This is a genomic window from Enterobacter sp. CFEC122 (assembly GCF_052983755.1).
On record NZ_JBRIQR010000007.1, the window covers coordinates 1 to 57,671 of the forward strand.

Here is a 57,671-nt window from a genome sequence, read left to right on the forward strand (position 1 = left end):
AAAGCAGGCTTTTTGCTTTTCTGGGTTGGGTTAAATTGTCGGGTGGCGGCGAAAATGTCCTCAATTGCCGAGCTTCACCGGCATCCCTGACCGCCGTTCCAGCTCAGCACCTGCACCCTCGTTGATCAACTCTGTCCGCAGCGCGGCCGATATCGGCAGCGGCACTTTCCGGGTCGATTCAAATTCCGCACGGTTACGCGATAACGGCTCGTGAACCTCCACCCAGCGGCTGCCGTCCGGTTCCGTGGTGACTTTAACGGGCCGATCGATAAGCTGTACGCGGGTGCCGACGGGAACATTATCGAAAAGGTATTTGATGTCGTTATTCCGCAGACGAATACAGCCCTGGCTCACCCGCAGCCCGATGCCGAAATTGGAGTTTGTGCCGTGTATGGCATACAGCCTGCCGATATAGATTGCATACAGCCCCATCGGGTTATCCGGCCCGGCGGGCACGAAGGCAGGCAGCGTTTTTCCCTCTGCCGCATAGGCACGGCGCGTATTGGGCGTCGGAGACCAGGTGGGTCCCACCTGCTTACGTTCAACCGCCGTTACCCAGTTACGCGGGGTTTCGCGCCCGGCCTGACCGATGCCGATGGGCAGCACTTCAACGGTATTGCTGCCCGGCGGGTAATAGTAGAGACGCATTTCCGCCACGTTAACGACAATCCCCTCGCGAACGGTGTCGGGCAAAATCAGCTGCTGGGGAATGACCAGCCGGGTGCCGGATTTGGGCAAAAAAGGATCCACGCCCGGGTTCGCTTCCAGCATATTGCTCAACCCCTGCCCGTACTGCGCGGCAAACGCCTCAAGCGGTAACGTATTATGATCCGGCACGGTAATGACCTGCGAGCTCCCCACCAGGCGACTGCCCGCCGGCGGTAAAGGATAGCTCACCGCCTGCACGCTCTGGCTGATAAGTAACGCAGCAAGACAGCCCAACGCCTTTTTACGACACATATTCCCTTCCTCAGTCGCTTCGCTCTTTAGTAAGCATAGCGTAGCCGTTTTGCATTACCCATCAGGAAATAAAATCAGTTTGCACAGACCCCCTGTCGCGGTAGTCTCATAGGTTCCGTTTATATGACGGCCGCTATGTGAGTGACCTTTTCTTATACCAATAATTAAAAATCAGTGCAGACAGGACAACTATGGACTCCACTCTCACCTCCACACATCCTAACGAGGAGACACCTTCGCTCAATCGTGCCCGCCGCGCCGCACTCGGCAGCTTCGCGGGTGCCGTCGTCGACTGGTATGATTTTCTGCTCTACGGCATTACCGCCGCGCTGGTGTTTAACCGCGAATTTTTTCCGCAGGTCAGCCCCGCGATGGGCACGCTCGCCGCGTTTGCCACCTTCGGCGTCGGTTTTCTGTTTCGCCCGCTGGGCGGGGTGATCTTCGGCCACTTTGGCGACCGCCTCGGCCGCAAGCGCATGCTGATGCTTACCGTCTGGATGATGGGGATCGCCACGGCGCTGATTGGCATTCTCCCGTCGTTTTCCGCGATTGGCTGGTGGGCACCGGCATTGCTGGTGACATTACGGGCGATTCAGGGCTTCGCCGTGGGCGGTGAATGGGGCGGCGCGGCGCTGCTATCCGTTGAGAGCGCGCCCAAAAATAAGAAAGCGTTTTACAGCAGCGGCGTGCAGGTCGGATACGGCGTGGGTCTGCTCCTTTCTACCGGGCTGGTCTCCTTGATCAGCCAGCTCACCACCGACGAGCAGTTCCTGAGCTGGGGCTGGCGCATTCCGTTCATCTTCAGCATCGTGCTGGTCATCGCCGCGCTGTGGATCCGTAACGGCATGGAGGAGTCGGCAGAGTTCGAAAAGCAGCAGGAAAAACCGGCCGTCAAAAAAAGGCTGCCGGTCATGGAGGCACTCGTCCGGCATCCTGGCGCTTTTCTGAAAATTATTGCCCTGCGCCTGTGTGAACTGCTGACGATGTATATCGTCACCGCGTTTGCCCTGAACTACTCGACGCAGAACCTCGGCCTGCCGCGTGAACTGTTCCTGAATATCGGTCTGGTGGTTGGCGGGATCAGCTGCCTGACCATCCCCTGCTTCGCCTGGCTGGCGGACCGCTTTGGCCGCCGTCGCGTCTATATCACCGGGGCGCTGGTGGGCACCCTCAGCGCCTGGCCATTCTTTATGGCGCTGGAGGCGCAGTCGATATTCTGGATTGTCTTCTTCGCCATCATGCTCGCCAACGTCGCTCACGACATGGTGGTCTGCGTCCAGCAGCCGATGTTTACCGAACTGTTCGGCGCCAGCTACCGCTACAGCGGCGCGGGCGTGGGCTACCAGGTCGCAAGCGTGGTCGGCGGCGGGTTTACGCCATTTATTGCCGCCGCGCTGGTGACCTTCTCCGGCGGGAACTGGCACAGCGTGGCGATTTATCTGCTGGCCGGTTGCCTGCTCTCTGCTGCGACGGCGCTGGTGATGAAAGAGCCCCGCCACACCTGATCGCCCTTTTGTTTCACAGGCGTGTGACATACTATCGGGTAGAGTCGCACACCTGTGGAACAAGGAGACAGAGATGAATAATAAGGGCTCCAGCCTGACCCCGGCTCAGGCGCTGGAAAAACTCGACGCGCTGTATGAACAGTCCGTCAATGCGCTGCGCAGCGCCATCAGCGAATATATCGAAACAGGGAAACTTCCCGACCAAAAGGCCAGAAACGAGGGCCTTTTTGTTTATCCATCGCTCTCTGTGACCTGGGACGGCAGCGCCAGCACGACGCCAAAAACCCGCGCCTACGCCCGTTTTACCCACTCCGGCTGCTACAGCACCACCGTCACCCGCCCGGCCCTGTTCCGCCCGTATCTTGAAGAACAACTTACGCTGTTGTACCAGGATTACGGCGCGCACATTGCCGTTGAGCCCTCGCAGCATGAGATCCCCTATCCGTACGTAATTGACGGTTCGGCGTTAACCCTTGACCGCTCCATGAGCGCGGGGCTGACCCGCCACTTCCCGACGACGGAACTGTCGCAGATTGGCGATGAGACCGCCGACGGGATTTATCACCCGGCAGAATTTTCTCCTCTGTCGCACTTTGACGCCCGCCGGGTCGATTTCTCCCTGGCGCGACTGCGCCACTACACCGGTACGCCCGCTGAACATTTTCAGCCGTTCGTGCTCTTTACCAACTACACCCGCTACGTCGACGAGTTTGTCCGCTGGGGCTGCAGCCAGATCCTCGACCCGGAAAGCCCGTATATTGCCCTCTCCTGCGCGGGCGGGATCTGGATCACCGCAGAGACCGAAGCCCCCGAGCAGGCCATCTCCGATCTGGCATGGAAAAAGCATCAGATGCCGGCCTGGCACCTGATCACCGCCGACGGTCAGGGGATCACCCTGATCAACATCGGCGTCGGCCCGTCGAACGCCAAAACCATCTGTGACCATCTTGCGGTGCTGCGCCCGGACGTGTGGCTGATGATTGGCCACTGCGGCGGCCTGCGTGAAAGCCAGCTGATTGGCGATTACGTGCTCGCCCACGCCTACCTGCGCGACGACCACGTGTTGGATGCGGTGCTGCCGCCGGATATCCCAATCCCGAGCATCGCCGAAGTACAGCGTGCGCTGTATGACGCCACCAAAGCGGTCAGCGGCATGCCGGGCGAAGAAGTTAAGCAGCGCCTGCGCACCGGTACGGTCGTCACGACGGATGACCGCAACTGGGAGCTGCGTTACTCCGCCTCCGCGCTGCGGTTCAACCTGAGCCGCGCGGTAGCCATTGATATGGAGAGCGCCACCATCGCCGCACAGGGCTATCGCTTCCGCGTCCCGTACGGCACGCTGCTGTGCGTCTCCGATAAGCCGCTGCACGGCGAAATTAAGCTGCCGGGCCAGGCCAACCGTTTCTATGAAGGGGCTATCTCAGAGCATCTGCAAATTGGCATTCGCGCCATCGACCTGCTTCGGGCGGAAGGTGACAGACTGCATTCCCGCAAGCTGCGCACCTTCAACGAGCCGCCGTTCCGCTAATAACGATAAGGAATAACCATGTCCAGCACATCTCCGCTCTCTGCCCTGCGCCACTGGCTTGAGGCCAGCCATCTCGACGGGATGATCGTCCCGCGTGCGGATGCGTGGCAGAGCGAATACTGCGCGCCCTGTGACGAAAAGCTGGCCTGGCTGACGGGCTTTGACGGTTCTGCCGGCGTCGCGCTGGTACTGAAGGATAAAGCGCTGCTGTTCGTCGACGGGCGCTATCAGGTGCAGGCCCGCGTTCAGGTGAATCTGGACGAGATTGAAATTCACCACCTGCACAACGAGCCGCTGGCTGAATGGCTGACAGAAAACGTGGAGGCAGGCACGCGCATCGGTTTTGACGCACTGCTGATGACCAATACGGAGTTTGAGCAACTGTCCGCCACGCCGTGCAAGCTGGTACCGCTGAAGGTTTCGCCGTTTGACGCCTTATGGACCGATCGCCCTGCCGCACCGGCGGGGCTTATTCGTGAAATGCCGGTTGAAGTAAGCGGTGAAAGCAGCCAGGACAAACGTCAGCGCGTCGCTGCCGTGCTGGCCGCGAACAATGCTGATTATCTGGCCGTTACGCTGCCGGATAACATTGCATGGCTGCTCAACGTAAGGGGCTCAGATATCCCAACCAGTCCGGTACCGCTCTCATTTGCCCTGCTGAGTCGTGACGGCCACGTTGAGTGGTTTGTAAACGACAACAAGCTCGGCGCCCTGCCTGAAGAGGTGCGCGATGCGTTTACCATTGCGCCGCAGGACGCCTTCATCGAACGCTGTCAGCAGATTGCTGCAGGCAAACGGGTGATGGTTGATGCAGATTCCGCTCCGGTCGCCCTGCGCTTTGCCATTGAACCACGGGGAGAGATTGTCTGGCGAACCGATCCCATCACCCTGATGAAGGCCACCAAAAACCCGATCGAGCTGGCTGGGTATCGCGCGTGCCATCACCAGGACGGTGCCGCCTGGGTCAACTTCCTGGCCTGGCTGAGCCGCGAAGTGCCGCTGCGCGAGGCGGCAGGAAATCCGCTCACCGAGCTGGAAGTGCAGGCGCAGCAGCTCGCGTTCCGTAAACAGCAGCCCGGGTTTATCGAGCAAAGCTTTGCGACCATCTCCGCCTCTTCGAGCAATGCGGCGATGTGCCACTATCATTCGAGCGAGGCCAGCAACAAGCCCATCGGCCATGATCATTTTTACCTGAACGATTCCGGCGGTCAGTACGTTAACGGCACCACCGACGCCACGCGCACGCTGGCATGGGGTAAGGTCGACCCGCAGCAGCGCCTGCACTACACCGCCGTGCTGAGAGGCTTTCTGTCGCTCATTACCCTGCAGTTCCCCTCTGGCACTCAGGGGCATCAGCTGGATGCCTTCGCGCGTCGTCCGCTGTGGGAGATGGGGCTGGATTACGATCACGGCACAGGGCATGGCGTGGGGCATCAGCTTCTGATCCATGAGAATCCGCATCGCATCGCCAAAAAGGTCAACCCGTGGCCGCTGGTGGCGGGCAATATCATGACGATTGAACCTGGCTACTATCTGGGCGATAGCCACGGGATTCGCATTGAAAACCAGGTGGAGATTGTGGAGAGCCGTCCGGGATTCTGTAAATTTGCCTCGCTGACGCTGATCCCGATTGATTTAAGCCAGGTCGAGCTGGATCTGTTGAGCGAACAGGAAAAAGCGTGGCTGGATGCGTATCACCAGCAGGTGCGTGAGGCGCTGTCACCACGGGTGAACAGCGATGCGCGTTCGTGGCTGGAAGAGGCGACGGCACCGGTTCGTGTGAACGGATAGTGCGGCTTTTGCCGGGTGGCGGCTTCGCCTTACCCGGCCTACGATTCGAGGTTTTTGTCGGTCGGGTAAGGCGAAGCCGCCACCCGACAATTCTACCCGACGCAGAAAAGCAAAAAGCCTGCTTTAAAAGCAGGCTTTTTAAATTTGGCTCCTCTGACTGGACTCGAACCAGTGACATACGGATTAACAGTCCGCCGTTCTACCGACTGAACTACAGAGGAATCGTGTGAACGGGGCGCATATTATCGATGCTCCCCCATGATGTCAAAGGCAGAATGCATATTTCCGATCGATTGCCGATTTATTCTCCACTTCGCGCAATTGTCAGGCATTTTTCCGCGGGTATTTCCACAGCCAGCGCCCGCTGACCATGCGCCAGTAGAACAGCGCGCCCCGTACGGCCCAGTCCAGGAACATACCCAGCCAGACGCCAACCACGCCCCATCCGAGCATCACCCCGAGCGTATACCCCGCCACAACGCGACATCCCCACATGCCGAGCATCGACACCCACATCGCAAAGCGGGCGTCACGCGCGCCCTTCAGCCCGGCTGGCAGTACCCATGAGGCCGCCCAGATGGGCATAAAGGCCGCATTGAGCCAGATGAGGATTTTAACGACCTCTTTAACGTCCTCTTCGTGGGTATAGAACGAGGCCATCAGCCCGGCAAACGGCGCCGTTCCCCAGGCAATCACGGTCAGTCCAATGGTCGACAGCCAGAAAACGTGGCGCAGCTGCCGCTCAGCCTGGCCGATCTGCCCTTTCCCGAGCCGTTTCCCGGTAATGATAGTCGAGGCCGAACCCAGCGCGTTACCCGGCAGGTTAATCAGCGAGGCGATAGAAAAGGCGATGAAGTTACCGGCGATAACGTCGGTGCCCATCCCGGCGACAAACATCTGCGTCAGCAGCTTCCCGCCGTTAAACAGCACCGACTCAATACTGGCGGGAATGCCGATCCCCATCACTTCCCAGATAATGGCGAAGTTAAAGGGGCGGAAATAGCTCTTCAGCGTGAGGCGCAGCGAGGGAGTAATCCCCGCCATCAGCACGCCGATAATCGCCGCCGCACCGATATAGCGTGAAATGGTTAGCCCCAGTCCGGCGCCGACGAACCCCAGCCCGTCCCACGAGAACACGCCGTAGATCAGCACGCTGCTGATGATGATATTCAGGATATTCATTCCGCCGTTGATCAGGAGCGGAATTTTGGTGTTACCTGCCCCGCGCAGCGCGCCGCTGCCAATCAGGGCGATAGCCGCCGCCGGATAGCTGATGACGGTCATCTCCAGATAGGTCAGCGCCAGGTCTTTAACCTCGTTCGTGGCTTCCCCGGCGACAAAATCGATAATCTCTTTACCGAAATAGTGAATCACCGCCGCCAGAACAATCGAAAAGACAGTCATGATCATCAGCGACTGGCGGGCTGCCTCGCGCGCACGTTTGGGATCGAGCTTGCCGAGGCTAAAAGCCACCACCACCGTCGTCCCGAGATCGATGGCAGCAAAAAATGACATCACCACCATGTTAAAGCTGTCCGCCAGCCCGACCCCCGCCATCGCCTCTTTCCCCAGCCAGCTCACCAGGAAGGTGCTCAGTACCCCCATCAGCAGAACGCAGGTATTTTCCAGGAAGATAGGCACAGCAAGAGGGGTGATTTCACGCCAGAACAGGACACGATAGCTTTTACGTTTTGCATACCATGGCGTGCGCGCGATCGCCTGGCGTAAGGAGGCAGTGACGTTCAAAATGGACCTTAGCGAGAAAAGTTGAAACTCCATTTCAAATGATGGGGGAGAAATGCTCATCCTGCAAAGTATTTTCCTGAAAAAAGATGTGTGGAATTACAACAAACTGACGACAGAATCAGCAATCAGTCGATTTTCCCTAAGATCAGGTTTGACAAAAGTTTTTTCGCCGCTAAGATAAGCCTCCACAACGATTCCTCTGTAGTTCAGTCGGTAGAACGGCGGACTGTTAATCCGTATGTCACTGGTTCGAGTCCAGTCAGAGGAGCCAAATTTAAAAAGCCTGCTTTTAAAGCAGGCTTTTTGCTTTGCGGATGAGGGAAAATGAACGCTCTGTTTGTCTACGGCACGCTGCGCCCGGGCCATTCTAATGCGCATATCCTTGAAAACATCGGCGGTGAATGGCTGGCCGGTTTCGTCTCCGGTACGTTCTACGAACGCGGCTGGGGTGCGGCGGCAGACTTTCCCGGGATTGTCCTCCACTCTGATGGACCGCGCGTCGAAGGCTATCTGTTTATCTCTGATAACCTTTCCGCACACTGGCAAATGCTGGATGAGTTTGAAGACGGCTATGACCGGGTTGAGGTCACGGTGACCACCACTGAAGGCAAGCAGGTTCAAGCCTGGATTTATCAGCTACAGCCACGTTCTGAGTCATAAAAAAAGGCTCTCTGTCACCAGAGAGCCTTTTTCACGATTCGCTGCGATTACTCGCTTTTTGCTTCGCCGTTTTTGATTTCGCCCATCACTTTCAGCTTCTTAGAGATGTCGCGACGCTCTTTGGACAGTTCAGCGTTTTTGATGATGTAATCATCAACACGGTCTTCATAGTCGCTCTTCATGCTGGCGATAATGCCCTGAATAGCTTCAACGCTCATGCCTGGCTTGATGTAGTCGCTCAGGTTGTCGAGCAGCAGAACACGTTTCTGGTTGTCACGGATCTTCTTCTCAACGTCCTGGATTTCACGCTGCAGCTTGTTTTTGCGGCGGAACAGGCGGACGAATTCCAGAACATCCTGGAACGAAGGCTTGGTAGTTTCCATTTTTACACCCCTGATAATGTGAGATTCGGATTCGTTAAAGCAACCATTGTAACAATAACCTTACTGACAGCGGCTGCGAATGACAATGAGTATATCGTTTAAACCTATCATAACCCCAATTGCTGCTGAATCGAAGCAGCAGGCGTCACATCCGCGTTTTATTTGCGCAGCGCCCGACAAATCAGATGCGATAGCAGCTCAAGTTGTCGCGCCAGTTCCATACTCAGCCAGACATAGCCATGAATGGGCGTTTCCGCCACGTTATCGCCCTGCCGCTCATTGATTAACTGCTTCAGCTCCGCAACGATCTCATTCAGCCGCTCGCTGTTTGCCAGTATCGGCTGCGGGTTACCTTCGTAGAGCGCATGAGCGATGGTCAACAGCGTTTGCTGCGTCATCTGCTGGGTCTCTTTGAGGGTCTGCGCGTTAAGCATCAACAGATGGCTCGGGCGAGAGGCCCAGTGCGCGTTGATTTGCAGTTCAAGCATGCACACCAGGTTGCGGCTTACCGTCTGGATGGCTTCGAAAATCGCTTTTTGAATATGGGTCTCTTTGCTGGCGGGCGCGATCAGGCCGCGCATTTTGACCACGTCGTTGAGGATGGTTTGCAGATGCTTTTCCAGCCGGGGGCGTTCAACCAGATTAGGGGAAAAACCGGCCTGATAGACGCGGTTAAACGCGGTGACATAGTTGGCCATCTGGATACGCCAGTGCAGAAAAGCCCGCTGCGGCCAGATGCCGGTAAACAGCATGGCGAGCAGTGAACCCAGAATGACATCCCCGCTTCGCCACAGCGCCGTGGTCATATCCCCGGCGGGTGCGCCGACCACCACCGCAAGCGTAATACCAATCAGCAGCGCCTGATAAGGACGCTTACCCAACGCCAGCCAGCCGCACAGGAACATGGCGGCACCGCACCATATCAGCATGACCGGAAACGAGATAAGTTCCAGCTTCAGGGCGATTAGCCCCAGGGCCGAACCTAACACGGTCCCGCCAATACGCTCGAAGGCGCGCGGGACAACGTTGCCCCAAAACGAGATGGGCCCCATCACCACCACCAGCGTGATCAGCGGCCACGTCCCTTCCGGAACATCCAGCAAGCGGACCAGGACAAACGTCAACACGAACGCCAGCGCGATGCGACACCCGTGCATCACGCGGTAGTGTTTATACAATCGAATTTCAAAAGGGGTTAATGATTTGTCGGGACGCACACCCGCTCTCCAGCTACACGGCAAATCACAATTGTACTGTGTTTTCAGCCGGGCGGAACGGTCCCGGCTGAAAAACCCTTTATTCAGCAGGCCTAAACCGGTTTGTGCTCAACCGCGATATACATTTCAATATCCCAGTAGCCGTCCGCGTTGCCGTCATTCAGGTAGCGCTCGAAGCAGGGTTTGAGCGCCATTTGATACTTATTGTCCTGCAGCAGGGAATTGAAGAACTGATACCACGGCGTGGCAAAGTCATAGTTTTCCACACGCGCCGTCGCCACGGCATAATCCCCTCCCGCGATTTCCGTCATCATGACGCCTTCGCTGTTTTCCGGGATCACAAAATCGTCCGGTACGGTAACGGCCGTATCGCAGCGCAGTTTTTCGGCCGGGACCTCATCGGGGTTATCGTAGTAGACCGCCACCCACTCCAGCGGCTCAATGTGACGCCCGTCGACCCACATGACCAGCTGTTCAAAGCCCTGTTTTACCGTGTGTTCCCACGGACCGACCAAATGAAAACCGGCAATCTTACGTTTCTGTTGCTGCGTAATGCTGTAGTCCATGCTGCCTCCACTTATCACTGTATATTTATACACTATAAAACTGGATTATCATTATCAGCAAACGAGGAGTGTTTATTATGTGAGCAGACTCGCAACCCTGCCAGTCTGCTCATCGGCGGTTAAAGCGTGTGATGCAGATAATCGCTCAGACGAGAGAACAGGCCGCCTTTATCAACGGCTTCCAGCGTGACCAGCGGCCAGTGGGCTACCACCTTGTCGCGATCGTAAAGCTGGATCTCCCCGACACGCTGATGCGCGGCAATCGGCGCTTCCAGCTCTTTTTTATCCAGCACGTATTTGGCTTTGATGTTGGGCACCTCCGCTTTCGGCAAGGCCAGCCAGAAGTCCTGGTCGGTGCCCAGTTTTACCTGCTCCTTGTCGCCGTACCAGATGCGCTCCGTTCCCACTTTTTTTCCGTTATGCAGGATCTGCACCGTATCGAAATTCTGCTGCCCCCAGTGCAGCAGTTTTCGGGCCTGGTCCTCACGCCCTTTCGGGCTGTCCGCTCCCATTACAACGGCAATCAAACGACGCTGACCGTCAACAGCAGACGCAATCAGGTTAAAGCCGGCCCCCGAGGTATGCCCCGTTTTCAGCCCGTCTACGTTCATGGTCTTATCCCACAGCAGGCCGTTACGGTTCTGCTGGGTGATCCCGTTCCAGGTCAGGCTCTTTTCGCTGTACATATGATAAAACTCGGGCTCACCGTGGATAATGGCCCGGGAGAGAACGGCCAGGTCATACGCCGAGCTATGCTGGCCCGGCGCGTCCAGCCCGTGGACGGTTTCGAAGTGGGTATCACGCAGGTTCAGCTTCTGCACATAGTCGTTCATCATCTTCACGAACTGCGGCTGCCCGCCCGCCACGTGATCGGCCAGCGCCACGCAGGCGTCGTTGCCGGAATCGACAATCAGGCCGCGGCTCAGATCGCGCACGGTGACGCGATCGCCCTCCTTCAGGAACATCAGCGACGAACCGTCAAACACCGGGTTCCCTTTTGCCCACGCATCGCGCCCTACGGTGACGATGTCATCCGGGGTAATGCGGTGGCTATCAATGGCCCGATCCACCACATAACCCGTCATCAGCTTGGTCAGGCTCGCCGGATTACGTTGTTGATGTTCGTTGCCCGCCGTTAAAATCTGACCAGTCGTGTAATCCATCAGCACCCAGGAGCCAGCCTGAATGGCCGGAGGCTGCGGCGAAAAATCCAGTGGTTCGGCCGCAAAAGCAGATGAGACACTCGAAGCGAGTAAAGAAACAGCAATAAACAGACGGCGTTTCAACGGTATATCCTCAGGTCATTAAAAATCGATGACCTTTTTACGGGAGTTCTGATGTCGTTACCTGGCTTAATTGCAAAAAAATGTGACAGAACGCAGATTTTTCTCTGAAGCTGGCGCGCAAATTTGCGACGCGGCGGTGCTTTTTATTCGGTCTGACCCGCACGATCGTTTACCATAGTGACGTCATTTTTTAACAGGATGGTATTACTGGTGTCTGACTCTGCCGCTCGCCCGACTTTTTTATTTCATGACTACGAAACCTTTGGCACGCATCCGGCGCTGGACCGACCGGCGCAGTTTGCCGCCATCCGTACCGACGACGAATTCAACATCATCGGCGAGCCTGAGGTCTTTTACTGCAAGCCCGCGGATGATTACCTGCCTCAGCCCGGCGCGGTGATGGTCACCGGGATCACCCCTCAGGAAGCGCGGGAAAAAGGCGTTAACGAGGCAGAATTCGCCCGCCGCATCCACGACCTGTTTACCGTTCCCAATACCTGCGTGGTCGGTTACAACAACATCCGCTTCGATGACGAAGTGACGCGCAACATCTTCTATCGCAACTTCTACGATCCCTATGCCTGGAGCTGGCAGAACCGCAATTCACGCTGGGATTTACTCGACATCATGCGCGCCTGCTACGCCCTGCGTCCTGAGGGCATTCACTGGCCGGAAAATGAGGAAGGGCTGACCAGCTTCCGGCTGGAACACCTGACGCGCGCCAACGGTATCGAGCACAGCAATGCCCACGACGCGATGGCGGACGTCTATGCCACCATTGCCATGGCGAAGCTGGTGAAAACCGCACAGCCCCGGCTGTTTGAATATCTGCTGAGCCACCGAAGCAAGCAGAAGCTCATGACCCTTATCGACGTACCGCAGATGAAGCCCCTGGTGCATATCTCCGGCATGTTTGGCGCCTGGCGCGGCAATACCAGCTGGGTTGCGCCGCTGGCGTGGCACCCGGATAACCGTAATGCGGTCATCATGGTGGACCTGGCGGGCGATATTTCACCGCTGCTCGAACTCGACAGCGATACCCTACGCGAACGGCTTTATACCCCGAAAAACGAGCTCGGCGATCTGCCGGCGGTGCCGGTCAAACTGGTGCATATCAATAAATGTCCGGTCCTGGCGCAGGCGAATACGCTGCGCCCGGAAGATGCTGACAGGCTGGGCATTAACCGCCAGCACTGCCTCGATAATCTCAAAGTGCTGCGTGAAAATCCGCAGGTGCGCGAGAAAGTCGTGGCCATTTTTGCCGAAGCCGAGCCGTTCGTGCCGTCTGAAAACGTGGACGCCCAACTCTATAACGGTTTCTTCAGCGATGCCGATCGCGCGGCCATGAATATCGTTCTGCAAACAGAGCCGCGCAACTTACCGGCGCTGGATATCACCTTCGCCGATAAGCGCATCGAAAAGCTGATGTTTAATTACCGCGCGCGTAATTACCCCGGCACGCTGGATGAAGCCGAGCAGGAACGCTGGCTGCAGCATCGTCGCAACGTGTTTACGCCAGAGTACCTGCACAGCTATGCACAGGAGCTGGAGATGCTTTACGGCCAGTATGAAGGGAATGCTGAGAAACAGGCGCTGCTGAAATCCCTGTTCCAGTACGCACAAGAGATAGTTTGATCGATGGGTATAAAAAAGCCGGAGGCGATGTCTCCGGCTTTTTTTTGCCCGGTGCCGCGGCGCTTACGCCGGCCTACGGGTTATGGAGGTCGGGTAAGGCATAGCCGCCACCCGACACAGTCTTACGCGACGTCTTCGTACTGCGGAACCGGGTTACGGAAGCTCTTCGTGACGCAGGCCAGGTAAACCAGACCGATACCCGCCCAAATCAGGCCAAGCACCATTGAGCTCTCTTCCAGGTTAACCCACAGCGCGCCCACGGTCAGGGCACCGCACATCGGCAGGAACAGATACTGGAAGTGATCTTTCAGCGTCTTGTTACGCTTTTCACGGATCCAGAACTGAGAGATAACCGACAGGTTAACAAAGGTGAACGCCACCAGCGCACCGAAGTTAATCAGCGCCGTTGCCATCACCAGGTCAAAGTTAATCGCCAGAAGCGCGATCGCACCGACCAGGATAATGTTCATCGCCGGGGTACGCCAGGTTGGATGCACGTAGCCGAAGAAGCTTTTCGGGAATACGCCATCGCGGCCCATTACGTACATCAGACGCGCAACGCCTGCATGCGCGGCCATACCGGACGCCAGCACGGTGATGGTGGAGAAGATCAGCGCGCCGACCTGGAACGCTTTACCCGCCACGTACAGCATAATTTCCGGCTGAGACGCATCCGGATCCTTGAAGCGAGAGATATCCGGGAAGTACAGCTGCAGGAAATAGGTCGAGAAAATAAAGATCAGACCGCCAATCAGCGCCGTCAGGAAGATGGCACGAGGAATTACGCGCTCTGCATCTTTGGTTTCTTCAGACAGGTTGCTGATCCCGTCAAAACCGGTAAAGGAGAAGCACAGAATGGTTGCCCCGGTAATCATCGGGATAACATGCGCATCACCAGACCAGAACGGCTTGCTGCTCGCCAGGGTGCCCGCGCCTTCGCCGTGGAATACGCCGTAAATCACCATGCCAAGAATAACCGCAATCAGGACAACCTGAAGCACAACGATAACGGAGTTAAAGTTGGCGACAGACTTGATGCTGCGCAGGTTAAAGGCCGTCATAAAGGCCACCAGCGCCACGACGAACATCCACGAGGGAATCGACGGCACCAGCGCTTCAAAATAGATTTTTGCCAGCAGAATGTTGATCATCGGCGCGAACAGATAGTCGAGCAGCGAAGACCAGCCCACCATAAAGCCAACCGTCGGGCTGATGGATTTCTGGGCATAGGTGTAGGCGGAACCCGCAGACGGATAGCGACGCACCAGTTTACCGTAGCTCAGCGCGGTAAAGAGGATCGCAATCAGCGCGAAGCCATATGCCGTTGGCACATGACCGTCTGTGAGGCCTGATACGATACCGAATGTATCAAACAGCGTCATCGGTTGCATATAGGCCAGGCCCATCATAACAACCGGAATCAACGTAAGCGTTTTACGTAATTCCACGCGAGAGGTGTTTGGAGTTGCGTTATGCGACATAGTTATTCTCCTTTACGGTGATAACCGCCACGTAAGCGAAAAATTGCCCCATTTCTTTCTTCCTCAGCGACAACAACTGTCGGATTTTAGTAAATATCTATCCGGTACGAAGCCCGGCCTCTTGGTTTTTAGTTTCGTTTCGTACATGCAAAAAAAAATAACCGACGCCTTTTATATCGTCGATTATTCATTTGGTTGCAGCGGCGGCATTTTGCCCCACATCGGATACAAAAGGCAATACTTTGCAACGCACCGGGTCATTTTCTTTTTGCTAACTGGCTGATTTCTCGACGCTGCCCTGAGCATATACAGCAGCGATAGCACTATTTGCTAAAATTTCGTCCCGCCACCAGGCACTCGCCAGCCCGGCGGTCTGTTCATTCCAGCCCACCCACACCGATTCATGGCTGTTTTGAGCAAGTACCTGTTTTTCAACAAGCGCACCGCTGTCAATAAAGCGCTGCGCCAGATAGCGGGGTAAATAGCCGCAGCCCAGACCGCTAATTTGCAGCTCAAGCTTGGTTTTAAAGTCGAAAACGGTAATCGCTTCCTGCTCATCAAGCAGCTGCGAGGAGACCGCACATTCCGGGCGAGAGCTGTCACCCACTACAATCGCGCGGTAGCCTTTAATCACGCGGCGGTTAAGCGGCTCGGGCTCCTGAGCCAGCGGATGATGAGGCGCCACGGCAAATACCTGCTCCAGCACGCCAAGGCGGGCAAAACCAAATTCACTGAGTTGGGGAGGCTCATGCAATGCACCGACAAAAATGTCCGCCCTGCCCTGGGTTAAGGCATCCCAGGAACCGCCCAGCACGCCGTTGATGAAAATAAGCCGGGTGACGCTGTGATGTTGGTAAAACATTTCAATCAGCGGCGTCAGGAGAGAGAACGGAAAGGTGTCATCCACCCCAATCACCAGCTCGTTTTCCCATCCCTGATGCAGTTTGACGGCCTGTTTTTCGAGTTCACGAACGGTATGGAGGACTTCGCGGCCTTTTTCCAGCAGCATCTGTCCGGTGCGGGTAAAGCGTGCGCGGTGCCCGGAGCGATCGAGGATCTGGATATTGAGGTCGCTTTCCAGTTTTTGGACGGTATAGCTCAGGGCCGAAGGGGTTTTGTAGAGCTTTGCCGACGCAGCGGCAAAGCTCCCCTCTTTTTCCAGTGCATCCAGAATAATAAGAACATCCAGCAGCGGTTTCATGTCGCCCCCTTCTGGTGTGCGATCGTCTCCGCTGCGGAACTTATTCCATGGGCATCACCAGCGGATCGGGATACTGATACTCAAACCCCAGCTCATGACAAATGCGATTGCCATCAACAATTTTGCCTTTACTGCCATCTTTTGCCTCACCAAAGACCGGCGGAGCCAGGCCCAGCTGACGTGCCATCAGCGGGTAAAAGGTGCTGCGCGCCGGATGAGTCGGTGCACATATATTATAGATGTGTCCGCCTTTCGGAGCCTGTAAGAGTAGCTCAATTGCGCCAATAACATCCTCAAGATGGACAAGATTCACGCCATGTTGGCCGTCCGGCGCAGTCTTTCCGGCAAAGAAGCGTCCCGGATGGCGGCCAGGGCCCACCAGCCCCGCCAGACGAACGATATCGACCTGCGTGCCGGGAAGATTGTGCAGCCAGTCTTCCAGCTCTTTCAGGACCTGACCGCTCGCGGTAACGGGACGGCGCTCGGAACTCTCTTTCACTACGCCCTCAACCTCACCATAGACCGACGTCGAACTGGTAAAAATAATGCGCGGTACGTGATGCGCCAGCGCGCTGTCAACTATCTCCTGCATCGCCTGCAGATAAAATGATTCACCCGGGCCGCTGCGCCGCGCGGGTAGCGTAATCACCAGCGCATCGACGTTCATCAGCGTGTCCAGATCGTCCGCATCACACACCAGTTCCGGCTCCAGACGCAGTTCAACGCCCTCAATACCGCACATGCGCGCCGCTTCGACCCCATCTCGGGTGGTCTTGCTCCCGGTCACCTGCCAGCCTTTCGCGGCTAATGACATCGCCAGCGGCATTCCCAGCCATCCTAAACCGACAATCGCGACCTTTTTCATGCGAATTCTCCTGACTCTCACTCGTCTTTCATAAGGCTACGCCAGCCCGGCAGAACACACAATTCATAGCATCAATATGAAATGAATTAATGATCAAAAAAAGCCCTTGCAATATGTCGCACAACTGGTTTAGGTTAAAAGACATCAAATGAATAAGCATTCATCGAGAATTTATATGACACGCGTTCAATTTAAACACCACCATCATCACCATCATCCTGACTAGTCTTTCAGGCGATGTGTGCTGGAAGACGTTTGGATCTTCCAGTGGTGCATGAACGCATGAAAAAGCCCCCGGAAGATCTTCTTCCGGGGGCTTTTTTTTGGACCGAATTCAGACAGGTTAAAACAGGTTAACGAGGAATAAAGAATGTTAGATAACTCACGTTTACGCATAGCTATTCAAAAATCAGGCCGTTTAAGTGACGATTCACGCGAACTGCTGGCCCGCTGCGGGATTAAAATCAACCTGCACACCCAGCGCCTGATTGCTCTGGCTGAAAACATGCCCATCGACATTCTGCGCGTGCGTGATGACGATATTCCCGGCCTGGTCATGGATGGCGTCGTTGACCTCGGCATCATCGGCGAAAACGTGCTGGAAGAAGAGCTGCTGACCCGCCGCGCGCAGGGCGAAGACCCGCGTTACTTCACCCTGCGTCGTCTGGACTTCGGCGGCTGCCGCCTGTCGCTGGCGACGCCGGTTGATGAAGCCTGGGACGGCCCGGCCGCGCTGAACGGCAAACGTATCGCCACCTCCTACCCTCACCTGTTAAAGCGCTATCTGGATCAGAAAGGCGTGCAGTTTAAATCCTGTCTGCTGAACGGTTCTGTTGAAGTGGCGCCGCGTGCGGGTCTGGCGGACGCCATCTGTGACCTGGTCTCTACCGGCGCGACGCTGGAAGCGAACGGTCTGCGCGAAGTGGAGGTGATCTACCGCTCCAAAGCGTGCCTGATCCAGCGTGACGGCGAGATGGCCGACGCTAAGCAGCAGCTGATCGACAAGCTGCTGACCCGTATTCAGGGCGTGATTCAGGCGCGTGAATCCAAATACATCATGATGCACGCCCCAACCGAGCGTCTGGATGAAGTGATTGCCCTGCTGCCGGGCGCCGAGCGCCCAACCATCCTGCCGCTGGCAGGCGATCAGCAGCGCGTGGCGATGCACATGGTGAGCAGCGAAACCCTGTTCTGGGAAACCATGGAAAAACTGAAGGCGCTGGGCGCAAGCTCCATCCTGGTGCTGCCGATTGAGAAGATGATGGAGTAATGGCCATGAGCTTTAACACAATCATCGACTGGAATACCTGTAGCGACGCACAGCAGCGTGAGCTGCTGATGCGCCCGGCGATTTCCGCTTCCGAGAGCATCTCACGTACCGTGGCGGAGATCCTGGATAACGTCAAAGCCCGCGGCGATGACGCGTTGCGCGAATACAGCGCGAAGTTTGATAAGACGGACGTCGGCGCATTGCAGGTTACCGAGCAGGAAATCATTGATGCCAGCAATCGCCTGGGGGATGACATCAAGCAGGCGATGGCCGTCGCGGTGAAAAACATTGATACCTTCCACACCGCGCAAAAGCTGCAGACCGTGGATGTCGAAACCCTGCCCGGCGTGCGTTGCCAGCAGGTGACGCGCCCGGTTGCGTCCGTCGGCCTCTATATTCCCGGCGGCTCTGCCCCGCTTTTCTCCACCGTGCTAATGCTGGCGACTCCCGCACGCATTGCCGGGTGTCAGAAAGTGGTGCTGTGCTCGCCGCCACCGATTGCCGACGAGATCCTGTACGCGGCGAAGCTGTGCGGCGTGCAGGCGGTCTATAAAGTGGGCGGCGCGCAGGCGATATCCGCCCTGGCGTTCGGCACGGAATCCATTCCCAAGGTCGACAAAATCTTTGGCCCTGGCAATGCGTATGTGACCGAGGCTAAGCGTCAGGTCAGCCAGCGTCTGGACGGCGCGGCCATCGATATGCCTGCCGGCCCGTCTGAAGTGCTGGTGATTGCCGACAGCGGCGCCACGCCGGATTTCGTCGCGTCTGACCTGCTTTCCCAGGCGGAACACGGCCCGGACTCGCAGGTTATCCTGCTGACGCCGGATGCCGATATGGCGAAACGCGTGGGCGAAGCCGTGGAGCGTCAGCTTGCCGACCTGCCCCGCGCCGACACGGCACGCCAGGCGTTAGCGGCCAGCCGTCTGATTGTGGCGCGCGATCTGGCGCAGTGCATTGCCATTTCTAACCAGTACGGTCCGGAGCACCTGATTATTCAGACCCGCAATGCGCGCGATCTGGTCGACAGCATTACCAGCGCGGGCTCGGTGTTCCTCGGCGACTGGTCACCGGAATCCGCGGGCGATTACGCCTCCGGCACCAACCACGTGCTGCCAACGTATGGCTATACCTCAACCTGTTCCAGCCTGGGGCTGGCGGATTTCCAGAAACGCATGACCGTGCAGGAGCTCTCCCGCGAAGGGTTTGCCTCGCTGGCGTCCACCATTGAAACCCTGGCCGCCGCCGAGCGCCTGACCGCTCACAAAAACGCCGTTACGCTGCGCGTTGCAGCCCTGAAGGAGCAAGCATGAACATTGAAGAATTAGCCCGCGAAAATGTCCGTCGCCTGACGCCTTACCAGTCTGCGCGTCGTCTGGGCGGTAAAGGGGATGTCTGGCTGAACGCCAACGAATATCCTACGGCGGTGCAGTTTGAGCTGTCGCAGCAGACGCTGAACCGCTATCCGGAGTGTCAGCCGAAGGCGGTTATTGAGAACTACGCGCAGTACGCTGGCGTGAAGCCAGAGCAGGTGCTGGTCAGTCGCGGCGCGGATGAGGGCATTGAACTGCTGATCCGCGCCTTCTGCGAGCCGGGCAAAGACGCGGTAATGTACTGCCAGCCGACCTACGGCATGTACAGCGTCAGCGCGGAAACCTTCGGGGTGGCGTGCCGCAACGTGCTCTCACTGGAGAACTGGCAGCTGGATCTGCAGGGGATTGCCGACAATCTCGACGGCGTAAAAGTGGTGTTTGTCTGTAGCCCAAACAACCCGACCGGGCAGATTATTAACCCGCAGGATATCCGTACCCTGCTGGAGATGACGCGCGGTAAAGCCCTGGTGGTCGCGGACGAAGCCTACATCGAGTTCTGCCCGCAGGCGACGCTGGCAGGCTGGCTGGAAGAGTACCCGCACCTGGTGGTACTGCGTACGCTGTCAAAAGCCTTTGCTCTCGCGGGTCTGCGCTGCGGATTCACGCTGGCAAATAAAGAGGTCATCGACCTGCTGCTGAAGGTGATCGCCCCGTACCCCCTCTCGACGCCGGTTGCCGATATTGCGGCACAGGCGCTGACGCCTCAGGGGATTAACGCGATGCGCGAGCGCGTGGCGCAAATCCTGGAGGAACGTCAGTACCTGGTGACCGCCCTGAAGGATATCCCGTGCGTGGAAGAGGTATTCGACTCAGAAACCAACTACATCCTGGTGCGCTTTACCGCTTCCAGCGCCGTATTTAAATCTTTATGGGATCAGGGCATTATCTTACGAGACCAGAATAAACAACCTTCTCTGAGCGGATGCCTGCGCATTACCGTCGGCACCCGTGCAGAGAGCCTGCGCGTGATTGACGCCCTGAAAGCGGAGAAAGTATGACCCAGAAGATCCTTTTCATCGATCGTGACGGCACCCTTATTTCGGAGCCCCCAGCTGATTTTCAGGTCGACCGATTCGACAAGCTGGCGTTTGAACCTGACGTGATCCCGGTGCTGCTTAAGCTGCAAAAAGCCGGGTACAAGCTGGTGATGATCACCAACCAGGACGGTCTGGGTACCGACAGCTTCCCGCAGGCAGACTTTGACGGCCCGCATAATTTAATGATGCAGGTGCTGACCTCGCAGGGCGTGGTGTTTGATGAAGTGCTGATTTGCCCGCACATGCCAGCCGACGAGTGTGACTGCCGGAAGCCAAAGGTGAAGCTGGTCGAGCGCTATCTGGCAGAGGATGTGCTGGATAAGGCCAACAGCTATGTTATCGGCGATCGCATCACCGATATTACGCTGGCGGAGAACATGGGCATCGCGGGGCTGCGCTATGACCGCATCAACCTTAACTGGGCGATGATTGGCGAGCAGCTGACAAAACGTGACCGCTACTCGCACGTTGAACGCAACACCAAAGAGACGCAAATTGATGTGAAGGTCTGGCTGGACCGCGAAGGCGGCAGCAAGATCCACACCGGCGTGGGTTTCTTCGACCACATGCTGGACCAGATTGCCACCCACGGCGGTTTCCGCATGGAGATCGCGGTAAAAGGCGACCTCTATATTGACGATCACCACACCGTGGAAGATACCGGCCTGGCGCTGGGTGAAGCCCTGAAGCTGGCGCTCGGTGATAAACGCGGCATCAACCGTTTTGGCTTTGTCCTGCCGATGGACGAGTGTCTGGCGCGCTGCGCGATGGATATCTCCGGTCGTCCGCATCTGGAATACAAAGCAGACTTCAATTACCAGCGCGTGGGCGATCTGAGCACCGAAATGGTGGAGCACTTCTTCCGTTCATTGTCCTACACCATGGGCCTGACGCTGCACCTGAAGACCAAAGGCAAGAACGACCACCACCGCGTGGAGAGTCTCTTCAAGGCCTTCGGCCGCACGCTGCGCCAGGCAATTCGCGTGGAAGGCGACGCCCTGCCCTCATCAAAAGGAGTGCTGTAATGAACGTGGTGATTCTGGATACCGGATGCGCCAACCTGAACTCCGTAAAGTCGGCCATCACCCGCCACGGCTACGAACCGGTGGTTAGCCGTGACCCGGACGTGGTGCTGCGTGCCGACAAGTTATTTCTGCCGGGCGTAGGCACTGCGCAGGCGGCGATGGATCAGATTCGCGAGCGCGAGCTGGTCGATCTGATCAAAGCCTGTACCCAACCGGTGCTGGGCATTTGCCTGGGTATGCAGATCCTGGGCCGCCGCAGCGAAGAGAGCAACGGCGTTGACCTGCTGGGCATTATCGACGAAGACGTGCCGAAAATGACCGACCACGGTCTGCCTCTGCCGCATATGGGCTGGAACCGTGTGTACGCCAAAGCGGGCGACCGGCTGTTTCGCGGCATTGAAGACGGTGCGTACTTTTACTTCGTGCACAGTTACGCCATGCCGGTGAACGTCAATACCATCGCCCAGTGCACTTACGGCGAGGCGTTTACCGCAGCCGTGCAGAAAGACAATTTCTTCGGCGTACAGTTTCACCCGGAGCGCTCGGGCGCCGCGGGCGCGCAGCTGCTGAAAAACTTCCTGGAGATGTGATGATTATTCCCGCGTTAGATTTAATTGACGGCACGGTTGTCCGTCTTCATCAGGGCGATTACGGTCAACAGCGCGACTACGGAAACGATCCGCTGCCGCGCCTGCAGGAGTATGCCGCTCAGGGTGCACAGGTGCTGCATCTGGTGGATTTAACGGGCGCGAAAGACCCGGCAAAACGCCAGATCCCTTTGCTTAAAAATCTGGTTGCCGGTGTTGATGTGCCGGTACAGGTTGGCGGCGGCGTGCGTACGGAAGATGACGTTGCCGCGCTGCTGGATGCGGGCGTGGCGCGCGTGGTGGTCGGTTCAACCGCCGTCAAAGATCCTGAGACGGTGAAGGGCTGGTTCCGCCGCTTTGGCGCCGACGCGCTGGTGCTGGCGCTGGACGTGCGCATTGACGAACAGGGTAATAAGCAGGTGGCGGTCAGCGGCTGGCAGGAAAACTCCGGCGTGACGCTGGAGGCGCTGGTCGAGATGTATCTGCCCGTTGGCCTTAAGCACGTGCTGTGCACGGACATCTCCCGTGACGGCACGCTGGCGGGCTCCAACGTCTCGCTGTATGAAGAGATCTGCGCGCGTTATCCGCAGGTAGCGTTCCAGTCTTCGGGCGGAATTGGTGATTTAAACGATATTGCCGCGCTGCGCGGAACGGGCGTACAGGGCGTGATTGTGGGCCGGGCCCTGCTGGAAGGTAAATTTACGGTGACGGAGGCGATTCAATGCTGGCAAAACGGATAATCCCTTGCCTGGACGTACGTGACGGCCAGGTCGTGAAAGGCGTGCAGTTCCGCAACCACGAGATCATTGGCGACATCGTCCCGCTGGCAAAACGCTATGCCGATGAAGGCGCAGACGAACTGGTGTTCTACGATATTACCGCGTCCAGCGATGGCCGCGTAGTCGACAAAAGCTGGGTCGCGCGCGTAGCGGAAGTGATCGATATTCCGTTCTGCGTGGCGGGCGGGATTAAATCCGCCGACGACGCCGCCAAAATTCTCTCGTTTGGTGCCGACAAGATTTCCATCAACTCCCCTGCCCTGGCCGACCCGGAGCTCATTACCCGCCTCGCCGATCGTTTTGGCGTGCAGTGTATTGTGGTTGGGATCGACACCTGGTATGACGCCGCAACGGGCAAGTATCACGTCAACCAGTACACGGGGGATGAAAGCCGCACGCGCGTGACGCAGTGGGAAACGCTCGACTGGGTGCAGGAAGTGCAGAAGCGTGGCGCGGGCGAGATTGTCCTCAACATGATGAACCAGGACGGCGTGCGTAACGGGTATGATCTCGAGCAGCTGAAAAAAGTTCGTGCGGTCTGCCACGTTCCGCTGATTGCCTCCGGCGGCGCGGGCACCATGGAACATTTCCTCGAAGCCTTCCGCGATGCGAACGTGGACGGCGCGCTGGCCGCTTCCGTGTTCCACAAACAGATTATTAATATTGGTGAGTTAAAAACGTACCTGGCCGACCAGGGCGTGGAGATCAGGGTATGTTAACAGAGCAACAACAGGCGCAGCTGGACTGGAAAAAAACGGACGGATTACTGCCGGTAGTTGTCCAGCATGCCGTCTCAGGCGAAGTGCTGATGCTGGGCTATATGAACCAGGACGCGCTGGCGAAAACGATCGACAGTGGCAAAGTGACCTTTTTCTCGCGCACGAAACAGCGCCTGTGGACCAAAGGCGAAACCTCGGGCCATTTCCTGAACGTGGTCAGCATTACGCCGGACTGCGATAACGACACCCTGCTGGTGCTGGCAAACCCCATCGGTCCGACCTGCCATAAGGGCACCAGCAGCTGCTTCGGTGAGGCGAGTCACCAGTGGCTGTTCCTGTACCAACTGGAGCAGCTGCTGGCGGAGCGTAAATCGGCAGATCCGGAGAGTTCTTATACCGCGAAGCTGTACGCCAGCGGAACCAAGCGTATTGCGCAGAAGGTGGGTGAAGAAGGCGTTGAGACGGCACTGGCCGCGACCGTGCATGACCGCGAGGAGCTGACGAACGAAGCGTCTGACTTGATGTATCACCTGCTGGTGCTGCTGCAGGATCAGGAGCTGGATTTGACGGCGGTGATAGAAAACCTTCGCAAACGTCACAAATAAAAAAACCGGGGTATATCCCCGGTTTTTTTTAATCTGCAAATCAGGCTTTTGGTTTGTAGTTTCGTAAGGCGTTACGGCCAAGTACCACACCTGAACCAATCATTCCGCCAAGTAGCACGGCGAGAACCAGAATCACGGCTTTTTTCGGGCTGTCACGGCGGACAGGAAGATCCGGCTTCATAACGTAACGATAGACGTGGATTGTGTCCGGGTTTACGTTCAGATTCTGGATGTCCAAGAGATTTCGCCTGGTCTGATAATAGGCGGTGGGGAAAACCAGTGGGCGCGATGCTTCGTTGTCAATCATCGATTTAAGCCCTTCGCTGCCAAGCAGGAATAATGTTTCCTGTGTGACATCCTGGGTTTGCTGGAGCTGTGGCGAAGTAATTTTCGCTGCCTCAGCGTTTTTCAGTGCCTCAGCAATCTGTTTGATACGCAGATCTTTTTGTTCCTGCGCGACCTTCTCCTGGTTTTGCAGGGAATCATTCAGGGTTTTGATCTGCTCTTTGATATTGTCTTTAAGGTCTACGGCAAGCTCTTTCGCCGTTTGCTCATCTACTTCCTGGATGAACTGTGCCAATTGTTTCTGAGCAGCTTCTGCTGATGTACTGGTATAGGAAATACTGAGCGGGAGGGGCTGTCCAGTCACAGCCGGCGCTATAGTTAGTTTCTCAGGTTCCTCCTGATTTTCAAGCGCCTGAGATAATGCCGAGAATGAAGAGTTAAAACGGCCAATCGCGCGAGTTTGAATATCAAGCATTGACGGCGCAGCGCTGCCGTAGAGAATGTTCAATGCGTTGGAATAGGTTGCAATCTGCGCGGCATCAGGTTGCGCAATAATCGCGTTTGAGGTCCATTTTTCCTTTGCAACTGAAAGATATCCAACCGCCAGGGCAATAAATACAACCACAAAGATTGCTATTGTCCACTTCCCACGCCACAGCTGTAACACCAGATCGAGTAAATCAATTTGCTCAGGTTCATTACCTGAAGAAACCTGACTATTGTTAATTTGCGTCATACAATCCCTAACACATAAAGAGGGGTACCATAATTAAGTTTGCATAGTTTATCGAATACTGTCGATTTTTCTATAAGAATCCGATGAGTAATATCGGAAAGATGGGTTATGTAACTTACATCCTTCGCGCTATCATAGACCCCATGCGATGCATTATGGCATCTGTAAGAATAGGGTTATGAGGGAAGCTATGAAATTTTTAGTCACGGGCGCAGCCGGTTTTATCGGTGCAAATGTTAGTAAACGCCTCCTTGAGGCCGGGCATCTGGTTGTTGGTATCGATAACCTCAATGACTACTACGATGTAAGCCTTAAGCTGGCGCGCCTGGAACTGTTGAAATCAGAGCGTTTCACCTTTCACAAGCTGGAGTTAGCAGACCGTGAAGGCATGGCTGCGCTTTTCGCTGCTGAGAAGTTTGATCGTGTGATTCATCTGGCCGCTCAAGCGGGTGTTCGTTACTCCCTGGAAAACCCCCATGCGTACGCGGACGCCAACCTTATCGGCCACCTCAACGTGCTGGAAGGCTGCCGCCATAACAACGTTCAGCATCTGCTGTATGCCTCATCCAGCTCCGTATATGGCCTCAACCGCAAGATGCCCTTCTCCACTGACGATTCCGTGGATCACCCGGTTTCGCTTTATGCCGCGACCAAAAAAGCCAATGAGCTGATGTCGCACACCTATTCGCATCTCTACAACCTGCCGACAACTGGGCTGCGCTTCTTTACCGTATACGGTCCGTGGGGACGCCCGGACATGGCGCTGTTTAAGTTTACCAAGGCGATGATTGAAGGCAAAAGCATTGATGTCTATAACTACGGTAAGATGAAGCGCGACTTTACGTATATTGATGATATCGCTGAAGCCATTATTCGTCTGCAGGATATAATTCCTCAGTCAGATCCAAACTGGACCGTTGAGACTGGCTCACCGGCAACCAGTTCAGCGCCTTATCGTGTTTACAACATCGGTAACAGTTCACCAGTCGAGCTGATGGATTACATTACCGCGCTTGAAGACGCGCTGGGTAAACAAGCAGAGAAAAACATGCTGCCTCTCCAGCCAGGAGACGTGCTGGAAACCAGCGCCGACACTAAAGCACTGTATGACGTGATAGGTTTTAAACCGCAAACCTCAGTCAAAGACGGAGTAAAGAACTTCGTTGACTGGTACCGAGAGTTTTACAACGTCTGAAAATAAAAAACCCGGCAAATCAGCCGGGTTTTTTTATCACGAAAAGACTTAATCACTACCGAAGAGATCGCGGGTATAGACTTTGTCAGCGACGTCAGCCAGTTCTTCGGCCATTCGGTTCGAGATAATAACATCCGCTTCCTTTTTGAAGGCATCCAGATCGCGGATCACGCGTGAATTGAAGAACTGATCGTCCGGCATGGCAGGTTCATAGATAATAACCTCAACACCTTTCGCCTTGATACGCTTCATGATCCCCTGAATGGAAGAGGCACGGAAGTTATCGGAACCACTCTTCATGATCAGACGGTACACACCGACCACTTTCGGCTGACGTGCAAGGATAGAATCGGAGATGAAGTCTTTACGCGTACGGTTGGCATCAACAATCGCCGAGATGAGGTTATTCGGCACCGCCTGATAGTTTGCCAGTAGTTGCTTCGTATCTTTTGGCAGGCAATAGCCACCGTAGCCAAATGACGGGTTGTTGTAGTGATTGCCAATGCGCGGGTCGAGGCACACCCCTTCAATAATCTGGCGAGTATTCAGTCCAAGGCTTTCTGCGTAGCTGTCGAGCTCATTAAAATAAGCCACTCGCATCGCCAGATAGGTATTCGCGAAGAGCTTGATCGCCTCAGCTTCAGTGGAGTCGGTAAACAGCACCTGAATATCTTTCTTCAGGGCCCCTTCCTGTAGCAACGCAGCAAAACGTTCAGCGCGCTCAGAACGTTCGCCAATAACGATACGCGAAGGATGCAGGTTATCGTAAAGCGCTCTACCCTCACGCAGGAATTCCGGCGAGAAGAAGATATTATCAATACCGAATTTTTCTTTAATGGATTTGGTAAAACCGACAGGGATGGTCGATTTAATCACCATCACCGCATTAGGGTTGATCGCGATAACGTCTTTGATTACCGCTTCTACCGTTGAGGTGTTGAAATAGTTGGTTTTAGGATCGTAGTCAGTAGGCGTCGCAATGATGACGTAATCCGCATCGCGGTATGCATCTTCTTTATCAGTCGTGGCGCGGAAATTCAGCGGTTTATTGCTGAGATAGTCCTGGATTTCTTTATCGACAATCGGCGATTTCTTCTGATTGAGCATGTCAACTTTGGCCTGCACGATATCCAGCGCAACCACTTCATGATTCTGAGCAATCAGAATGCCGTTAGAGAGACCGACGTATCCTGTTCCGGAGATTGTAATTTTCATTCGCTAATGACTTCTGTAAGTTAACTGTACTGATGGCCCCCAGGCCATCGCGATAAACATAACTGTTGGGCTTTGTACCTCCTGGCAAACTGAGCTGTCAAGGCAAACCAGGAGTAATCACTGCGAGGAGGATGAGATTCAGACTACTTCGAGTAACAGGCGGCAGTTTTTGCATAAAAAAACCCGGAGACAGGCTCCGGGTTTTAATGACAGCGAGTGCGTTAACTTATTCCATCCATTCGGTATGGAATACGCCTTCTTTATCGGTACGCTTGTAGGTATGCGCACCGAAGTAGTCACGCTGGGCCTGAATCAGGTTTGCAGGAAGAACTGCCGCACGGTAACTGTCGTAGTAGGCTACTGCCGCAGAGAAGGTCGGAACCGGGATACCGTTCTGGACAGCGTAGGCAACCACGTCACGCAGCGCCTGCTGATATTCGTCCGCAATCTTCTTGAAGTACGGTGCCAGTAGCAGGTTAGCGATTCCGGCGTTTTCAGCATAGGCATCGGTGATTTTCTGCAGGAACTGCGCACGAATGATACAGCCCGCGCGGAAGATCTTCGCGATTTCACCGTAGTTCAGATCCCAGTTGTTCTCGTCTGACGCCGCACGCAGCTGAGAGAAGCCCTGCGCGTAAGAAACGATTTTACCCAGGTACAGTGCACGACGCACTTTTTCAATGAACTCGGCTTTATCACCTGCTGGTTTAGCCTGTGGGCCAGACAGTACTTTAGATGCCGCGACGCGCTGCTCTTTCAGTGAAGAGATGTAACGCGCAAAGACAGATTCGGTGATCAGAGACAGCGGTTCGCCCAGATCCAGAGAGCTCTGGCTGGTCCATTTACCGGTACCTTTGTTTGCTGCTTCATCCAGAATCACATCAACCAGGTATTTACCCTCTTCATCTTTCTTCGTGAAGATATCTTTGGTGATGTCGATCAGGTAGCTGTTCAGCTCGCCTTTATTCCATTCAGTGAAGGTTTCAGCAAGCTCTTCGTTAGAAAGGTTCAGGCCACCTTTCAGCAAGGAGTAGGCTTCAGCAATCAGCTGCATATCGCCGTATTCAATACCGTTGTGCACCATTTTCACATAGTGACCCGCACCGTCCGGACCGATATAAGTCACGCACGGCTCACCATCTTCTGCAACAGCAGCGATTTTGGTCAGAATAGGCGCAACCAGTTCGTATGCTTCTTTCTGGCCGCCAGGCATGATGGATGGGCCTTTCAGCGCGCCCTCTTCGCCACCGGATACACCGGTACCGATGAAGTTGAAACCTTCAGCGGACAGTTCACGGTTACGACGAATGGTGTCCTGGAAGAAGGTATTACCGCCATCAATGATGATGTCACCTTTTTCGAGGTAAGGCTTCAGGGAGTCGATAGCTGCATCGGTACCTGCGCCTGCTTTCACCATTAACAGGATACGACGAGGCGTTTCCAGAGACTCAACAAACTCTTTAACCGTATAGAAAGGAACCAGTTTCTTGCCTGGGTTCTCGGCAATCACTTCTTCGGTCTTATCACGGGAGCGGTTGAAAACGGAGACGGTATAACCACGGCTTTCGATGTTGAGCGCCAGGTTGCGCCCCATCACTGCCATACCGACGACGCCGATCTGTTGCTTGGACATTACATACTCCTGTCAGGTAACATTATTATTGAGCAAGCACAATCTTTAAATTCTATCTTATATTTCTGAGAAGAGAAAGCGTTTGCAATATCATTTTTACAATAATGACACAAAATGCATATTAAGAAATAGATGTTCTGATCTTTGGGGTTTAGTTGAAAATAAATTACAAATAATCAATGACATATTCCAGCACAATAGAGTTCCTAACAATTGATTGCATTTCGGCTCATTATAGCACTCACTTTAATTGGTTAACACCCTACACATCAAAACCAACAAAGATATCAAATAAATTGTAAGTCATGCAATTATATTCAACCAGGCACCAATTAAAGGAAACATGTCATTATGTAATTACAAAGCAAAATAAAGACATATCATTGCAATTAAAATCTCGAAAATAAGAAGTCAGATTTTTTTCTTTGTTAACAACCCAATACTTACAGCTAATAAAATCATACTTGTAAGTTCCACCGAAGCTATTGTAAAAATTGCACCAATTGTACCATACTGATGAACCAGTATATACATTAGTGGAATAGCTATAAACATACAGATTAATGCGATATATAGACCAAAACGATACAATCCCTGAGATTGGATGATTGATGTTAATGCACCATTCATACATTTGATTCCGGCAATTAATAGAAACCCGAGTATCATTATGTTGTTATTTTCATTATCAAGTATTATGTACCGACCAAAGAAAGATAGAACCGCATAGTAACATACTGTACTTAACGTTATATATCCAACTATCATGTAGATAAAGGGATATACTTTAGTGATATTTCCGTAACTTCTTAAATCCATGCGACTAAACTTCGCATAAGCCACAGTAGAAAACAATGATGAAACCATTACTAATGGATCTACGAGACGAAAAATCTGTCCATACGCAGCTAAACCTTCAGGGACTATATTTTTTATATATATATTATCCAATCTACTGTAAATAATCACCACCATGGCGTTAAGGCCTATACTCACAGTATGCCGATACAAGACAAATACATCTTTCAGGGTAATTTTCCCTTCAGCTCGGATGCTTTTCCAACCCACTTTTCTAAATAGATGAATTGTAACTGCCGATACAAAAAAACCTTCTGCAAGCAAATAATCCCATGCAGTAAAAGGGATTTTTAAAATAAATTGAACACCGTAACTTAAAAAAGTTAGAACCAGTGCTAACGCTATAGAAGGAGATAAAGCCTTATTTAAATTTTGTGATTGGAAGTAGCTATTAGATAGGTTAAAGAGAAGCGCGAAAAACAATGACAAAGAGATAGGAATATATATATCCCTATCGTATCCAAATGCATAAGAGATTACAAAAAACAATATTGAGACAAATATTCCGATGGATACTTTTTGAAAGAATACCTTTTTTAATAATTTAATAGGATTTTCTACATCCGAGTATTTCTTGATTACAAAAATATCCACACCAAAATCAGATACAACTCTTAATATCTCGAGCGTACCTATTAAAAATATAAATGAGCCTCCTGTATCAACACCAAGCTCTCTAGTGATCAACACAATAGCGAGTGTTTTTGCCCCAAAATAACTTATCTTATTAAAGAGCGCAAAGATACCATCACTAAGAATATCTTTTAACATTTTCAATTTCTACTTTTTAGTTGAATCAACAGGTTTGCAATTAATATTATTGGTAATGATTTTAAAACATAAGCAAATGGCAAAACTAATTCTCCACGTACAGAGTAGAAGAAACCAGTCATCATAACCAGAGCAAAAAAGTTAAAAATAACATAATTACTATTCAAACCTTTTTGGATTATCGAAATCATAATCAATAGATAGGCAAGATAAACAAACAAACTGAAATGTAAACTAATAATACTTGCTTCAAGAAGCCCAGAAGATGACAAAGCTATTCCGTTAGTAATATTCCCAAACACTATTGTTGAATATTCATGATAAATTTGAGCATCACTTATGAAGCCAAAACCACTAAGAGGAAGCACTTGAGATATTATTGTAATCGGATTGAGTAATGCCCAACCTTTTTCATCGGGCAAAGAGTATACATTTTGTAAACCTGCGAGCGTAGACGACAGAGAGTCAAGTACAATCCCTAGATAACTAATAAAATTGACTTCATATCCTTCACGGATGTATGAAATTACTGAAAACCCGACAAACCCAATTAATAAATATTGGATTTTGGATATTCTGGCGAATATCGCTGTTATTTTTCTCCTGTTTGAATACAATGAGAGAATTATAATACAGATAAAAGCAAAAAAGAATTTATTTCTTATTCCGATTACAAGATCTGATGCAAGCAAAATAAATGCAAACACCTTATATTTCTTCGATGACTTATAATAAAAGACCGCTAAAGCCATTATATATGAAAAACCACTGATAGCACGTATAAGAAAAGGCGTGCTTGCAAGTAATTCTTCACTTTCTGTATAAATGGCTAAATGACCTAAGCCTGAAGATAATATAAACTTTAAATAAAAAACAACTTTAATTAACTGACAGGCACCTACAATGAGAAATATCGTTTTAAATAAACCATTTATGGCTTTTGTTTGTTGCCTGTGAACACTTTTAATAGGTGTGAGATAGAGTATTATATTTATTAACATACCCCATATACAAGTCAATTCAAAACCATTGGAAGCTTGTTTAAAAAAATACAGATAAAAAGAAGGAATACCTATAATCAAAGAGAATACAAAAGCAAACAACAATTGCAAAGAGATATACTTCACTCTATGCATATAGAAATAGAGCATTTCACCAAATAAAATAATAGCGCAAAAAGTCGCAAAAATGTCCTCTACAGTTTCATAAAATGTGGCACTTGCAGATACTGTCAAAAAAATCAACATTAAAGAAAAAGTAAGCAGGAAATATATAAACGCTGAGCGCACACTTATTTTAAAGTGATTGTTTATTAAACTATTCTCATTCATAGAAATTGTATACTTCCCAACATGCACGATTATTAAAGCATCAGATATTATAAATGATAATATATAACTATTATATCAAGGGAGGGCACAACTACATGTGCCCGTCATAAAGAACACAAGCTATGCTCGAATTTTATTCAGTAGCTCTTCTGTTTTGAGCTCCATTAAAGCAGTATTACCTCGTGACTCCACATTCAAGCGGATAACAGGCTCTGTGTTTGAGCTTCGGAGATTAAAACGCCAGTCAGAAAATTCTATACTGATTCCATCAGTATAGTCTATTTTCAAGGCATCACTTTTATAACACTGAAGTATTTCAGAAATCACTTTTTCTTGATCTTGCACGATACTGTTAATCTCTCCACTGGCCGGGAAAGATTTGATTCGATCATGGACAAGTTCTGCCAATGTTTTATTTTTAATACACACCAACTCGGCTACAAGTAGCCAAGGAATCATTCCACTATCACAGTAAGCAAAGTCACGAAAATAATGATGGGCACTCATTTCACCACCATAAACTGCATCTTCCAAACGCATGCGTTCTTTTATAAAAGCATGTCCGGTTTTGGACATAACCGGAGTACCCTTTGCTTGCAGAACCACATCTATAGTATTCCATGAAAGGCGGGGATCATGTATGATGCGCGCGCCAGGTTGCTTTTCGAGGAAAGATTCTGCAAGCAACCCGACAATGTAATAACCCTCAATAAAATTACCTTCATTATCGAACAGGAAACATCTGTCAAAATCACCATCGAATGCAATTCCCATATCTGCCTTGTGATGAATAACGGCTTCGCTTGTATCGGCACGGCATTCCTGAAGAAGAGGGTTTGGAATACCATTCGGGAAATTCCCATCAGGCTTATTGTGAATTTTCACAAATTCAACTGGAATTTGCATTTCCTTGAAACGTTTTTCGATCTCATCAATAACCGGGCCTGCAGCTCCGTTGCCTGAGTTAATAACAAGTTTCAATGGCTTAATATTTTCAGGCTTGATATAGCTGAGGATATGATCAATATATTCTTTTTTGGTATCTATTTTTTTATAACTTCCGCGCTTCGTGGGATCTACTGGCGAAAAATGATTATCTTCAGCTAGACGTTGTATCTCTCGCAGCCCTGTATCACCACTGATAGGTCGGGCTCCTTCGCGGACTAACTTCATTCCATTGTAATCCATGGGATTATGACTTGCTGTTACTTCAATTCCACCGTCAACACCGAGATGGAATGTAGAGAAATAGATTTCTTCGGTCCCTGTCATTCCAATATCAAGGACGTCAACTCCAGCGTCCTGCAACCCTTCGGCCAGGGACATTTTTAGAGATTCACTTGTAAGGCGGACATCGCCTCCTAATACGACCGTGTTAGGTTTCAAATATTCACCGTAGGCTCGACCGATTCGCTTTGCAATATTATTATTAAGTTCATCACCTAATCGGCCACGTATGTCATATGCCTTGAAACAAGTCAATTTACCCATTTTTTCCTCATCTATCGTTGGTAAATTATTACCATAAACTTTCATAAAACTTATTTGCTGTGAAAATTCCTAAACTCGTCCATAGCGATCTGAAAGACGAATAATGTCATCTTCTTCCAAATAGGAACCAGAACGCACTTCGATCAGCTCAAGCATGATTTTTCCGGGGTTTTCAAGAGAGTGTACAATCCCAAGTGGGATATAAACGGATTCATTTTCAGTCAGAAGCTTTTCTTCACCGTTTATTGTTACTTTCGCTGTCCCAGATACAATAACCCAGTGCTCAGAACGGTGATGATGCATTTGTTCTGATAGCCCCTCACCTGGTTTTACGCTAATACGCTTAACCTGATAGCGTTCTCCAGTATCAATTGAGTCATATTTACCCCAGGGACGAAAAACTTCGCGGTGTTTATGGTGTTCTAAACGCCCCTCAGCCTTTATTTTCTCAACTATCTTTTTAACATCTTGAACCGCATGTCTATCAGCAATCAGTACTGCATCCTTAGTCTGTACAATGATAAGGTCTTTCACGCCCACAGTGGCAACAAGACTGGATTCTGAATGTATGTAACTATTTTTAGTTCGAAAACTCACTACATCACCACGATGGACATTCCCATCGATATCATGTGGGCTAATATCCCACAATGATGACCATGAACCAACGTCGCTCCACCCGGCATCCATTGGAACCACAACGGCGTCTCCCGTTTTCTCCATCACAGCATAGTCAATCGACTCATCCGGACAAGCTAAGAATGACTTCTCATCAACACGGGTAAAATCAAGGTCGGGATTGATAGCGTTCATTGCGTTTTCGCATGCCTCAAGAATATCTGGCCTGAACTTTTTCAATTCTGCCAGATAGCTATCAACCTGGAAAAGAAACATACCGCTATTCCAATAATATTCCCCGCTGTCCACATAGGATTTAGCTGTATCAAGATCGGGTTTTTCTACAAACTTTGAGACCTTATAGGCTTCATTACACCCTTTCTGGCTAATACTGTCGCCTCGCATAATATAACCATATCCAGTCTCGGCTCTATCTGGAACAATCCCAAAAGTTACAAGTTTGCCTTGTTTTGCGCAAGGAATTGCTTGTCTGATTGCCTCTCGGAAAACTTCTTCTTTCTCGAAAATATGATCGGCCGCAAGCACCAGTAATAATGGATTACTTTCAGTATTATTTTTTTTCGCTGCTAGCGCAGCAAGTGCGACTGCAGGTGCTGTATTTCGCCCTACAGGTTCAAGAATAATATTTTTAGTTAATTTATTTAATTGTAGTAATTGTTCTGCGACGATAAAACGGTGTTTTTCATTACAAATAACAATAGGATTACTACAGTCAAGCCCATCCAGGCGTTTGATGGTTGATTGCAACATCGTGTAATCCCCATTTACCGGTATGAACTGTTTTGGGTAAAGTTCACGGGATAGTGGCCATAAACGACTACCTGTGCCGCCAGCCATTATAATAGGTATCAATTTGCTAGTAGCCATTTTCCAATCTCTTCCTCTAAAATAACATGATACTTAATCTTATAGCCTGTGGTATCACTTTTCACATATGCCAAATGATATTTCTCACAAAAAGAATCATCATCATACAAATAAACACTTTCGTCTCTATGTTCTCTAAATGCAGAAATATTTGATGCTAAAACACTTTTCCCACATATTCTGCCTTCAATAACTGGTCTTCCGAATCCTTCATGTGTCGAATGAGCCCAAACCATTGAAGCGTTCTGTAACTGCGATAATAATTCGTCATCTGTTAGAATTGGCAGAACATGGACATTTTCAATCTCTAACTTCCTAGTTATATTTAATGCCCATTCTCTGTAAGAACCTAATCCTATAATCTTAAGCTTGTGTGAAGTAGCATATTTGCATGTTTTCCATAAATGCATTGCATGGTCAAATTCTTTATTAGAACCATTTCCTGAAATTAGCACTACATAGGATTCTTCATTCGAGGATTTTTCATTGCATTTTTGTGCGCTATTTTGTATTAATTTAGCTTCTAGTTGATAAAAGGAATTTGGGAAAAGATAAACGTTACAACCTTTTAACCATTTAACATTCATTCCAATTCTTTTTGTTGTTGCTGAGACAAAAGCAACATCTCTCCTCAAAAAAGCATGAAATCGTTGAGTCAGTACAATATATAACGCAGAAATACTCAGTCTTGTCTTAATTCTTTTATTTGGGATAAAATCATGAATTATTAATAGAGACTTTTTCGAAAAAGACGATATTAGAGAACATGAGTTATAAGGATATATGACTTTATCATATCGCCCCAAAATAGTTATAATTGGAACAATAAATTGCTCACAAAAAACAAAGAGTAAGTCTATAATTGCCCGAGGTAATTTATGTGCGAATTTTGGACAACTCCACTCATTAACTATGCATTCTTTCTTTTCTAATGCTGTAATTAAGTTTGATGAATAGATTGGAATACCTCTATACAATATTCCCTTATAAAAATTGAACAACAATACTTTTTTCATTTCATTCCTGTCACACAGTTTATAAGATTCCAGTTATAATCTTTCTTCAATACTTCTATCGCACAGAGAGAATTTTTATTAATCCCCTCTTCTGTAGGCTCAAAAAGTTCAATGGCACGGATAAATTCAGATTTGCTATTAGCAACCATTGCATATTCACTGAGTTTTGGCATTGAATCAAGAACTATATTTGTAGTTATTACTGGAAGGCCCAATGCAAATGCTTCTAATACTTTATTCTGAAGCCCGGAACCGTCGAAAATAGGGAATACAGCTATATCCATATTCGCCAGTAAATTTTTTAAATCATCAACATACCCATGAATGATAATTTCATTTGGTTTATTCAAAGCCATAACTTGTTTACATGGTTGAGCACCGACAATATGGAGTTTATATTTCCCTTTAGGTAGATCATTAAATAAGTTAGCTATAAAGATTGCAGCTTTAACATTGGGATAATAGCTCATATTGCCCCAAAAGGCTAAATTTATTATACCGTCGCTACTTTTAAAATTTCTGTGTATTACAGGAATGCTCACACCATTGGGTATAATTTTAAAATCGTTTTTACCTATATAATTAGCATCTCTTTCTGAGATTATAAACCCTGCATCGATTGCTTCGTATATTTTGTTCTCAACAACAGATAGTTTTTTACTTTCGAAATCACATATTTTCTTCATAAAAAAATTTTCTGTTGCTGCTCTATTTTGCATATTTAATGAAAGAGCATCAACAAAATCACAATAAATTAATGCTTTGATACAATGTTCTTGCCTTAAAGAAATAGTTTTGAATATAAGATATTCTAATCTAACTAATTGAAAAATTATAATATCATAATCATTTGCAATCAAAAGATCCCTTAATTTTCCCCAAGACTTCCTATCATTATACATCGCACATTGCAACGCAGTTTTGCCGCGATTTATAATTATATTTTTTATTTTATCAAGCTTAGATAAACCACCAGAATCACTTAAATTTATAAAGCTATTGACACCACCACTTGAACTGTTTGCTCTTTCAACAGAAAAAACATCAACTAAATTGTCTTTCGAAAGCTCTTTTATTTGATTATAGGCACGTAGAGCATCTCCAGTAATAATTGGCCAGGGATAGCGTGCGGTTACAAATAAAATTCTCTTCATCATCCAACCTATCTGTTTCTTATATTATGTAAGGTACATAAATGCTAAATATGCCAGACAATATCAAATAGATAAATTTTTATCTATTAATCAATTTTAGCAAATATGCACCATAGTTAGTTTTGCCTAAAACCTTCGCTCTTACATTTAGATCCTCATCGCTTAACCAGCCATTTCTCCAGGCGATTTCCTCCAGGCACGCAATCATCATACCCTGACGCTTTTGAACCGTCTCAACAAAGCTTCCAGCCTCGATCAAACTGTCATGAGTCCCTGTATCAAGCCAAGCAAACCCTCGACCTAACAATTCAACAGTCAACATTTTATTTTCTAGATAAACTTGATTCACAGTTGTAATTTCAAGCTCACCTCGCGATGAAGGCTCTATATTTTTAGCTATATCAATAACTTTATTATCATAGAAATAGAGACCTGTTACTGCCCAATTTGATCTAGGTATTTCAGGTTTTTCTTCAATACTCAACGCCGCAAAATTTTTATCAAATTCGACGACACCAAAACTCTCAGGATTCATAACCTGATAACCAAATACTGTAGCGCCCTTATTTCTGCTTGCGGCAGTTTTTAGTTTTGGTGTAAAGCCTTGACCAAAGAAAATATTATCCCCAAGGACCAAACAAACAGTATCATTTCCAATAAATTTGTCACCAATGATAAATGCCTGAGCTAAACCATCAGGGCTGGGTTGGATTGCATATTTTATATTTATGCCAAACTGATTACCATCACCGAGCAGACGTATAAATCCTGGCTGATCTTCTGGTGTAGTAATAATTAAAATATCATTTACTCCAGCCAACATTAATACTGAAAGCGGATAATAGATCATTGGTTTATCATAAACAGGCAGTAATTGTTTCGATACGCCCATCGTTATTGGATATAATCGTGTGCCTGAGCCTCCAGCTAAAATAATCCCCTTCATTACTTGTCACCCCCGTAATTCTGCTTTATCCAGGAGTGGTAATTTTTGTTTTTAACATTTTCTAGCCACTGTTTATTGGCGAGAAACCACTCAACCGTTTTACGAATCCCACTTTCGAAAGTCTCCAGTGGTTTCCATCCCAGTTCCTTGCTAATCTTTTTAGCATCAATTGCATAACGACGGTCATGACCAGGTCGGTCTTTTATGAATGTTATTTGTCTTCGATAAGAAACTTTTTTTGGGACAATTTCATCTAACAGATCACAAATGGTATGCACAACATCAAGGTTTCTCTGTTCATTATGGCCACCTATATTATAGGTCTCACCGATTTTACCTTGCGTCACAACTGTATATAAAGCGCGGGCGTGATCCTCAACATACAGCCAGTCACGAATTTGATCTCCTTTGCCATACACCGGAAGCGGTTTACCTTCCAGTGCATTGAGAATTACCAACGGGATTAATTTTTCCGGGAAATGATATGGGCCGTAGTTGTTTGAACAGTTGGTTACGATGGTAGGTAAGTCGTAGGTTCGCAGCCATGCGCGGACCAGATGATCACTGGAAGCTTTTGAAGCAGAATACGGACTGCTCGGAGCATATGCGGTTTTTTCAGTAAACAGCGGTAGTTCTGTGTTCTTTTCTACTTCATCCGGGTGTGGAAGATCACCATACACTTCATCTGTAGAAATATGATGGAAACGAAATGCCTTTTTTTTCTCTGCGTTCAGCTCGGACCAGTATTTGCGGCTGGCTTCTAATAGCACATAAGTACCGATAATATTAGTCTCGATAAAGGCTGCAGGACCATTTATTGAACGATCGACATGACTCTCAGCCGCCAGATGCATCACAGCATCAGGTTGGTGATAAGACATAATACGTTCTATTGCAGCGTTATCGCAAATATCAGCATGTTCAAAATAATAACGATTGCTCTGAGCTACGCTGGCAACCGTTTCAAGGTTACCGGCGTAGGTCAGTTTATCGACATTTATAACGCTGTCCTGCGTATGATTTATAATATGTCGCACAACTGCAGACCCAATAAAGCCAGCCCCACCTGTGACCAGTATTTTCACGTTTATTTCGCTCTAAAAGTATTCTGAAACAAAAGATGAAGGTCCTAATCCCCTGTTTTCTCACGACCAGTAAACAGTGAGGAAAAAGACGACGATACGCTCATTTAACTCACTTTTTTATTCCAAAGTAAATCGCAAATACCATCAGTTGGATTGAATGCGGCAGGAGCCTGCAAGAGTATCTCGCGCACGCTTTCATAGTCGAACTCGCAGCAGGCTTTGTCGAGATCGTGAAGAATCATGTTCATCTCACTCCACGGCAACATCACTTCGTTAGCAGTCCTGATGCGCGGGTGCTGTGTCGCAGATACGTTGTCGCCGATAAGCAACTCTTCATACAGTTTCTCACCTGGACGCAGACCCGTCGTTTTTATAGCAATATCACCATAGGGGTTTTTATCATCACGAACAGTGAGGCCTTGCAACGTAATCATGCGCTGTGCAAGATCGATTATCTTGACGGGTTCTCCCATGTCCAGAACAAAAACATCACCGCCCGTTCCCATTGCGCCTGCCTGAATCACCAATTGCGCCGCTTCAGGGATAGTCATAAAGTAGCGCGTGATGTTCTCATGTGTCAGCGTCACAGGACCGCCTGCTGCTATCTGTTTTTCAAACAACGGTACGACAGAGCCTGACGAACCTAACACGTTGCCAAAGCGAACCATACTGAAGCAGGTTTTATCGGTTTCTTTCGCCAGCGCCTGCAGCACGAGTTCGGCCATGCGTTTAGTTGCCCCCATCGTATTTGTAGGGCGAACTGCTTTATCGGTCGATATTAAAACAAAGCTTTCTACGCCGCTGCTCGCTGCGGCCTGAGCGCAGCTCAGCGTACCGAAAATGTTATTCCGTACGCCATCAAGAACGTTGAATTCAACCAGTGGGACATGCTTGTACGCGGCAGCGTGATAAATTGTATTAACGTTGAATGCTTTTATTAATCTTTCGAGATGTTCTTTATCCTGTACATTACCAAGGATTGGGTAAATTTTAACCTTAAAATCCTGACTAAGACTGAGACTACGAAGTTCTGAATCGATCGAATACAGTGAGAACTCAGACAATTCGAAGAGAATAAGCTGGCTCGGCTTATTTTTAATTATCTGTCGGCATAGTTCAGACCCAATAGATCCCCCAGCTCCAGTAACCATAACCGTTTTGCCGTTGATATTACGGGATATTAATTCCGGAATGGGTGAAACAGGATCGCGACCCAGCAGATCTGTGATAACCACTTTGCGTAATGAATCAATTCGAGCCTTGCCTTCTACCAGGTCGACCATTCCGGGAATGGAGAGCACCTCGCATGGTAAGCCTTCCAGCGTTTTAATGACTTCGTTCTTTCTGGCTCGGCTGGCGCTTGGCATGGCAAGCAAAATTTTCTTCGCTTCGTATTTCTCAACCAACCATGGCAGTTTTTCCGGCGCGAAGACGCTGACGCCGTGAATAACCTGGCCTTGCAGAGCACGGTTGTCATCGACAAAAGCAACAGGATAGTATTCATCCATCTGGCTCAATGCCGGCAGTAGCTGACGACCCGATGCACCAGCACCGTAAATCACTACCCGCGTTCCTAGATTTAAACCGCGATTCACCAACATTCTCATACCAAGCCGCGATCCGGCAATAAGCAGTAAACCGAATGAGAAATAAATGAATGGAATCGTTCTCGGTAAATAGAGATTAGTATAAAACGCTGCGATAATAAGCAAAATGGATGATATAACCATCCCTACTGTAACTACTAGTAATATTTTTGCAGTAATATAGCGAATGACGGCGCGATAAAGCCCTAGCTTAACAAATATCGCCAGGGTGACGATAATTATTGAAAATATAAATAACCAATGCTCCGTACTAAATATTGGAGTCATAGAATCAATGCGTACCCAAAATGCAAACCAAAATGCACTTAATAGAAGTATAACATCTATCGAGAGTGTAATAATACGTTTTATCGGTCTGGATAAAGATATTAAATAATTTAGCATACTTAAAACTGGTCGCCTCGTTAAAACTTGCATTCAGTTTATAAAATAGTACCAGCAGAACATACTGAGTAATCGTCTACCTTTGTATTATACCCACCCACTGTACCCGCCTGCAGAAACGCTGACCTACCTATGATAGCGCTTCCAGCGAGATGAACACCAACCCCTAAGTGGGCAAAATCGCCTAGAATAGAATCATGATCGACCGTCGAATGACTATTTACAATCGTACCCACACCTAATTTCGCGTTGGCACCAACCACTGCTCCCGCCAATACGACAGAGCCATCAGCAATCGTCGCCGATGGACTGACAAAAGCAAGGGGATGAATGAGCGTTACGGGGTCAATGCCTAAGCTGATAAGCTGCTGATAGAGTTGTTCTCTAACATTATTATTACCTATGCCAATAGCTATGTGACTCGCATCGTTGACATGTAACTTTAGCTCGGAGATTTTCCCAATGATGTGTTTATTAGTTTCGATGATGGGTGATGCATTATCATCAAGGAAAACAATATCCTGATATCCCAGCAGTCTCGCCAATTCGTACAGGGTCCGTCCGTGGCCACCTGCACCTAGAATCATTAAATCATGCATTGACGTTGCTCTCTTTATCCTTAACGCCTGCACCGCATTTGAGGGCAACAGCCAAAAGCGGAAGCCAGGCGATAATCAACCCAACGACACCATCAATTTTGGCTGAGGCAATAAGGAAAGCGATAGGAAAGAGCCACAGCAGGTTGACAACGATCGCCATCATTGTCACCGGAACGTGACTTCCATATTTCCTGGCAAGGATTTGGTAGCCGTGACTGGCATGTGCTTCATAAACCTTTTTACCCGCCACAAGCCTTCTCATCAAAGTTGTCGTGGCATCGACGATAAATATGCCCAGCAAACATAATTCCGCAATAAAGAAATGCGTATTAGCTTTGGCAATATGGAGAATCATCAGTCCAATGGATATTCCGAGGAAACCACTCCCGGCGTCGCCCATGAAGATTTTTGCTTTCGGGAAGTTCCAGACAATGAATCCAGCCGCGGCCCCGATAAGAGCAAGCGTTAGCGGAAAAATACTTCCAGGCGCATCCGTGTACTGGTTTACAACAATTAACATCGCACTACATGCGGCAAACGTGATTGCCTCAGCGCTGGCTAAGCCATTAATCCCATCCATGAAATTATACAGGTTCAGCATCCAGACCAGATAAACACATCCAAGAATCATACCAATCCAGGATAATGAAAGATCGTAACCCAACAGCGTAATAACAGGGAATGATCCCAGGAAATAGATGCCAATTGCAGCGGCCATGAAATGCATTAGCAGACGCCATCGAGCCGCAATATGACCATGATCGTCAAGGAAACCAATGATGGCAACAATGATACCAGGAATAAATAAACCCAGGAAGCTCTCCAACGTAAGCGTGCGGTTAATATAAAATACTGCTAAAGCAACCAGTAGCGTCAGAACGATCGCTACCCCTCCCCCCCGTGGGGTCGGCACAGAATGCGAACTTCGCTGGTTTGGACGGTCAATAACATTATGTTTTATGGCATAACCCCGCAATCCCCAGGTCAGTACGCATGAGACTAAAAAAGCGAATAGCGCAATCCCAAAATTCATCATTCTTTATTACCTTCGATATAGTACTTCGCCGTCTTTCTCATCGTTTCATAAAGCGTTATCGGGGGCGTCCAATTTAAATGCTCCCGAGATTTGGTGGCATCAACTTCCAGATCGCCAAATAACTGATCGTAAATTCCGCCTTTACCCACCGCTGAAAGCAATATTTTCAGGATGAACGTTGGGAAATAGATAAGTCTCGCTTCAATGTTCATACCTGCAGAAAAGGTATTAATCATATCTGCAGTCGAGGGGCGTTCTGCATCTGCAAGGAGATAGAGTTGATTTTTTGATTTTTTATTAATCACACATTCACAGATAAAACTAACGACATTATCTAGTGACACCAACGCCCGCTTGTTTTTTACGTTTTTAAATGGCAACGGCAGTTTCTTCGACACCAGTTTCAAAAGACGCTGTATGTTACCAGGAGCATTTTCGCCACATATTAATGCAGGACGGACAATCGTGATCGCCATGTCGCTTCCGTCGAAGTTTTTAAGCAGGCTTTGCTCAGCTTCGAGCTTAGAAATGGCATAATCAGATGTTGGCCGGGGCTTTGACGCTTCAGAAAAAGGAACTCCCGAGGTGGCATTACCGTTGACACCGATTGAACTGACGAAAATAAAATGCTTAACACCACAGGTCGCCGCATCTGAGGCTAACTTCATGGTCGCATCGTGATTAACGCGACGAAATTCCGCTAAAGCATCCTGTGCATCATCATTAAGGATATGTGCTCTTCCCGCAGTATGAATGACTGTGTCGCATCCCTGAACAAGATTTACCCAATTGGTATCGGCGGAAATATCCCCCAGGTTATAAATACCCTTTTCAGGGTTCTCCTGCTTGCGCGTTGTTAATATCACCTCGTGTCCTGATGATTTCAACGTTTGGACTAAAGCAGTACCAAGAAACCCGGTTCCGCCCGTCACCAATACTTTCATTGCCATCCCCTACTTACCCAATCTGATGTTTTTCCCCGCGCAGCCAACTGAAACGCGAGAAACTGTATAGGTCACGACTGTTCGTTCAATATTCAATTCAGAATACAGACACGCTACCGCCCCTGGCTTAACAGCTACCAGTGCACTGAGCGATGTTTGATTAAATGATTTTCCTTGTCTGGATACAGACAAAAACTGGCGTCAATTGTCGTCCTAAACGACCTCAGAAACAAGCACAAATCGTTACAAAGCGGTCCAGAGTTAATGCAGATAACTCTATGTAATCATTTAGTTTATAACAAAAAAACGGCAGTCATCATTTTGGTTAGAAATCAACACACCAAAATAATGACTGCCGTTTGTTCAGATCGAGACTAAAATATCAGTCGTTCGCCAGCAATTTCTCAATCCTGTTTCTGAACTTCGCCCCTTCCTTCAGGTTGCGCAGCCCATAGTTTACGAACGCCTGCATATAACCCATTTTCTTACCGCAGTCATAGCTCTCGCCGGTCATGAGCATCGCGTCAACAGACTGCTTCTTCGCCAGCTCGGCAATCGCATCGGTGAGCTGGATACGATCCCAGGCGCCTGGCTCGGTTTTTTCCAGTTCCGCCCAGATATCGGCATTCAGAACATAACGACCCACTGCCATCAGGTCCGAATCCAGCGTCTGCGGCTGATCCGGTTTTTCGATGAACTCAACGATGCGGCTCACCTGCCCTTCCGTTTCCAGCGCTTCTTTGGTCTGAATTACGGAGTACTCGGAGAGATCGCCTTTCATGCGCTTCGCCAGCACCTGGCTACGGCCCGTTTCGTTGAAACGTGCGACCATTGCCGCCAGGTTGTAACGCAGCGGATCGGCAGACGCGTTATCAATGATGATATCCGGCAGCACAACGATGAAGGGATTGTCACCCACAACCGGACGGGCACAGAGGATCGAGTGCCCCAGACCCAGCGGCTGCGCCTGACGCACGTTCATGATGGTCACGCCCGGCGGACAAATAGACTGCACTTCCGCCAGCAGCTGACGCTTAACGCGCTGCTCAAGCAACGCTTCGAGTTCGTAAGAGGTGTCGAAGTGGTTTTCTACCGCATTCTTGGACGAGTGCGTAACCAGGACGATTTCTTTGATCCCTGCAGCAACAATTTCGTCGACAATGTACTGAATCATTGGCTTATCGACGATCGGCAGCATCTCTTTAGGAATGGCTTTTGTGGCGGGCAGCATATGCATGCCCAGGCCTGCTACCGGAATGACTGCTTTCAAATTAATCATTATTTCTTCCACCTTAAAATGGTTGACGAATTATAGCTCTTAAACCTGTTTTCGCCAGCATGATTTGCCGTAATCCTGGAGCAATGTTACGCCTTAGCATCACATATTTCTGTAGTTGTAATCTGATTCGATCGCGCTTATATGCCAGGAATCGTCTTAAAACAGATTATTGTCTATTATCTGTGCGGCAGCGCAAAGTTCAGTCTTTCCACATTCACCACCTGCTGGTCGACCCGGTCAATATCCACCGAGCTTTGCCCCTTCTCGTTCACAGCTTTGATGTTCGCCAGCGAAAGCAGCGTCTCGTCTTTCGCCATAAATTTACCTCGTACATCTTTGCGCAGATCGAAGTTGATCTTCAGGGCAGGACCCACGGCGGCTTCCTGCATCACATTGATATTACGTAAGAAAAGATGCTGCGGCTTGTTGTGCAGTTCCAGCGTTGCGCGCTGCATTTCCACATTGGTAATCGCCACAAACGACGTCGCATTACCGGATGAAATCTGTATTCCGCGCAATTTATAGGCGAGCTGGCGGTTATCGAGATGAATATTATTGAGCTTGAAGTTCTGCGGGATGGACAAATAATCGCCTTTTATGACCCCATAGCCGATTAACATTCCCGCGCTGTTGACCATGTCGACATTATCAATAATGAAATTATCACAGCCATAAATCGCCACCGTGGCGTTGTCTATTCCCGCCTTTTTACTGAAGTCTGGGGTGATATTTTTGGCCTTAATATTGCGGATAATAAAGTGTTTTCCGTTTTCCACGTGCACCAGCTGGCGACAGTTGCTGCCGGTGATGTTGGCCACCACGAAGTTCTTAACGGTTTGCTTTTCCGGGTAGTCGTTGTCGTAGGTGCTCCCGGCAAGGCCAATGCCGATGCCCCAGTTGATCTTGCCGTTAGTGCAGTTGATGCTGTCGATGACATGGTCGGAGATCAGGATATTGCGATCGTTGATGGCAACGTTCCATTCGATCGCATCGCCCTGCAGATGGCTAAATTTGCTGTTGGTGATGCGGGCGCCGTCCACCTGGTTATGGAACCCCTGGCGCAGGATGGCGTAGTTGGCCTGACTCACGCTGATGTTATCAATCACCAGATTGCGCATCACGCTCGGTTTCTTACCGCCGATGTAGATTTGCGTCACAGGGCCAAAACCGCTCATGGCCAGCCCTTTGATGACGCAGTTGGAGCCGCGAACGTCGAGCGTAATGTTCTCCGTGCGGCCAGCGCCTTCGCCTACCACTTTGCTGCCTTCCTGCAGAACAAAGCGGCCGCGGCCATTGCCGGTTAACGCCCCGCGAATCAGCAGCGTTTTACCGTCGGGAATGAAAATACCCGTGTTGATGTTTTCACAGGTCAGCCCGGCAGGGACAACGACCGTGTCCCCGTCATTAAACGCCTGCTTAAAGGCCGCGATCCAGTCGTTGTTATTGTACTGATTAACGGAGACCATTCTTCCGCTCGCCGCCCGCGCAATGCGGGACGACAGCAGCGGCGTAGCCGCCAGAACGGACAGAGACGAGACAAAGGTGCGTCGGGTAATCTTTTTCAGCATACATCCTCGGCGTTACAACGTTTGCAGCAGGCTGGCTAACTGACGGTTAATCACCTGCTGGTTAAAATCGGCTTCAACTTTTTGTCGGGCATTGTGGAGCACGGGCTCCAGCGCCTGCTGGTCGATATCGCTGAAGGCAGCTAACCGATCGGCGAGCGCCATGGCGTTATTCTCCGGCACCAGCCAGCCGGAATAGTCAGATTTAATCAGCTCCGGGATCCCGCTGTGAATGGTCGAGACCACCGGTATCCCGACGGCCATCGCCTCCATCAGCGCCACCGGAATGCCTTCCATATCGCCATCGGCTCCCGTTACGGAGGGCAGCAGGAACAGGTCCGCCTCATCGAGCATGGCCTTGACCTCGTGGCTCGGCTTGAAGCCCGGCATCTCTACAACATCTTCCAGCTGATACTGTTCGATAAGCGTGCGCAGACGACGCTCCCACGGCCCAATCCCGAGAATGCGGTAGTGGAAATCCACCCCGCGCGCTTTCAGCTGGCGGCAGGCTTCAATCGCCACATGCAGGCCTTTCTTCTCGGTCAGACGCGCGACGGAGATGATCTGCAGCGGCTTGCCCGGCACCTTCACCGGACGGCGGGTAAAGCGCGTTAAATCCACGCCCATGCGCGACACGGCAATTTTCTCTCCCGGGCAGCCCATGCTTTTCAGGCGTCCGGCCCACAGTTCGCTGATGGGCAGCATCATGTCGCCGCGGCGGAAAAGCTGCTGGTACTCCGGCGTATAATGGTTCAGCACTTCACGGCTGGAGATGTCGATACCGTGGAAAATGGTCGCAATTTTACCGTCAATCACGCCCAGTTCGCGTAACTTCGCGGCGGTCACGCCTGCCGGGCCAAAGTGGGCGATAAACACGTCAGCACGATACGGCTGCGCCGTTTGCCCGCAGATGGCCGAGAGAATTAAATTGCGTGATTCCGACCCATAGCGGGAAACATTCAACGCCCGCCACGTCGACGCGCGATGGATCCCACGTAAGGTCTGGCTGGCGCGGTGGCGCAGCTTGCTCAGCTTCCCGGACGGCTCGTCCTGCAGCCAGCGGGTTTTTGCCTCCAGCCCATACTGGGTATACGCCGCATGGGTGTTTTGGGTATCGCCCTTTTGCAGGGCGATAATCTCCACGTCATATCCCATATCGATAAACGCGGTGATTTGATTCAGAACAAAGGTCTCAGACGACAGCGGAAATTTCAGTAAGAAGAAACCAACCTTCATTTCCCCTCCCGTACGCGATCGAGTACCGATTTCACCATCCCAATGCCCTTCTCGCGCTCGGCTTTCACCGCCACCGCCAGACGTTCATTGATCGCAGGCAGCTGGCCGAGCGTGTCGCCCACCATCGCACCCAGCGACCCATCCAGCAGATGACGAATATCAACGGCCATTTCCGGCATACCGAGCTGCTGCATAATGCCCGCGGACTTGTGCTCGTAGTTAATAGCGATGGCTGGCGTGCCAAAGTTCATGGAGATAATGGCCGAGTGCAGGCGCGTGCCCACCGTCAGGTCGCAGGCGGAGAGCAGCTTGCCCATTTCCAGGTCGTTCAGCTCGTCCATCACCACGTGATAGCGGGACGGATCGTTCACCAGGTTGCGCAGGTTCAACGCCACCATGCGGTCATCTTTGTTGTAGCTGTCGATGCCGGTACAGGTGGACAGCGCCAGCACCTGATAACCGCTGTCCAGCACGCGGTTCACCACGTCGGCGAATGCTTGCTCATACGCCGCCTGCGTCGTGCCTAAACGTTTATCAAATGGCGCCAGCTCGCGCAGGGTGATCGCGACGGTTTTCTGTTTCGCCGTAACGTCGAGCCAGTGCTGCACCGCGTAGCTCGGCTGGAAGCTGTCGTCCTGGTGATCCACCAGCCAGGCGGTGTCCACGCCGTGCTCAACTTTTGACGTATCAATCTCGCTGCGCTTCATCATGTCAAGGCTGACCGACTCGCGTAGGATCAAGGCATCGCAGTGGCCAAACACATAGTTCGCCAGCTGGTTAAACTGCGGATCCTGGAAAGGCCCCACGCTGTGGCCAATCATAAACAGCGGCTTTTTCGCCATGAACGTACAAAGCGCATGCTCAAACTGCGGCACGCCGTAGAGATCGACGAAGAACGACCCGCCGACCTGAATAATGGCGTCATAGCCGGACAGCAGACGAACAAAGTCGGTAAAGCCCTGCGCGATGGCGATGTTGCGCAGCTTGCCGGTATCGGTCACGCGGGAAAGCAGCACCTGATGCTGGTAGCGACGACGCAGCACTTTTTTCACGCGGCCCATCACGCCCGCGGCGTTGTTATGCTGTTTCATCTGGCTGTAGAGCGGATCGCCCATTACCGGGCGGTTCAGTAACCAGGATGAGCTGACAGGATAACGGCTCATCACGTCCACTTCGGTCTCAGGCTTAAGGGTGTTAATTGCATCCAGTAAACCGCGCAGGATGGCGCTGTCGCCACGGTTGCCGCAGGTATGGTTGCCAAGAATTAATAATTTCATAATGGCCTCTTAAATAACTAGCCTGCGCGAAGCAGCGTTTTCATTTTTTCGTTACGGCAAAACTGGCGCTTCATCTCAACGACCAGCGCATTGCGCGACAGCACGATCATCACGCCAAATGCCAGCGCCCCCGCGGCAACCTGCACCGCCAGCAGCGCGGCCAGCGGCAGATGCCCGCTGAGGATAATGCCCAGGCCGTAGCTCACCGCCAGGGTCGGCAATGAGAGATAGAACGGCAGCCACAGGCTCAGGATGTACTGACGGTAGCTTGAGCCCAGCACCGGTTTAATCATGATGAAGTAGCTCAGAACGGTATTGACGATCTGCACCAGCAGGAAGCCCAGCGTGACGCCAATAGCGCCCGCCATGTGCCCGCCGACGATAATTGCCGGAATAAACAGGAAGGTTTTGAACACGTTGAACTTAAAGCTGATGTCCACGCGCGCTTTTGCCATCAGCAGGGACCCAATCGGGTTCCCCACGGAGCGCAACAGCCCTACCACGCACAGCAGCTGCAGGATCGGGATGATGCCGTTCCATTTCTCACCAAACACCAGCGGTACGAAGTTGCTGGACACCACCATCAGCCCCAGCAGCACCGGGAAGTTGATGATCCCCACTACCGAAAGCAGCTTGTAAAAGTTAATGCGCAGCTTTTCGGTGTCGTCCTGAATCTTGGCAAACGCCGGGAACAGCACGCGGGTGATTATTGGGTTCAGCTTCATCGGCGGCACCACCGCGACGTTGTAGGCCAGGTTGTAGCCCCCCGCCACGCTCGCGCCGAGAATACGTGCCAGCACCAGCGTCGAAAGGTTGGTGTTCACGTAGTTGATAATGCTGTCCGCCGTCAGCCACGCGCCAAAGCGCAGGTTGGACGAGACGGACGCAAGAGAGAAATGCAGTCCCGGGCGGTAAATTTTACGCCCAAAGTAGCCGAACAGCAGCGTGCGCACGGCAGAGTTCACCAGGTAACCGAGGATGGCGGTCATCGCCAGCGGCCAGAAATGGGCGCTCACGACGGTAAAGGTAAAGCCCGCCAGCACGGCGCTGGTCTCGATCATGCCGATCTTATTGAACTCCAGCTCTTTCTGCATCAGCGCGCGGAACTGTTGCCCGTGGGGGATCACCACGAATGCAAACGACAGCGTACGCATCAGCGGGGCGAGATCCGGGTTGTGCAGCACGCTGGCGATGGTATCGCTCAGCAGGAACACCAGCACAAACACGAAAATCCCCAGCCCCACGTTCAGCCAGTAGAGCGTGGTCAGCTCAAGATGGCTGATCTCTTTGCGCTGGATAATCGAGTTGGCGATACCAAAGTCAGACAGCGTATCGGCCAGCGCAATAATCACCAGCGAGACAGTCAACAGGCCGAACTGGTGATTATCGATAATGCGCGCCAGCACCGTCATCTGCACCAGGCCGAGGCCAATGATGACGATGGTCGCCATCGCTGACCACTTGGCGCCGCTGATGGTTTTTTCACGTAAGCTCATCTTAGTACGCCGCTTTGTTCACGAAACCTTTGAAAATGGTTAGAAAAACAATCTTGATATCGAACCAGAGGCTCCACTCGCGGATGTACTCCAGATCGAACTCGATGCGTTTTTCCATTTTTTCCAGCGTGTCGGTTTCGCCGCGCCAGCCGTTGATTTGCGCCCAGCCGGTGATGCCCGGCTTCACCTTATGTCGCAGCATGTAGCCTTCAATCAGCGAGCGGTACTGCTCGTTGTGCGCCACCGCGTGCGGACGCGGGCCAACAATCGACATCCCGCCGGTAAAGACGTTGATAAACTGCGGCAGCTCGTCCAGCGAGGTGCGGCGCAGGAAGTTCCCCACGCGGGTGACGCGCGGATCGTTCTGCGTGGCCTGGGTCACGACCTTGTCGTTCTCCATCACCTTCATGGAGCGGAATTTCCACACCATAATCGGCTTACCGTCCATGCCGTAGCGGGTCTGACGGAAGATAACCGGTCCTGGCGAGCTCAGCTTCACCGCGAGGGCAATGCAGCACAGCACCGGGGAGATGAGCAGCAAAATCAGCGAAGAGAGCACGATATCTTCCAGACGCTTCAGCACGCGGTTAATACCGGACAGCGGCGTGTCGTACAGCGGTACGACCGGCACCCCGTTCACCTCTTCAATACGGGAGTGAAGAATGTTGAAGGTAAACACGTCCGGGATCAGGATCACTGAACAGGTGGTATCCGCCAGCTCGCGCATCAGCTGCTTAATGCGGGATTCGTCTTTCATCTGCATGGCGATGTAGACGTTGTGAATTTTGCCGGCTTTGGCATCGTCAATCAGCTGATCGTAGTTGCCCGCCCAGTCGGCAGGCACGCCGCCAGGCTTTGCGTCGTGATAAATCCCGACCACTTCAAAGCCTAACCATGGCTCTTTGCGGAAGCTGTCGAGCAGCACTTTCCCAACCGGCAGATCGCCTGCCACCGCCACGAAGCGACGGTTATAGCCCCGGTTGCGCAGCCAACCCGCGCCAAAGCGGATCAGGGAACGGCACACCACCATGCCGACGCTGGTCAACAGATACCAGCTCAGATAGGTCACGAGGCGATTATCAAAATCATGGCTAAATGCCACCAGGCCTGCGCTGAAGATCAGGCTCAGGGTCCAGTTCTGCAGCAGCAGCATCAGTTCAGTGGTCATTTTGACGCCGCGCCACGAGCGGTAGAAATCGGTCATACCGCCGATCATTTGAAACACGACCAGCGCAATCAGGGCCATCAGCAGATGCATATATAAGAACGGCAGCCCGCTGATCCGACACACCGCCCACAATCCACCGACCATGATGGTGATATCAGAAAAACGCTGCACCATAGAGATTAACGATGCATTCGTTCTCGCTCGTTCGCGTTTTTTTAGATTCGTCATCGTTGTTCCTGTATTCGGTTCCCCCTCCCACCGGGAGGGGCAGTTATTACTGATTCAACAGCGCCAGAATGTCCTTCGTTCGGGCTTCCATGAGCGCGGTGTCAGCGCGGGACTCCACGTTCAGGCGCACCACCGGCTCGGTATTGGACGAGCGCAGGTTAAAGCGCCACTGCGGGAACGCCATGCTGATGCCGTCGGTACGGTCAATTTCCAGCGCGTGGATGGCAAAGTGCCGCTCCACGCGGGCAATCGCCTCGGCAGGCTGTGCCAGCTTGCTGTTGATCTCTCCGCTCGCCGGGAACGCCGCCATACGGTCGCGCACCAGCTCGCCCAGGGTTTTCCCCTTCAGGCACAGCAGTTCAGTCACCAGCAGCCACGGGATCATCCCGCTGTCGCAGTAGGCAAAGTCGCGGAAGTAGTGGTGGGCGCTCATCTCGCCGCCGTAGATGGCGTCTTCTTCGCGCATGCGCTCTTTGATGAAGGCGTGACCGGTTTTGGACATCACCGGCGTGCCGCCTGCGGCAGAAACCACGTCGACGGTGTTCCAGGAGAGGCGCGGGTCATGAATGATCTTCGCGCCAGGGTTTTTCTCGAGGAACGCTTCCGCCAGCAGGCCGACAATGTAGTAGCCCTCGATGAACTGCCCTTTCTCGTCGAACAGGAAGCAGCGGTCAAAATCGCCGTCAAAGGCGATACCCATGTCCGCGCCGTGTTCAATCACCGCGTTGCGGGTGTCGTCGCGGCACTCCGGCAGCAGCGGGTTAGGAATACCGTTCGGGAAGTTGCCGTCCGGGGTGTTGTGCACTTTGACGAAGGTCACCGGCACGTTCAGTGCTTTAAAGCGCGCTTCAAGGGCATCGACCACCGGGCCAGCCGCGCCGTTGCCGGAGTTAATCACCAGCTTCAGCGGCTTCAGGTTTGCCACGTTGATGTAGCCCAGCAGGTGGTCGATGTACTCTTTCTGCAGGTTGATTTTTTTGTAGCTGCCGCGCTTCGCCTCGTTCACCGGCGGGAAATCGTTGGCTTCCGCCAGACGCTGCACGTCGCGCAGGCCGGTGTCGCCGCTGATAGGACGGGCGCCCTTGCGCACCAGCTTCATGCCGTTGTAATCCATCGGATTGTGGCTGGCCGTCACTTCAATACCGCCGTCCACGCCCAGGTGGAAGGTGGCAAAGTAAATCTCTTCGGTTCCGGAAAGACCGATGTCCAGCACGTCCACGCCCGCGTCCTGCAGCCCTTTCGCCAGCGCCAGCTTGAGGGATTCACTGGTCAGACGCACGTCGCCGCCCAGCACGATGGTCTGCGGTTTTAAGTATTCGCCGTACGCGCGGCCAATGCGCCACGAAATGTCTTCATTCAGCTCTTCGCCCAGCTTGCCGCGAATATCGTAGGCTTTAAAACAGGTTAATTTATCCATGATGACCCCTTTTTCAGGCAACAGTCGGTCCTGACCACTAAATGGCCAAATTAATTTTTTGTCATTCGTAGGCCCGGTAAGCGCAGCGCCACCGGGCATGATGCAGAGAGCTACACTCGCCCGTAGCGGTCCTGGAAGCGCACGATATCGTCCTCTTCCAGATACGAGCCGGAGCGCACCTCAATTAAGTCGAGAGGAATTTTCCCCGGGTTCTCCAGACAGTGCGTCGCCCCCAGCGGAATATAGATGGACTCGTTTTCACCCAGCAGTTTCACTTCACCGTCGATGGTGACTTTGGCGGTACCCGCGACCACCACCCAGTGCTCGGCGCGGTGATGGTGCATCTGCACCGACAGCCCCTCGCCCGGCTTCACGGTGATGCGTTTCACCTGATAGCGGTCACCGGCGTCAATGGAGTCATATTTGCCCCACGGACGGTAGACTTCGCGATGAATGTGGTGCTCGTGGCGTCCGTCCGCCTTGATCTTCTCCACCACTTTTTTAACGTCCTGCACGGCGTTACGGTCGGCAATCAGCACGGCGTCTTTGGTCTGAACCACAACAAGATCTTTTACCCCAACCGTGGTGACCAGGCCGGACTCGGCGTAGACGTAGCTGTTTTCCGTCTTATGGCTAATGACATCACCGTGATGGACGTTACCCTCCGGGGTATGGGCGCTGATCTCCCACAGGGAAGACCAGGAGCCGACATCGCTCCAGCCCGCATCCATCGGCACCACGACGGCGTCAGCCGTGCGTTCCATTACCGCATAGTCAATGGACTCTTCCGGACAGGCGAGGAAGGCCTCTTCATCCACGCGGATGAAGTCAAGATCCGGATCCACCACCGCCATCGCTTTCTCGCAGGCGCTCAGAATATCCGGGCGATATTTGCGCAGCTCTTCCAGATAGCGTCCGGCGCGGAACAGGAACATCCCGCTGTTCCAGTAATATTCCCCGCTGGCGACATACGCCTGCGCGGTTTCCAGATTCGGTTTTTCAACGAACTGCGCCACGTCAAACGCCACGCTGTCGCCTTCACCCGGCATCACGTTGCCGCGACGAATGTAGCCGTAGCCGGTTTCCGGCAGATCCGGCACGATGCCGAAGGTCACCAGCTTGCCGCGCTCAGCGTAAGGAATGGCCGCACGCACCGCGTCGCGGAAGGCCTCTTCCTGCTGGATCACGTGGTCTGCCGCCAGCACCAGCATCAGCGGGTCACAGTCCGGGCTGCTGCGTTTTGCCGCCAGCGCCGCCAGGGCGATAGCCGGTGCGGTATTGCGTCCGGCAGGCTCCAGGATGATATTTTCTGTGAGTTTGTTCAGCTGGCGCAGCTGTTCGGCAACAATAAAGCGGTGCTGTTCGTTACAGATCACCACCGGGCTTTCACACTCCACGCCGTGGAGACGGTTTACCGTCGTCTGCAGCATGGTGAGATCCCCTTTCAGGCAGAGGAACTGTTTTGGATAGAGCACGCGGGACAGCGGCCACAACCGGCTACCAGAGCCACCAGCCATCACAACCGGATACAAAGTGGTTTGACTCATGATTTATCCCCGTATATCTGCAATAAATTGGCTCAGCACGTTCTCTTTCTCGAGCGTGCGTTCGGCATATTCACGTGCCACCGTGTTCACTTTTGGCATGGCAAGTGCCTGTTCAATGCCGGTGACCAGCGCCGGAACCGATTCCGGCTCTACGCACACCGCAATCCCCGGATAGCTGTCACACAGCTGGCCTAATTCAGTTTCGGCTTCGGCCGTAATCACCGCGTTACCGCCCACGGCCAGAATGTTGGTCAGCTTGGACGGCAGCACCGCGTCCGCCGCGCCGCGCTTTTGCACCACCAGATGGCAGTCGCCCATCTTCAGCAGCGCAGGCAATGCCTCGTAAGACTGAAGCGGGAAGAATTTCACGTTGGTCAGGCCGCGAACGCTTACCATTTTTTCCAGCCGCGCTTTTCCACCGCCCTGCCCGACAATCACAAACATCCATGGATGTTCGTTCAGCAGTTGAGCCGCCTCGATCACGCTCTCCAGCCCCTGCTTTTCGCCGATATTGCCTGAGTAAAGAATGATTTTTTGATCTTCAGGCAAACCGAGCTGCGCGCGCAGCGCCTGAGCGTCTTGCTCAGTCACGTCGCGAAAACGCGCCACTTCGGACCAGTTCGGGAAGAAGATCACCTTCTCCGCCGGGACACCTTTCTCCTGCGCTTTGTTCATCATGGAGCGCGAGATCGTTGAGACGTAGTCCACGTTGTGTAAGCCACTGCGCTCAAACGCGCTGGCGAGCTTCGCCACCTTGCCGCCTTTGCTTTTGCCTGCCATCCCCAGGCCCAGCATGGCGTCCACTTCATAATCCTGAATGTGCAGCAGGGTGCGCGCGCCGGAGAGTTTGCCCAGCAGGCGCATGCCCGGCGTGCAAAACAGCGTCGGCACCACGCCGATAATGCGATCCGGCTTCCAGCGGCGCTGCGCCATCAGCGGGAAGAAGCTGCTCAGGGCAAAGCTGCCGAGATGAATCAAGCGCTTCAGCGTCGAGGGCTGCTTAGGCACATACAGCGGGCAGCGCCAGACGGTCGCTGCACCCTCTTCGCGACGGTAGCGCCAGCTGGAGTAGCGCTCCCCTACTTTCCACTCCGGGTAGTACGGCGGCGCGGTAATGACCCGCACGTCATGTCCCTGGCTCGCCATCCACTCGACCATCTCGCCGGTGTATTTCCCGATACCGGTTAATTCCGGCGAGTAGTTGATTCCGTATACGAGGATCTTCATAAGCCCGGCACCCCGGACTGACGTTCAGCGAGGAAATAGGCACGGCTGTTGTCATGCACATTGTCGCTCGCCAGCAGCGCCTCTAGCGTCTGCCAGCGGTAGTCGTCATGCTGAGAATCAGGCAGACGCAGGTCTGCCTCACTCACCTTCAGGCGGAACCCCAGCACGATGTAGTGCGTGGAGAACCCGGTGCCCGAAAAGTTATCGTCATAGAAGTGCTGCCAGACCCCGTAAAACCGGCCCGCTGCCATCGGCAACTGCAGGCCCAGTTCCGCCAGAGTGAGACGCTCAAACGCATCGGTCAGCGTCTCATCCTTTTGCACGCGCCCGCCGGGCACGAACCAGAAGCCCTGTGCAGGACGGTTGGTTCGTTTCCCCAGCAAGAACTCGCCGCGTTCGTTCTCCACGATCAAATCAATTGAGATGAGCGGAGTGGAACGCACTACCGTGGCAAAATCTTCCTGACTTAAAAACATCGTTACCCCCGGAAGCGGTGCTGGTTTTCCAGGAACCACTGATAGGTGCTGGCCAGCCCCTGCTCCAGTGACACCTCGTGATACCAGCCCAGCTGATGCAGACGGGTCACGTCCAGCAGTTTGCGCGGCGTGCCGTCCGGTTTCGTGGCGTCAAACACCACGCGGCCTTTGTAGCCCACCACCTGCGCGATGGTCTGCGCCAGCTCGCGAATGGTGCAGTCCACGCCGGTGCCCACGTTGATGTGCGACAGCATCGGCTCGGTGTTCTCCTGCCACACCTCGCGATCCAGCTCCATCACGTGAATGCTGGCCGCAGCCATGTCGTCCACGTGCAGGAATTCGCGCATCGGCGTACCGCTGCCCCACACCACCACATCCGGCGCGTTCTCCGCGGTCGCCTCGTGGAAGCGGCGCAGCAGCGCCGGGATCACGTGCGAATTGCTCGGGTGGAAGTTGTCGTGCGGTCCGTACAGGTTGGTCGGCATTACCGAGCGATAGTCGCGGTTGTACTGACGGTTGTAGGACTCGCACAGCTTGATCCCGGCAATTTTGGCAATCGCGTACGGCTCGTTGGTGGCTTCAAGCGTGCCCTGCAGCAGCTCGCTTTCAGCGATCGGCTGTTTTGCCATTTTCGGGTAAATACAGGATGAGCCGAGGAACAGCAGCTTGTTCACGTTGTGCAGATGCGCCGCGTGAATGATGTTGCTCTCGATCATCATGTTCTCGTAGATGAAATCCGCCGGGTAG

General features: G+C 51.7%; 51 protein-coding genes, 2 tRNA genes and 1 other annotated feature (1 of these 54 running past the window's edge). Of the genes, 16 read left to right on the top strand and 37 right to left on the bottom strand.

Features of this window, described 5'->3' with window-relative positions:
* Window positions 1-60 precede the first annotated feature (60 nt).
* Window positions 61-960 carry a L,D-transpeptidase gene (ldtA, locus tag ACVCAM_RS06745; RefSeq protein WP_039266695.1) on the bottom strand — a complete coding sequence of 300 codons (900 nt, stop codon included), beginning with the start codon at window positions 958-960 and terminating at the stop codon, window positions 61-63.
* A gap of 191 nt (window positions 961-1,151) precedes the next feature.
* Here ldtA and shiA point away from each other — a divergent pair, with 191 nt between their 5' ends.
* The 3 genes from shiA (at window position 1,152) to ACVCAM_RS06760 (ending at window position 5,784) form a co-directional block, all read left to right on the top strand.
* Window positions 1,152-2,465 carry a shikimate transporter gene (shiA, locus tag ACVCAM_RS06750; protein ID WP_044596677.1) on the top strand — a complete coding sequence of 438 codons (1,314 nt, stop codon included), beginning with the start codon at window positions 1,152-1,154 and terminating at the stop codon, window positions 2,463-2,465.
* Between the two features lie 73 nt (window positions 2,466-2,538).
* Window positions 2,539-3,993, top strand: coding sequence for an AMP nucleosidase (locus tag ACVCAM_RS06755; protein ID WP_008499471.1), 1,455 nt, complete (start codon window positions 2,539-2,541; stop codon window positions 3,991-3,993).
* Window positions 3,994-4,011: 18 nt separating this feature from the next.
* A complete protein-coding gene (locus tag ACVCAM_RS06760; protein ID WP_348581453.1) occupies window positions 4,012-5,784 on the top strand; it encodes an aminopeptidase P family protein in 1,773 nt (590 codons plus the stop codon).
* 145 nt (window positions 5,785-5,929) lie between these two features.
* Here the strand turns inward: ACVCAM_RS06760 and ACVCAM_RS06765 are convergent.
* Both ACVCAM_RS06765 and emmdR read right to left on the bottom strand, forming a co-directional pair.
* Window positions 5,930-6,005, bottom strand: a tRNA-Asn gene (locus ACVCAM_RS06765).
* Between the two features lie 103 nt (window positions 6,006-6,108).
* Window positions 6,109-7,563, bottom strand: coding sequence for a multidrug efflux MATE transporter EmmdR (emmdR, locus tag ACVCAM_RS06770; protein ID WP_021241423.1), 1,455 nt, complete (start codon window positions 7,561-7,563; stop codon window positions 6,109-6,111).
* Between the two features lie 162 nt (window positions 7,564-7,725).
* Between emmdR and ACVCAM_RS06775 the strand changes: the two genes are divergently transcribed.
* Both ACVCAM_RS06775 and ACVCAM_RS06780 read left to right on the top strand, forming a co-directional pair.
* Window positions 7,726-7,801, top strand: a tRNA-Asn gene (locus ACVCAM_RS06775).
* A 53-nt stretch (window positions 7,802-7,854) separates the two neighbouring features.
* Window positions 7,855-8,190 (top strand): gamma-glutamylcyclotransferase family protein, encoded by a 336-nt coding sequence (locus tag ACVCAM_RS06780; RefSeq protein ID WP_025913311.1) that lies wholly within the window; start codon window positions 7,855-7,857, stop codon window positions 8,188-8,190.
* A gap of 47 nt (window positions 8,191-8,237) precedes the next feature.
* Here the strand turns inward: ACVCAM_RS06780 and ACVCAM_RS06785 are convergent, their stop codons facing one another.
* The 4 genes from ACVCAM_RS06785 to dacD form a co-directional block, all read right to left on the bottom strand.
* Window positions 8,238-8,573 carry a DUF496 family protein gene (locus ACVCAM_RS06785; RefSeq protein ID WP_008499467.1) on the bottom strand — a complete coding sequence of 112 codons (336 nt, stop codon included), beginning with the start codon at window positions 8,571-8,573 and terminating at the stop codon, window positions 8,238-8,240.
* A gap of 158 nt (window positions 8,574-8,731) precedes the next feature.
* On the bottom strand, window positions 8,732-9,790 hold the full coding sequence (locus ACVCAM_RS06790; protein WP_025913309.1) for an FUSC family protein: 1,059 nt from the start codon (window positions 9,788-9,790) through the stop codon (window positions 8,732-8,734).
* A 92-nt stretch (window positions 9,791-9,882) separates the two neighbouring features.
* Complete coding sequence (sbmC, locus tag ACVCAM_RS06795) at window positions 9,883-10,356, bottom strand: DNA gyrase inhibitor SbmC (RefSeq protein ID WP_008499465.1); 474 nt, start codon at window positions 10,354-10,356, stop codon at window positions 9,883-9,885.
* Window positions 10,357-10,475: 119 nt separating this feature from the next.
* The gene (dacD, locus tag ACVCAM_RS06800; protein ID WP_008499464.1) at window positions 10,476-11,642 is read right to left on the bottom strand and encodes a serine-type D-Ala-D-Ala carboxypeptidase DacD; all 1,167 of its coding nucleotides are present in this window, start codon (window positions 11,640-11,642) and stop codon (window positions 10,476-10,478) included.
* A 198-nt stretch (window positions 11,643-11,840) separates the two neighbouring features.
* On the opposite strand from dacD, the gene sbcB reads away from it, so the two are divergent.
* Window positions 11,841-13,277 carry an exodeoxyribonuclease I gene (sbcB, locus tag ACVCAM_RS06805; protein WP_369796356.1) on the top strand — a complete coding sequence of 479 codons (1,437 nt, stop codon included), beginning with the start codon at window positions 11,841-11,843 and terminating at the stop codon, window positions 13,275-13,277.
* Between the two features lie 122 nt (window positions 13,278-13,399).
* On the opposite strand, the gene plaP is transcribed toward sbcB, so the two are convergent.
* The 4 genes from plaP to ACVCAM_RS06825 form a co-directional block, all read right to left on the bottom strand.
* A complete protein-coding gene (gene plaP, locus ACVCAM_RS06810) occupies window positions 13,400-14,758 on the bottom strand; it encodes a putrescine/proton symporter PlaP (protein WP_008499462.1) in 1,359 nt (452 codons plus the stop codon).
* On the bottom strand, window positions 14,748-14,810 hold the full coding sequence (gene yoeI / locus ACVCAM_RS06815; RefSeq protein ID WP_099458931.1) for a membrane protein YoeI: 63 nt from the start codon (window positions 14,808-14,810) through the stop codon (window positions 14,748-14,750). Before yoeI ends, plaP begins: the two co-directional genes overlap by 11 nt.
* 219 nt (window positions 14,811-15,029) lie before the next feature.
* On the bottom strand, window positions 15,030-15,959 hold the full coding sequence (locus tag ACVCAM_RS06820; protein WP_021241428.1) for a LysR substrate-binding domain-containing protein: 930 nt from the start codon (window positions 15,957-15,959) through the stop codon (window positions 15,030-15,032).
* 40 nt (window positions 15,960-15,999) lie between these two features.
* Window positions 16,000-16,824 carry an SDR family oxidoreductase gene (locus ACVCAM_RS06825; RefSeq protein WP_025913305.1) on the bottom strand — a complete coding sequence of 275 codons (825 nt, stop codon included), beginning with the start codon at window positions 16,822-16,824 and terminating at the stop codon, window positions 16,000-16,002.
* Window positions 16,825-16,999: 175 nt separating this feature from the next.
* On the opposite strand from ACVCAM_RS06825, the gene hisL reads away from it, so the two are divergent.
* From hisL to hisIE, 9 genes are all read left to right on the top strand, one after another.
* On the top strand, window positions 17,000-17,050 hold the full coding sequence (hisL, locus tag ACVCAM_RS06830; protein ID WP_001364200.1) for a his operon leader peptide: 51 nt from the start codon (window positions 17,000-17,002) through the stop codon (window positions 17,048-17,050).
* Window positions 17,026-17,149 (top strand) — a sequence feature (His leader region). Its footprint overlaps the gene before it by 25 nt.
* 45 nt (window positions 17,150-17,194) lie before the next feature.
* Window positions 17,195-18,094 (top strand): ATP phosphoribosyltransferase, encoded by a 900-nt coding sequence (hisG, locus tag ACVCAM_RS06835; RefSeq protein ID WP_000886595.1) that lies wholly within the window; start codon window positions 17,195-17,197, stop codon window positions 18,092-18,094.
* Between the two features lie 5 nt (window positions 18,095-18,099).
* On the top strand, window positions 18,100-19,404 hold the full coding sequence (gene hisD / locus ACVCAM_RS06840) for a histidinol dehydrogenase (protein WP_023616235.1): 1,305 nt from the start codon (window positions 18,100-18,102) through the stop codon (window positions 19,402-19,404).
* Window positions 19,401-20,462, top strand: a complete 1,062-nt coding sequence (gene hisC, locus ACVCAM_RS06845; protein ID WP_407223502.1) for a histidinol-phosphate transaminase — start codon at window positions 19,401-19,403, stop codon at window positions 20,460-20,462. The genes hisD and hisC overlap by 4 nt, the downstream gene beginning before the upstream one ends.
* Window positions 20,459-21,526, top strand: coding sequence for a bifunctional histidinol-phosphatase/imidazoleglycerol-phosphate dehydratase HisB (gene hisB / locus ACVCAM_RS06850; RefSeq protein WP_008499456.1), 1,068 nt, complete (start codon window positions 20,459-20,461; stop codon window positions 21,524-21,526). The genes hisC and hisB overlap by 4 nt, the downstream gene beginning before the upstream one ends.
* Window positions 21,526-22,116, top strand: coding sequence for an imidazole glycerol phosphate synthase subunit HisH (gene hisH, locus ACVCAM_RS06855; protein ID WP_021241433.1), 591 nt, complete (start codon window positions 21,526-21,528; stop codon window positions 22,114-22,116). Before hisB ends, hisH begins: the two co-directional genes overlap by 1 nt.
* Window positions 22,116-22,853, top strand: coding sequence for a 1-(5-phosphoribosyl)-5-[(5-phosphoribosylamino)methylideneamino]imidazole-4-carboxamide isomerase (hisA, locus tag ACVCAM_RS06860; protein WP_025913300.1), 738 nt, complete (start codon window positions 22,116-22,118; stop codon window positions 22,851-22,853). Before hisH ends, hisA begins: the two co-directional genes overlap by 1 nt.
* A complete protein-coding gene (hisF, locus tag ACVCAM_RS06865; protein WP_023330862.1) occupies window positions 22,835-23,611 on the top strand; it encodes an imidazole glycerol phosphate synthase subunit HisF in 777 nt (258 codons plus the stop codon). The genes hisA and hisF overlap by 19 nt, the downstream gene beginning before the upstream one ends.
* Window positions 23,605-24,216 (top strand): bifunctional phosphoribosyl-AMP cyclohydrolase/phosphoribosyl-ATP diphosphatase HisIE, encoded by a 612-nt coding sequence (gene hisIE / locus ACVCAM_RS06870; protein WP_025913296.1) that lies wholly within the window; start codon window positions 23,605-23,607, stop codon window positions 24,214-24,216. The genes hisF and hisIE overlap by 7 nt, the downstream gene beginning before the upstream one ends.
* A 40-nt stretch (window positions 24,217-24,256) precedes the next feature.
* Here hisIE and wzzB read toward each other — a convergent pair whose 3' ends face one another.
* Complete coding sequence (gene wzzB / locus ACVCAM_RS06875) at window positions 24,257-25,237, bottom strand: LPS O-antigen chain length determinant protein WzzB (protein WP_025913294.1); 981 nt, start codon at window positions 25,235-25,237, stop codon at window positions 24,257-24,259.
* 190 nt (window positions 25,238-25,427) lie between these two features.
* Between wzzB and ACVCAM_RS06880 the strand changes: the two genes are divergently transcribed.
* On the top strand, window positions 25,428-26,432 hold the full coding sequence (locus ACVCAM_RS06880) for an NAD-dependent epimerase (RefSeq protein ID WP_025913292.1): 1,005 nt from the start codon (window positions 25,428-25,430) through the stop codon (window positions 26,430-26,432).
* Between the two features lie 48 nt (window positions 26,433-26,480).
* Here ACVCAM_RS06880 and ugd read toward each other — a convergent pair whose 3' ends face one another.
* From ugd to fcl, 25 genes are all read right to left on the bottom strand, one after another.
* Window positions 26,481-27,647 (bottom strand): UDP-glucose 6-dehydrogenase, encoded by a 1,167-nt coding sequence (gene ugd / locus ACVCAM_RS06885; protein ID WP_025913291.1) that lies wholly within the window; start codon window positions 27,645-27,647, stop codon window positions 26,481-26,483.
* A 226-nt stretch (window positions 27,648-27,873) separates the two neighbouring features.
* Window positions 27,874-29,280 (bottom strand): NADP-dependent phosphogluconate dehydrogenase, encoded by a 1,407-nt coding sequence (gene gndA, locus ACVCAM_RS06890; RefSeq protein WP_025913289.1) that lies wholly within the window; start codon window positions 29,278-29,280, stop codon window positions 27,874-27,876.
* 411 nt (window positions 29,281-29,691) lie between these two features.
* Window positions 29,692-30,909, bottom strand: coding sequence for a transporter (locus ACVCAM_RS06895; protein WP_025913287.1), 1,218 nt, complete (start codon window positions 30,907-30,909; stop codon window positions 29,692-29,694).
* Between the two features lie 2 nt (window positions 30,910-30,911).
* The gene (locus ACVCAM_RS06900; protein ID WP_071998377.1) at window positions 30,912-32,240 is read right to left on the bottom strand and encodes a polymerase; all 1,329 of its coding nucleotides are present in this window, start codon (window positions 32,238-32,240) and stop codon (window positions 30,912-30,914) included.
* Between the two features lie 120 nt (window positions 32,241-32,360).
* Window positions 32,361-33,731, bottom strand: a complete 1,371-nt coding sequence (gene cpsG / locus ACVCAM_RS06905) for a phosphomannomutase CpsG (RefSeq protein ID WP_025913285.1) — start codon at window positions 33,729-33,731, stop codon at window positions 32,361-32,363.
* Window positions 33,732-33,800: 69 nt separating this feature from the next.
* Window positions 33,801-35,237: a mannose-1-phosphate guanyltransferase gene (cpsB, locus tag ACVCAM_RS06910; RefSeq protein ID WP_025913283.1), complete on the bottom strand. Its 1,437-nt coding sequence runs from the start codon at window positions 35,235-35,237 to the stop codon at window positions 33,801-33,803.
* Window positions 35,219-36,253, bottom strand: a complete 1,035-nt coding sequence (locus ACVCAM_RS06915; RefSeq protein ID WP_071998376.1) for a glycosyltransferase — start codon at window positions 36,251-36,253, stop codon at window positions 35,219-35,221. The genes cpsB (ACVCAM_RS06910) and ACVCAM_RS06915 overlap by 19 nt, the downstream gene beginning before the upstream one ends.
* Entirely contained in the window at window positions 36,250-37,410 is a 1,161-nt protein-coding gene (locus tag ACVCAM_RS06920) for a glycosyltransferase family 4 protein (protein WP_025913282.1), read from the bottom strand. The genes ACVCAM_RS06915 and ACVCAM_RS06920 overlap by 4 nt, the downstream gene beginning before the upstream one ends.
* 76 nt (window positions 37,411-37,486) lie before the next feature.
* Window positions 37,487-38,353 (bottom strand): glucose-1-phosphate thymidylyltransferase RfbA, encoded by an 867-nt coding sequence (rfbA, locus tag ACVCAM_RS06925; RefSeq protein ID WP_025913281.1) that lies wholly within the window; start codon window positions 38,351-38,353, stop codon window positions 37,487-37,489.
* On the bottom strand, window positions 38,353-39,438 hold the full coding sequence (rfbB, locus tag ACVCAM_RS06930) for a dTDP-glucose 4,6-dehydratase (protein WP_025913279.1): 1,086 nt from the start codon (window positions 39,436-39,438) through the stop codon (window positions 38,353-38,355). Before rfbB ends, rfbA begins: the two co-directional genes overlap by 1 nt.
* A gap of 104 nt (window positions 39,439-39,542) precedes the next feature.
* Window positions 39,543-41,312, bottom strand: a complete 1,770-nt coding sequence (locus ACVCAM_RS06935) for a polysaccharide biosynthesis protein (protein ID WP_371258291.1) — start codon at window positions 41,310-41,312, stop codon at window positions 39,543-39,545.
* Between the two features lie 155 nt (window positions 41,313-41,467).
* A complete protein-coding gene (locus ACVCAM_RS06940) occupies window positions 41,468-42,028 on the bottom strand; it encodes a PglD-related sugar-binding protein (RefSeq protein ID WP_025913275.1) in 561 nt (186 codons plus the stop codon).
* The gene (locus ACVCAM_RS06945; RefSeq protein ID WP_025913273.1) at window positions 42,021-43,064 is read right to left on the bottom strand and encodes an MraY family glycosyltransferase; all 1,044 of its coding nucleotides are present in this window, start codon (window positions 43,062-43,064) and stop codon (window positions 42,021-42,023) included. Before ACVCAM_RS06945 ends, ACVCAM_RS06940 begins: the two co-directional genes overlap by 8 nt.
* Entirely contained in the window at window positions 43,061-44,008 is a 948-nt protein-coding gene (locus ACVCAM_RS06950) for an NAD-dependent epimerase/dehydratase family protein (RefSeq protein WP_025913272.1), read from the bottom strand. The genes ACVCAM_RS06945 and ACVCAM_RS06950 overlap by 4 nt, the downstream gene beginning before the upstream one ends.
* Window positions 44,009-44,390: 382 nt before the next feature.
* Window positions 44,391-45,287, bottom strand: coding sequence for a GalU regulator GalF (gene galF / locus ACVCAM_RS06955; RefSeq protein ID WP_032652665.1), 897 nt, complete (start codon window positions 45,285-45,287; stop codon window positions 44,391-44,393).
* A 176-nt stretch (window positions 45,288-45,463) separates the two neighbouring features.
* Entirely contained in the window at window positions 45,464-46,855 is a 1,392-nt protein-coding gene (gene wcaM / locus ACVCAM_RS06960; protein ID WP_063618615.1) for a colanic acid biosynthesis protein WcaM, read from the bottom strand.
* 12 nt (window positions 46,856-46,867) lie between these two features.
* Window positions 46,868-48,088: a colanic acid biosynthesis glycosyltransferase WcaL gene (wcaL, locus tag ACVCAM_RS06965; protein WP_407223504.1), complete on the bottom strand. Its 1,221-nt coding sequence runs from the start codon at window positions 48,086-48,088 to the stop codon at window positions 46,868-46,870.
* Window positions 48,085-49,365, bottom strand: coding sequence for a colanic acid biosynthesis pyruvyl transferase WcaK (gene wcaK, locus ACVCAM_RS06970; protein WP_021241452.1), 1,281 nt, complete (start codon window positions 49,363-49,365; stop codon window positions 48,085-48,087). Before wcaK ends, wcaL begins: the two co-directional genes overlap by 4 nt.
* A 17-nt stretch (window positions 49,366-49,382) precedes the next feature.
* Window positions 49,383-50,861 (bottom strand): colanic acid undecaprenyl disphosphate flippase WzxC, encoded by a 1,479-nt coding sequence (gene wzxC / locus ACVCAM_RS06975; RefSeq protein WP_025913264.1) that lies wholly within the window; start codon window positions 50,859-50,861, stop codon window positions 49,383-49,385.
* A 1-nt stretch (window position 50,862) separates the two neighbouring features.
* Window positions 50,863-52,257 carry an undecaprenyl-phosphate glucose phosphotransferase gene (gene wcaJ / locus ACVCAM_RS06980; protein WP_008499429.1) on the bottom strand — a complete coding sequence of 465 codons (1,395 nt, stop codon included), beginning with the start codon at window positions 52,255-52,257 and terminating at the stop codon, window positions 50,863-50,865.
* A gap of 46 nt (window positions 52,258-52,303) precedes the next feature.
* Window positions 52,304-53,674, bottom strand: a complete 1,371-nt coding sequence (cpsG, locus tag ACVCAM_RS06985) for a colanic acid biosynthesis phosphomannomutase CpsG (protein WP_447093557.1) — start codon at window positions 53,672-53,674, stop codon at window positions 52,304-52,306.
* A gap of 110 nt (window positions 53,675-53,784) precedes the next feature.
* Window positions 53,785-55,221, bottom strand: a complete 1,437-nt coding sequence (cpsB, locus tag ACVCAM_RS06990; protein ID WP_025913261.1) for a mannose-1-phosphate guanyltransferase — start codon at window positions 55,219-55,221, stop codon at window positions 53,785-53,787.
* Between the two features lie 3 nt (window positions 55,222-55,224).
* Window positions 55,225-56,448: a colanic acid biosynthesis fucosyltransferase WcaI gene (gene wcaI, locus ACVCAM_RS06995; protein WP_032652672.1), complete on the bottom strand. Its 1,224-nt coding sequence runs from the start codon at window positions 56,446-56,448 to the stop codon at window positions 55,225-55,227.
* Window positions 56,445-56,924: a GDP-mannose mannosyl hydrolase gene (locus ACVCAM_RS07000; protein ID WP_025913257.1), complete on the bottom strand. Its 480-nt coding sequence runs from the start codon at window positions 56,922-56,924 to the stop codon at window positions 56,445-56,447. The genes wcaI and ACVCAM_RS07000 overlap by 4 nt, the downstream gene beginning before the upstream one ends.
* 2 nt (window positions 56,925-56,926) lie before the next feature.
* Window positions 56,927-57,671: the 3' portion of a GDP-L-fucose synthase gene (fcl, locus tag ACVCAM_RS07005; protein WP_013097874.1), read on the bottom strand. The gene runs 221 nt beyond the window's last position; 745 of the gene's 966 nt are visible here — the last part of the coding sequence; its start codon lies beyond the right edge, outside the window — the gene reads right to left on this strand; its stop codon occupies window positions 56,927-56,929.

Excerpts from the sequence above, each read along its gene's own strand:
- ldtA (WP_039266695.1), bottom strand. The coding sequence starts at position 960 with ATGTGTCGTAAAAAGGCGTTGGGCTGTCTTGCTGCGTTACTTATCAGC.
- shiA (WP_044596677.1), top strand. The coding sequence starts at position 1,152 with ATGGACTCCACTCTCACCTCCACACATCCTAACGAGGAGACACCTTCG.
- ACVCAM_RS06755 (WP_008499471.1), top strand. The coding sequence starts at position 2,539 with ATGAATAATAAGGGCTCCAGCCTGACCCCGGCTCAGGCGCTGGAAAAA.
- ACVCAM_RS06760 (WP_348581453.1), top strand. The coding sequence starts at position 4,012 with ATGTCCAGCACATCTCCGCTCTCTGCCCTGCGCCACTGGCTTGAGGCC.
- emmdR (WP_021241423.1), bottom strand. The coding sequence starts at position 7,563 with ATGGAGTTTCAACTTTTCTCGCTAAGGTCCATTTTGAACGTCACTGCC.
- ACVCAM_RS06780 (WP_025913311.1), top strand. The coding sequence starts at position 7,855 with ATGAACGCTCTGTTTGTCTACGGCACGCTGCGCCCGGGCCATTCTAAT.
- ACVCAM_RS06785 (WP_008499467.1), bottom strand. The coding sequence starts at position 8,573 with ATGGAAACTACCAAGCCTTCGTTCCAGGATGTTCTGGAATTCGTCCGC.
- sbmC (WP_008499465.1), bottom strand. The coding sequence starts at position 10,356 with ATGGACTACAGCATTACGCAGCAACAGAAACGTAAGATTGCCGGTTTT.
- sbcB (WP_369796356.1), top strand. The coding sequence starts at position 11,841 with ATGGTATTACTGGTGTCTGACTCTGCCGCTCGCCCGACTTTTTTATTT.
- plaP (WP_008499462.1), bottom strand. The coding sequence starts at position 14,758 with ATGTCGCATAACGCAACTCCAAACACCTCTCGCGTGGAATTACGTAAA.
- ACVCAM_RS06820 (WP_021241428.1), bottom strand. The coding sequence starts at position 15,959 with ATGAAACCGCTGCTGGATGTTCTTATTATTCTGGATGCACTGGAAAAA.
- ACVCAM_RS06825 (WP_025913305.1), bottom strand. The coding sequence starts at position 16,824 with ATGAAAAAGGTCGCGATTGTCGGTTTAGGATGGCTGGGAATGCCGCTG.
- hisG (WP_000886595.1), top strand. The coding sequence starts at position 17,195 with ATGTTAGATAACTCACGTTTACGCATAGCTATTCAAAAATCAGGCCGT.
- hisD (WP_023616235.1), top strand. The coding sequence starts at position 18,100 with ATGAGCTTTAACACAATCATCGACTGGAATACCTGTAGCGACGCACAG.
- hisC (WP_407223502.1), top strand. The coding sequence starts at position 19,401 with ATGAACATTGAAGAATTAGCCCGCGAAAATGTCCGTCGCCTGACGCCT.
- hisB (WP_008499456.1), top strand. The coding sequence starts at position 20,459 with ATGACCCAGAAGATCCTTTTCATCGATCGTGACGGCACCCTTATTTCG.
- hisH (WP_021241433.1), top strand. The coding sequence starts at position 21,526 with ATGAACGTGGTGATTCTGGATACCGGATGCGCCAACCTGAACTCCGTA.
- hisA (WP_025913300.1), top strand. The coding sequence starts at position 22,116 with ATGATTATTCCCGCGTTAGATTTAATTGACGGCACGGTTGTCCGTCTT.
- hisF (WP_023330862.1), top strand. The coding sequence starts at position 22,835 with ATGCTGGCAAAACGGATAATCCCTTGCCTGGACGTACGTGACGGCCAG.
- hisIE (WP_025913296.1), top strand. The coding sequence starts at position 23,605 with ATGTTAACAGAGCAACAACAGGCGCAGCTGGACTGGAAAAAAACGGAC.
- wzzB (WP_025913294.1), bottom strand. The coding sequence starts at position 25,237 with ATGACGCAAATTAACAATAGTCAGGTTTCTTCAGGTAATGAACCTGAG.
- ACVCAM_RS06880 (WP_025913292.1), top strand. The coding sequence starts at position 25,428 with ATGAAATTTTTAGTCACGGGCGCAGCCGGTTTTATCGGTGCAAATGTT.
- ugd (WP_025913291.1), bottom strand. The coding sequence starts at position 27,647 with ATGAAAATTACAATCTCCGGAACAGGATACGTCGGTCTCTCTAACGGC.
- gndA (WP_025913289.1), bottom strand. The coding sequence starts at position 29,280 with ATGTCCAAGCAACAGATCGGCGTCGTCGGTATGGCAGTGATGGGGCGC.
- ACVCAM_RS06895 (WP_025913287.1), bottom strand. The coding sequence starts at position 30,909 with ATGTTAAAAGATATTCTTAGTGATGGTATCTTTGCGCTCTTTAATAAG.
- ACVCAM_RS06900 (WP_071998377.1), bottom strand. The coding sequence starts at position 32,240 with ATGAATGAGAATAGTTTAATAAACAATCACTTTAAAATAAGTGTGCGC.
- cpsG (WP_025913285.1), bottom strand. The coding sequence starts at position 33,731 with ATGGGTAAATTGACTTGTTTCAAGGCATATGACATACGTGGCCGATTA.
- cpsB (WP_025913283.1), bottom strand. The coding sequence starts at position 35,237 with ATGGCTACTAGCAAATTGATACCTATTATAATGGCTGGCGGCACAGGT.
- ACVCAM_RS06915 (WP_071998376.1), bottom strand. The coding sequence starts at position 36,253 with ATGAAAAAAGTATTGTTGTTCAATTTTTATAAGGGAATATTGTATAGA.
- ACVCAM_RS06920 (WP_025913282.1), bottom strand. The coding sequence starts at position 37,410 with ATGATGAAGAGAATTTTATTTGTAACCGCACGCTATCCCTGGCCAATT.
- rfbA (WP_025913281.1), bottom strand. The coding sequence starts at position 38,353 with ATGAAGGGGATTATTTTAGCTGGAGGCTCAGGCACACGATTATATCCA.
- ACVCAM_RS06935 (WP_371258291.1), bottom strand. The coding sequence starts at position 41,312 with ATGACTCCAATATTTAGTACGGAGCATTGGTTATTTATATTTTCAATA.
- ACVCAM_RS06940 (WP_025913275.1), bottom strand. The coding sequence starts at position 42,028 with ATGCATGATTTAATGATTCTAGGTGCAGGTGGCCACGGACGGACCCTG.
- ACVCAM_RS06945 (WP_025913273.1), bottom strand. The coding sequence starts at position 43,064 with ATGATGAATTTTGGGATTGCGCTATTCGCTTTTTTAGTCTCATGCGTA.
- ACVCAM_RS06950 (WP_025913272.1), bottom strand. The coding sequence starts at position 44,008 with ATGAAAGTATTGGTGACGGGCGGAACCGGGTTTCTTGGTACTGCTTTA.
- galF (WP_032652665.1), bottom strand. The coding sequence starts at position 45,287 with ATGATTAATTTGAAAGCAGTCATTCCGGTAGCAGGCCTGGGCATGCAT.
- wcaM (WP_063618615.1), bottom strand. The coding sequence starts at position 46,855 with ATGCTGAAAAAGATTACCCGACGCACCTTTGTCTCGTCTCTGTCCGTT.
- wcaL (WP_407223504.1), bottom strand. The coding sequence starts at position 48,088 with ATGAAGGTTGGTTTCTTCTTACTGAAATTTCCGCTGTCGTCTGAGACC.
- wcaK (WP_021241452.1), bottom strand. The coding sequence starts at position 49,365 with ATGAAATTATTAATTCTTGGCAACCATACCTGCGGCAACCGTGGCGAC.
- wzxC (WP_025913264.1), bottom strand. The coding sequence starts at position 50,861 with ATGAGCTTACGTGAAAAAACCATCAGCGGCGCCAAGTGGTCAGCGATG.
- wcaJ (WP_008499429.1), bottom strand. The coding sequence starts at position 52,257 with ATGACGAATCTAAAAAAACGCGAACGAGCGAGAACGAATGCATCGTTA.
- cpsG (WP_447093557.1), bottom strand. The coding sequence starts at position 53,674 with ATGGATAAATTAACCTGTTTTAAAGCCTACGATATTCGCGGCAAGCTG.
- cpsB (WP_025913261.1), bottom strand. The coding sequence starts at position 55,221 with ATGAGTCAAACCACTTTGTATCCGGTTGTGATGGCTGGTGGCTCTGGT.
- wcaI (WP_032652672.1), bottom strand. The coding sequence starts at position 56,448 with ATGAAGATCCTCGTATACGGAATCAACTACTCGCCGGAATTAACCGGT.
- ACVCAM_RS07000 (WP_025913257.1), bottom strand. The coding sequence starts at position 56,924 with ATGTTTTTAAGTCAGGAAGATTTTGCCACGGTAGTGCGTTCCACTCCG.